This window comes from Marinomonas foliarum (assembly GCF_003337275.1).
Taxonomy (GTDB): Bacteria; Pseudomonadota; Gammaproteobacteria; order Pseudomonadales; family Marinomonadaceae; genus Marinomonas; species Marinomonas foliarum.
Genome location: NZ_QPJQ01000034.1, coordinates 1 through 53,116 on the forward strand (window position 1 = coordinate 1; position 53,116 = coordinate 53,116).

Consider the following 53,116-nt stretch of genomic DNA (forward strand, 5'->3'; position numbering starts at 1 on the left):
CTCAACTACGGAGTCGATCTATCAACCATCTGAGGGTGGTATCAGATTGATGGGGTGAAGGTGCCCCATCAACCATTAAATCCGTATACCCGTTTTTATAAGAAGGGAGCCTTTACCCGCGAAGAAGTTATCACCCATTGTGTGTCTGCCTGTCACGTTTAGCTCAAGGCGACCATCTTGCTTGTATGTAGAATCACCTTCTGCTTTAGAAATGGCATCGGTATTTAACTCGAAATTTCCATCAAAGGAAGGAGCGGCTTGAACTGCACCGATGGATAGAAGACTTCCAACAATGGCAGTGTGTAGAATCGTTTTTTTCATAATTTTCAGACCTGAATGTTATTTTTATAATAAGTAGACTTCACAAAAACATATGTTTTCAAAATTAATAATACATTTCAGTTACGTTATTACAATAATCCAACAACAGGTTTGATTCTTATTTTTTACTTAATTCTCTTATGCTTAAATCAATAACTCACTTCATTAATACCTTAAGAAATTTAGCTAAAATTTAGAAAAAGATAATAAAAAAATTAGTACTGACTTTGTATTTAAAACGGCTATTTTTTTATATTTTACATCGATCTTTACTACTTAATTAACTAGAGGTTTTCGCATGAAATTTTTCTTCATACATAGCTTTATCAGCTCTATTTAAAAGTAACTCTAATGTATCGTTTTCCTGAATAAATGCATTTCCGATGCTAAATTGGAGGAAGATCTGATCCCCATTAAAGTCAATTCCATGCAAAAGTTTGTCATCATGCAGGCGTTTAGAAATACGGTCTTGTTCCTGCTTTCCCCTAACCAAAATTAGAAACTCATCTCCACCCCACCTTGCAACCACACCTTTTTTATCTACCACACTCAAGAGATGAGAGGCTATTTTTTGCAAGACAAAGTCCCCCGCCGCATGGCCCAGTCGATCATTGATTAATTTAAACTCGTTGACATCAACATTGATCAGACCAAAGGGTTCATGGTCCTTTTGCCACGACTGCAAATACTCTTTCATATGTATTTCAAAACCGCGGCGATTATATAGTTCAGTCAAAGGGTCTAATGTTGATAGTCGATTTAATTCAGCCGTTCGCTCTTTTACCTTTTCTTCTAGTTCGTGCTGATACTCTAAAAGAGAGGTCGACATTGTTTGATAATGGGATACCAGCCGCTTAATTTCAGTACCAGCAAAGTAGCGTAGTTTGGGCGCACGGTAGTGGTTTTTACCTAACTGACGAATAGACAAGTCTAATTCCGCTAACGGTCTTGTAACGATTAATGACAACAAAATATAAAAAATAATTAAGGCGAAAACGAGACTAACAAAAAAGACAATAAACAGACCGGAGAACTCACTCAATGGCAGAAAGCGATTAATATCAATAAAGTTCACTTGAAACCAATCGATTTCGGGAATGTAAATAATACTGGCTAGCTGACGAGTCCCATCTTTATCCACTGAGATCATTTCGGTCTGATTTGGGTTGTCTTTTGCTCTCTCAAAAGACTGTTTTAGGCGAGTTTTTGATTCTTCATCATCAAGCAATTGAAAAACCAGCTTTTTACCCTTGGCATTTTTAGTTATAGAGGAGTAGTTAATCAACTCCTCCTTCTGATGAAGCTGGATAGAGCCTTCATAATTGGTAAAGACAATTGCTGAATAAATATCTTGTTTTTCAACCATCTGATGTAAAAAATCAGACAAATCTAGCCCCGTTCCAACAACCCCCAAGACGTCGTCACCTTGACGGATTAACACATCAGTCCACAATTTAATTACCCCTAGCTCTACATCTGGGTTTACATTCAGATGGAGATCTAGATTTTGTTCCATGATCTGATAGAACCAAGCGTCTGATTCTTTCGTAGACTCGAGGGTATAACGATAAAAATTCCCCGAGGTAGCCTCGTCGCTGTAGTAATAACGCTCACTCCCTTTCAATGCAATAAAGTAGGACTTCTCTGCAAAGCGCATTCTGAACGTCTCTGTATCGAGCAAAGCTTGCTGTTTTAATGAATCATTATTTGGCTGCTTTGCCCACGCTTTTAAGGACTCCAGCTCAGCAAATTCTTTAGAAAGGTTTATTTCTTGAATTAGGGGTAATAAGGTTCTGACTTTATCGTATCTGGCTTGTTTCTCGGCATAACGCTCGACCCAACTCACAACAATATCTTCAGCAAGCACACGAATAGAAAGCCAAGAGAAGAAACAAGTTAATACCAAAATGAACGTGGTAGAGAGTAAAAAGCGCGACTTAATCGTCATATATACGAAGATTCCATCTAATTAAAACAAAGGCAGGCACATCACTTACAAGCAACAACTAAGCCATACAAAGCCAGAGAGTCAATGAAACACTTTATTTAAAAAATAAAAAAGACGAGTTTTGTAACTATTATCCAAAAAAGACCGGCATCACTCCGAGATTGATAATGAATACTTATTAGGCATTTTTTAACGTCTCTTTTAATAGTGCTAGAGTTGAGAAATATAGCGGCGTCAACTTCGTAATATCAGCACTCAAGTCTATTTCGCCGTTGGCATTACAACGGCTTTCCAACTCGCGGAAGGCATAAGCTAAGGCCTGAGCTCCTACAGCATCGGCATCGCCCGCTAGTCGGTGAGCAATATCAGAAATCTCATAGAGGTCTTGCTGAGCATTCATTTCAGCCATTTCTTCCAAGCCTCGTTCCACCGATGTAGAGAATAATGACATCAATTTCTGCAAACGCTGTTTACCCAAAGCCACTAAGTGGGAATGTATAAGGCTTGAATTAATCAGACCTGTGACACTTTCTTGACCGTCATCAAACTGATAACTCCGGCTTAATTGCTCACCCATCACTTGATATAATAATTCGCGTTTAAATGGTTTTGGAATAACAGCCCGAATTCCAATGTCGTGGCATTGTTTAACATTACTTGGTAGCACGTTCGCCGTTAGTGCAACAATTGGTGTGCGCGCATTGATATGGTCACAATGACGTATTTGATCAGCCACATCTAAACCACTTAACAAGGGCAAATGAATGTCCATTAAGATTAAATCAAAGAGGTGTTCAGAGGCTTTATTTAGAGCTTCCTGCCCATCAGTAGCCAGCGTGACTTTATGACCGTCTTTTTCTAATAGCTCAGTGGTGACTGCTTGGTTAATTGGTGTATCTTCAACCAATAAGATAGACATAGACGCCAGTTTCTGCGGCACTTTTATCACATCACTAATGGAGCTAAGAGGAGGATCTAGCGCTAATAGAGGCACATAAAACCAAAATACACTGCCTCGCCCTTCTTCACTTTCAACCCCCATTTCACCATCTAAAACACGCACCAGTTGAGCGGTAATCGCCAATCCTAACCCTGTACCACCAAAGCGTCGAGTTACGCTTTCATCGGCTTGACTAAAGCGCTCAAAAATATGCCCAAGGTATTGGTTCGGAATTCCTACTCCGGTGTCTTCCACCTCAATCAGCACACCTTTGGCTTGCTCCGAATGCTCTTGGGCGGGCTCCACTGAAATGGTGACAGACCCATCGTGAGTGAACTTGATGGCATTAGAAATCAAATTCGACAAAATCTGTCGTAGCGCCCCAGCAGCCCCTTGATAACGTTCATCTAGCTGCTCGCTAATTTGGACATTCAAAGTAGTGTTTTGTTGACGAGCCTGTGCCAAGAACAACAAGCTCGTTGAATTCACCAATTCACTCAATGAGAATGGCAGAATCTCAGGACTGTACATACCTTCTTCTAGACGAGCATAATCCAACAAGCCATTAAGAATTTCTAACAATGCTTCGCCTGACTGATAAATAGCACTGAGTTTTTCCGCACTTTGAGGAGTCTGATGCTGACTTTGCAATAGTTCCACCATCCCCAAAATGCCGTTCAACGGTGTCTTTATTTCGTGACTCATGGTGGCCAAAAACTGACTCTTGGCTACATTGGCTTTTTCTGCGGCTTCTTTTGCACCTTGTAATCGTCGTGTTCGTCGGCTCACTTGCTCTTGTAATTGATCACGGTGATAACGCAACTCGGCTTCGATCAGATCTTTCTGTTTAATGTCTTCTAGTATCGCTTCTCGCATGTCATTCATTGCATTCACTACAGAATCAATTTCATCTGTGTCTTGGCGAGGCGTTTTATGCGGTAATACCAGTCTCGTTTTAAGATTTCCAGCACCAATTGAACGAGTATAGCTAGCCATGTACTCAAGATGGCGGGTCACCATAAAGTGAACGATTAACAGCAATAGTACTCCGTTAATTAGTACTAATAAGCTTTGAAAAAGTGCAATTTCGATGGCGGAACGAAACAGCTTTGACTGAATCGCAGCCAAATCATGGTAGACCGTCAATTCACCCAACAAGCGAGTAGTTGGCTCGCCATCACGGCCGATATAGTAAATAGGCAATGTCGTGCCATTATCTGGAATCGCGGATTTATCGCCGACAATAATGTCTTCTTTCCAGTCAGCTGAATGCAGTGTTACAGCATTCACATTAGAAAAGTTCATAATACCTTTTAGCTGCAACTCTAGTTGCTCACTGTCCAAATCCCAGAGCCCCTTGCGTACCCCTTCGATATGGGATGACGTGATGTAATCCGTTTGCTGCTGCATTGAAGCCTTTTCACGTCGGTATTCATTGAACACCTGAATACTGGTGGAAATAAGTGCTAGTAATAAACTGATTGATAACAGCTTAATAAAAATACGATACGCCAGAGGATGCATTTTTTTGTAACGCAGGAGGTTGGAGAGCAAAGAAAACTTCATTGATTGAGACATTATTGTTCAGCTCTCCTACGACTTAGATCAAGATCTTCGCTGTAAACTTGGTGATATTTAGTCACTAGCTTGGATACTATTTCTGGGTCTTTCAAAAGCTGGTTTAAGCGTTGGTTTAACAATGGTAGCCATTGAATTAATGAGGATTTTTTGGAAATAGCCAGATACCAAAAGTCGCTCACATCTGTCTTGGTGTAACCAATTTTACCTTCTAGCCCCAGCCGACGAAGATCTAGTTGGCCCGACAATCCGCCCATAGGGACGACGTCTAAACGATTGTCAGCCAGTTTTAATAAGTTTTGATCTTGTGTAGAAACAAATTCAAGGCTGGGGTATTTATGTAGTGCCGCGTCGACTTTATTGCCAAAGCTATCACCCATTAACACTCCCACTCGCAAGCCAGCTAATGCTTCCCAGCCTTCAAACATAAGAGGGTGCTCGATGGGGTAATAAAGATAAATAGACTCCCGAATAATTGGCGCATCAAGATAAGTCATAAATTGCTGACGGACATCTGTTTTAAAACCAGACAATATATCTACATTGCCTAATTCCACTTCTTTGATGCAACGCCGCCAATTGCTGTCTTGAAAGGTGTCGACAGTGACACCGAGTGGCTCGAATAAACGTCGAATAACGGCCACATTGATTCCATCAATCTGCTGATTTTTGTTTATCCAAGTAACTGGAGGGTATGCATTGTTTCCACACACTCTTACCGTTGCCCCGGATAAACTGTCTAACTCAGCCGACGACGACTCTGCCCAAGTAGGCACAGAAGCGCTTATCAAAAAAATAACGGCCAGTGTCCACTTATAAACAATAACCAGCACTAGCAATCGTCTTGGGCTGAATGACTAAAAAGATAACCAACACCATGAACGGTAATGATCATTTGAGGGCATAAAGGGTCTTCACTTAATTTACGACGGATTCGCCCAATCAAGACATCAATCGTCCGATCGGTAGCGTTCCAAGTACGATTCTTAATCCGGTCCATTAATTGATCTCGCGTCAGGACGGCACCTTCGCTCATTTTTAACGCTAACAGCAGCTGAAACTCCCCTTCAGTTAGTTGATTCACACTACGGTCAGATTTTACTAACACACGCCGAGACGTATCCAGTTGCCATGTTCCAATGGCTTGTAGCACTGGTTCTTCAACTGCGGTCTTGGACAGTTCTCGCTGTTTTCGAACTCGACGAATTAGGTTCTTACCTCGTGCCAATACTTCACGTGCATTGAATGGTTTGCAAACGTACTCGTCCGCCCCACATTCCAACCCAATAATACGATCAATATCATCCTGCTTGCCGGTAACCAAAATGATGCCCACTTCAGAGCGACTTCTCAGCTCTCGCGTCAAGGTTAAGCCATCTTTGCCAGGCAAGCGGATATCCAGCAAGATAAGATCGAAATCTTGCTCAATCAATAACTGTTCTGCGGCTTCGGCTGTTTCAGCACTGGTGACGGTATAGCCTTCTTCTGCAAAGTAACTTTCTAAGGTCTCTCTGATGACACTTGAATCGTCAACAATGAGGATTTTACTGTCTGACATTAACATAGTGATGCACTACACAAGGTAAAAGTTGGATCCAATATTTCATGATCATTTTTGTCGTTATTTTGTAATATTGAACAAATCATTATGTGATTTGCTCCAGAACTATAACAATTAAGACGTAGAAAGATAAGAACCCTTTTCTCTCGTAGAATATTAACAAAATGTAAATACTTGGATGAGTTGTAAACAGAATGTTCTCTTTTATTATCTCAGCATTATTAAATAAAGCCATTTAATGACATAGGTGCAAATTTGGCTCTTCATCAACTCTAAAAACATGTCGCCCCCTTACAGTGGCATGTAACAAAACTGGTCGTCGAATCAGATAAGATCAGCCTTGGTGCATTTTTGATTGTCCTATGTGGATTAGGGACCACAACAGGGAATAGTCGACTTAAATATAGGATTCAGTGGCGTTTTTATTTGCCCAAAAATAGCGCAAAAAATAGTAATAAATTATTTTTATAGACTGGCTGTGTCGTATTACTTTTCAATTGTTGTTTCTCATTAGAGCATTTCAAGTAGTCTTGCAAACTTAACTTTACTACTAAAAAGCCTATTAAACGTCGCTTATAGTCCTATTTAGCTTTCACATTGTTCATACAAAGTATTACGACTTGTTCGTGAATAAACTCAGTCTTCCTGCTAAAACTTATATGAAGGAAAGAAGAATATCGCATGTCACATGCCACCTTCCTCTTTACTCCCAACAAAAAAGAAAGCAAAGGAACCGTCTATGTCAATAAACACAGAATCTACGGAGATGAATAAGCCAAGCTTAGGGCTTGCTCTTATTCCCGTTGTACTGACGCTTGCGTTACTTGGTATTCAAATATTTTACTTCGGCGATTTCACCCCACACATTCCTCTGGCTATTGGTTTGGCGCTCACGTCATTGGTCGGGATCAAACAAGGATTGAAGTGGAAGCAAATCGAAAAAGGTATTTTCAATGTAATCCACGTGTCCATGCCATCAGTTTCAGTACTGATTCTTGTTGGTATGTTAGTCGGTGTGTGGATTGCCAGTGGTACCGTTCCAACACTTATTTATTATGGGCTGACATTATTATCGCCGCAGATCTTCCTTGCTGCAGCTATGCTTCTTTGTGCTGTGGTTTCTCTATCCTTGGGCACATCATGGGGGACTGTTGGTACAGTTGGTTTGGCGCTCATGGGTATCGGGGCGGGTTTTGAAATCCCAATGTATTGGACAGCAGGTGCTGTTGTCTCTGGCGCATTCTTTGGCGATAAAGTCTCACCACTTTCTGACACTACTAACCTAGCTCCTGCGGTGACAGGCACAGACGTGTTCTCTCACATCAAAAACATGATGCCAACGACTATACCTGCGATGTTGATTGCCTTGGTTATTTATTTGATCGCTGGTTTCACATTGATCGGCAGTGATAACAGTTCTTTTGAACGCATTAACGCCATCACTACTTCTTTGCAGAATAACTTTGAAATATCTGCTTGGTTACTCGCTCCAGCATTGGTTGTTATTGTTCTTGCAGTGCGACGCATGCCTCCTATTCCATCGTTGTTTGCCGGTGTTCTTGCCGGTGCTGCAGTTGCAGCTATCACTCAGGGTGCAGGCGTTCATGACATTCTCACCTATGCCAATAGCGGTTACTCCATTACTACAAGCTCAGATGAGATCAACAGCCTGTTAAACCGTGGCGGTGTCCAGTCAATGATGTGGACTATTTCCTTGATTTTAATTGCACTGGGTTTTGGTGGTGCACTTGAAAGAACCGGTTGTTTAGAAGCCGTCATCAGCGCCATTATGACAAGGGTAAACACTTTTAAAGGCGTTCAGACTTCTGCAACATTAACCTCGGTTGCGACTAACTTAGTAGCAGGCGACCCGTATCTATCTATCGCTTTACCGGGCCGTATGTATGCGCCTGTTTATCGCGGTATGAAATATTCAACACTTAACCTTTCTAGAGCAATCGAAGAAGGTGGTACATTGATTTCTCCTCTTGTTCCTTGGAATGCAGGTGGTGCTTTTGTTATCGGTGCTTTAGGTTTGAGTATTGGCGATGGTAACTTCGAGAACTTACTTTATATTCCACTAGCCTTTGCTTGTTGGATCTCTCCTGTCCTTGGCTTGAGCTATGCGCAATTAGGTTTCTTCTCTCCTAAAGCGTCTGCAGAAGAGCAAGAGTCATGGAAGAAAAATAACGAGTTGGTTATGGATTACAATGTAGCCACCAAATAATGGCTCACCGTCTCGCACATAAAATGTGATGCACCAATAAAGGCAGGTCTTACCTAGATCTGCCTTTTCTAGTTTTATTCCAATAACCCAGTCTCAACATGTTAAAAGCCCATCAGTAAGAAGAGCAAGGTGCTACAATACAGTCTAACTTTGCATCTTTATTATTAGCAGGAAACCCATGAGCTTTGCTTCATTAGGACTTCACCAAGACATTCTTCTACAAGTACAAAACCTTGGTTACCCAACCCCAACACCTATTCAACAAGCAGCTATTCCAGCTGTGCTAGCTAAAAAAGATCTGATGGCAGGTGCACAAACAGGTACGGGGAAAACTGCTGCATTCGCTTTGCCTCTTTTGCACCAGATTCTTACGACAGAATCAAATGATAACCCTCTTGGTATTCAAGTCCTTGTACTCACTCCAACTCGCGAGCTTGCTCAACAAGTTCATGCAAGTTTTGAGAAATACAGTGCTAATACTCTTGTTAAATCAGTAGTTGCTTATGGTGGCGCCAGTATTAATGTCCAACTAGATGCACTTAGAAATGGCTGCCAAGTACTGGTCGCAACACCTGGGCGCCTGCTTGAATTGATAATGAAAAATCTAATTGATTTAAGTGACCTGAAATCACTGGTACTCGACGAAGCCGACCGAATGCTGGACATGGGCTTTATCATCGACATCCAAAGAATATTAAAAAAACTACCTGAAACCAGACAAACACTTTTCTTTTCAGCCACTTTTAATGACGAAATTTTCGCGTTAAGCAAAACACTTTTAAAAGATCCTCAACTCATCGAAGTAGACAATCGAAATACCACAGCATCTAAAGTTGAACAAACCATCTATGCCGTTGATAAAAACCGTAAGAGTGCGCTTATTTCATACTTGATCGGCTCAAAGAACTGGCAACAGGTACTTATTTTTACACGCACCAAACAAGGAGCAAATGAACTAGCAAAAGAGATGCAAAAAGATGGAATAGCGACCCAATCTATCCATGGAGATAAATCCCAAGGCGCAAGAGATAGAGTATTAACTGACTTTAAAAATGGCAAAGTTCGTGCTCTTGTGGCCACCGATGTAGCTGCAAGGGGTATTGATATCGATCAGTTGCAATACGTTATTAATCACGAGTTGCCCTACAATGCCGAAGATTATATTCACCGTATAGGACGTACGGGGCGAGCAGGCGCAACAGGTATTGCCATCAGTTTGATCACTGAAAAAGAGCGCTATCTATTAACCGATATTGAAAAGATGCTCGATGAGCAGTTCATCCCCCAATGGCTTTCGGGCTTTGAGCCTGACCTTAATATTATTGATAACTCAGCAAAACGACGTGAACCCTCCAAAAAAGAATTAAGAGCCAAAGCGCTCGGTTTTTCCTCATCAACAGATAAAAAGCCGAAAAGAAAGCGACGCTAAAAGCTCACCTCTTACCCCCTCGAACCCTTTTCCCTCTCAATGAAAATACCGCGCCGTCATAAACCGATGACGTCACGGTATTTTTACATTTACCTTTCTGTACCCATAAAGCCACTCACTTCTTGATCTAGTTCCTGCATGCAAACATTTTTTACCACTTAAAAAAAAACGGACTTTTTAGTCACTATAAAATCATCAGAAAAACTCTTTTAATTACTATTGATTCACTGTAAATTTACCGTAAGGTTACTAAAATACACGTAAGATTTACGAAAAACTCTACACAGTAATATTTTGTATTTTTAAACAAAAAACAGTCAAAAAAGGATCGACCGCATGATTAGAAGCAACGCTGAAGTTTTAGAAGCAGCATCAGAAAGAGAATGTGCCTTTTATGCGGATTATTTACTGAAAACAATTAAAGGAAGCTCAGCAAGAAATTTACGAGGAGAGTCTCTCGAAGAACGTTTATCAAAACTCAACGAGGAACTAGAGAGTTTGATTAATAAAAATCGAGCACCTAAAAACTTCGCCTCGCAAATGCGTACCGCTTTTAGATCCATTCAACTTCCTTCGAGTTATTTCAGGTGGATTGATAAAAAAGATGAGCGTTTATGCAACTGGTTATGGTGTCACTTAAAGCGCCTCACTAAAAAGCCGGAACTCGACACAGCCGACACCAATAATTCATTACAATTACTGTCAAACAAAGCATTTATTATTGAAAGAGAAACACCGGCGGAAAGGCAAAGTGACGTATTAACAGCTTTTTATGATGGCGAAGCCGATCACAAGCAGCAACAAGACATCTTAGAAGCACTGAAAGTAAAATGGCAGGAGATACAGGCTAATAATACGCTGATCAATTGGCTAGAAGAAAACAACCCAGCACAATGGCATTGGGCATGGTCTTATCTACAAAATATCACACAAAGACCTTTAGAGCAGGCCTGGATACCGACCTCAGACACAGAAAAAAAAGCGGCAGTTATTGCTACTATTGATTTATCTGATAACGTAGACCGTAAAGTATTAATCATTGATAAAATGAAGAAGGCTTGGAGCCAGAAAAAATTTCGTGAGAAATCTAGCGGCAAGAAACCTTATAGCATTAGCATGACTCTCAACACCAAACAAAAGCTCAATGCGCTAGCAGAAGACAGGAACATGAAAATCAATGAAATGATCGAATATCTGGTGAGGAGCGAATATAACAAGCGTGAAATCAACGAATAAGACAGTAATGGCAGGTAAACACGATTTCGTAACACCAGTGAAAAAGTCTATTTTCTATTCCTGGTTGTTTCATTAGCCACCTAATCACTGTATAACGAGCCGCATGAAAATCCCTAAAAGAATACAACCACTCATCGAAGACGGCTTAGTAGACGAAGTACTTCGACAATTAATGAGCGGAAAAGAAGCGACTGTCTACGTAGTTCGCTGCGGATCAGAGATCCGTTGCGCAAAAGTCTATAAAGAAGCCGGTAAACGCAGCTTTAAACAGGCTGTTCAATACCGTGAAGGCAGGAAAGTGCGCAATAGCCGTCGCTCTAGAGCGATGGAAAAAGGCTCTAAGTTTGGCCGCGATGAACAAGAAAACCTTTGGCAGAACGCCGAAGTCGACGCTTTATACCGATTGGCGGCGGCAGGTGTACGCGCCCCAACGCCTTATGGCTGCTTCGATGGCGTCTTATTGATGGAGCTTGTCACCGATGATAGCGGCGATGTTGCTCCACGACTGAATGATGTTGTTCTCACCGCTGAACAAGCTAAACGCGATCACGACACCATCATCAAAGACATTGTCCGCATGCTGTCTGCTGGCTTAATTCATGGTGATCTATCGGAATTCAACGTCTTAGTAGACTCCCATGGCCCTGTCATCATTGACCTTCCTCAAGCTGTCGACGCTGTCGCAAACAATAATGCTGAATGGATGCTAGAACGCGACGTAAACAACATGCGCAACTACTACGGCATGTTCGCACCAGAACTATTGGAAACCAAATACGCCAAAGAAATGTGGGCGTTATTTGAAGCAGGCAAGCTAACCGCACACACGGAGTTAACTGGCCACTTCGAAGAACCGACCGAAGAAGCCGATGTGGACTCTGTTTTACAAGAAATCCAAGATGCCTTCGAGGAAGAGCAAGATAGGCTAGCTCGAATCAACAGCTCCGAGGATGAAGACTGATCAATCAGGTACAGATTTTAATTCTTACCCCAAGAGGGCAACAGCCATGTCTTTTGCCCTCTTGGCCGCATCTAAGTCACCTGCAACGTAAGCTTGGGCAATCGCTCCTTCCTTCAACAGACTGATACTCTGCGCTAAATCAACTGCAGATAATTCCGATGAATGACCGACAAGGTTTGCTTGGATAAAAGACGTTATATTTTGCTTATGGCGCTGACAAATGTCATTCACCATGTGATCAGAAAATTCACCATTCGCTTTGACAAAAAAACAGCCTTTGAAGGGAAGCAATACGTCCACTCTATCGTGAAACCAGTCATCTAGCGCATCAAACAAGCCTAAAACGGCGAATTTCCCATCGCCAGCCGACATCATTCGAGCCGTTAACCAGTCCATAAATATTTGGTCACGATAGATCAATACCGCCTCTATCAATGCCTCTTTACTTGCAAAATGATGATACAAGGTTTTCTTCGCCACACCCGCTTCAGCCAAAATAGTGTTGACTCCAACCGCATGAATACCATGCAGATAAAAAAGCTTAAACGCCGTGTGTATTAATAAATCAGGTTTCGTCACTTCTCTTCTCCCTCACTTAAAATGAATATTGACATGGGTGAACAGACTTGTCTACCATCAGGGAGACAGATCAGTCTCCCACTGATTATTTGAACCTTAGGGGAATACATTCATGTTATCGAGATTTTTTCGATCATCTTACCAATCAAGATACTTCACTATCGGCTTGGCAGGAATAGGAGCAACCCTATGTATATTTATGATTGCTCAAGGCGCTCAATTTGCACCAGAGTATCTTGGAGTCATGGCCCCTTTTGGCGCGACCATGGTCATTTTATTTGCTTTACCAAATAGCCCATTAGCTCAACCCAAAAACATTCTAGGAGGCCATCTACTAACGACAACCATAGGGCTGATTAGCTTACAATTTTGGGACGTGACACCACTAACAATGGCCGTAAGTGTTGGCGTTGGTGTTTCCTTGATGATGCTAACCAATACATTACACCCCCCCCGCAGGCGCTAATCCGCTTCTAGTATTATCAATCAATGCGTCATGGGGATTTTTGCTTTCACCGGTTCTATCTGGCTGCCTGCTTATTATTCTATTTGGTTGGTTTTATCATAACTGGATCTCACGCATTGGTTACCCAATAAAGCCAACTAAGTAAACGAGACATACGATAGACACAGGTTTACAGGATTTTTTACTGCTGGCTCTTTTTTAACCAAGCGTTTCATGTATAATCTCGCTCCGCATTTGACCTTATGGTCAGATGTATAAAATAGAAAACACTGAAAGTTCGTCAATTAAAAGCGAGCTTTTTAATTTGGGTTCCCTCACCCCAAGCAAACGAAAAAGGCCACAATATGAGTACGTTCACATCTGAGCAAAAAGGCAAGGCGCTTTGCTACCTTGCAATGTTCCACCTACTAATCATTGCTTCAAGCAATTATCTAGTACAAATCCCTTTCACCGTTGCGGGTTTTCACACCACATGGGGTGCATTTACCTTTCCGTTTATCTTTTTGGCAACGGATCTAACCGTTAGAATCTTCGGCGCCGCTTTAGCGAGAAAAATCATTTTTCTAGTGATGATTCCATCGTTAATCGTGTCTTATGTGCTATCGGTAGTCTTTGCGCAGGGACAGTTTCAAGGCTTCGGAGCACTCGCTTCATTCAACGAGTTCGTTGGCCGTATTGCCATAGCAAGCTTAATGGCTTATCTGCTAGGTCAAGTTCTTGATATTCAGGTATTTAATCGACTTCGCCAGTTAAAAGCATGGTGGGTCGCTCCTGCAGCGTCAACCGTATTTGGCAACGGATTAGACACCTTGGCATTCTTTGGGATCGCCTTCTACCAAAGCCCTGATGCATTTATGGCGGAACATTGGCAAGCTATTGCACTGGCTGATTTCGGCTTTAAGCTGATCATCAGTCTTGGACTATTTATCCCAATGTATGGCGTGTTATTGAATTACTTAACGAAAAAGCTCACCGCGATTAAGCCAGACTTCAAGCTAGCCAACGCATAAAATAGTTTAAAAAAGGCCTATTTGATCAGAAATAGGCCTTTTTTATGTTCGCTCTCTGCTTCCTTCCACTGACTTACCATAAGTCGCCGAATCGTTCTCGATGACTCAAATATAAGCGCAAATCAAACTCCAGTTGATGATAATCCGCTTCCATATAACAGCACAGCTTATAGAACGCCTTGTTGTGATCTTTTTCTTTAAGATGCGCCAACTCATGTACCAAGATCATTTTTAATAACGGCTCAGGAATACGCCGAAACAAAGATGAGATACGAATTTCATGTTTCGCTTTTAGCTTGCTGCCCTGCATTCTAGAGACAAAAGTATGTAAGCCAAGCGCGTTATTAATAATATGGATTTTGTCATCATAAATGACTTTGCTAATCGGCGGCGAACTGCGCATAAAATCGTTCTTCAAAGCCATCGCATAATCATACAAAGCTCGAGGGCCGTTTAACGTGTGAGCTACTGGGTATTTTTTTAATAACCACTCACCAGACTTCTCCGAGTCCAACAAGGTTTGTGCTTGCTGTTGAACCTGTGCGCTGTAAGCGCCAAGATAGTTTTTAAACCCAGTATTCTGACTCATAGACTCTATCGATCACGTATTTTAAGGCCGACAATCTTCGCAGAGTTATTGAAAAAACACCATTCAAGAACTTAACAGTGGACTCAAATCTTGCCACAGCTGTGGGCTCGCAGCCCAAACCTGGTTACCGTTTAACAACCCATCGTTCTTAAGAAAGTCCGTCACTTGACCGCCTGCCTCTTCGATTAACAGCAAGCCCGCCAACGCATCCCAACTGTTTAAATGAGACTCAAAATAGCCATGAACCAGTCCAGATGACACATGAGCCAGCATGAGAGCGCCCGCGCCAAAGCGTCGGTATTCGATATTCTGTTTATCCAACATCAAGATAAGATCGCAATATTCTTGTACTGGTCGGCGATTAGACCGCCCTAATCCCAGAAGTGCTTGACCTTTTTTAGGCTCATGAATAGTTAATTGAACGCCATTCAAATACGCACCTTGACCTTTCTTGGCAATAAAAAACTCCTCTCTATCCGGCGCATAAACAAAGCCCATCTGGGTTTCGTTGTGTTTTACATAAGCGACGGAAACACACCAATAGTCCATACCTTGAAGGTAATTAGTGGTGCCATCAATAGGGTCAATCACCCAGACTCCACTGTTTTCTGGGGTTGAAGCCTGAACCAGACCACTTTCTTCTCCCAAAAAACCATCGTCTGGGAATAGGCCTCGAATCACTTCTTTTAACTCTGCTTCAACCGCAACATCTGCCTGAGAGACAAAATCTTGCCGACTTTTTGTGGTTACTGACAATCCAGACTGACGAAGGCTTTGAGCACGTTTGCCAGCCGCTCTAATTGCGGTTTCTAAAATCTGATAGCTATCTTGCATGTTCTTTTGTCCTTATGCTGGTCAATTCAAAGTCTGGCGAGGTATTTCTAATCACCAATTTGACCGGTATTTCTTCTATAGTTTGATCAATATAGGGATCTTGCCCCCTGGCTTCCAAGCAAGATAAGACACGCTTCGCGGTTTCCTCGACATCTTGATGAATCGTCGTCAAGCGATAACTGTATTGCGCAGTTTGCGGCGTATTATCAAAGCCAATGATGTGAAAGTCTTGGGGGGCATCAAAACCATTTTCTCGCATCCCATCCAAAAAGCCGCAGGCCAGCTGAGCATTAGCACAAAACACACCATCGACTTTCCCACCTTCAGCACAAAAGACGTGAGCTGCTTGCCTTCCTCCTTCATATCCATCCATGTCGGCGACAATATGAAGTAAATCGCTCTCATCACATAGACCTATCTCAGCCGTGGCCTGACAAAACATCTCACCACGGTTGATACCAGACCAAGTAGAGTCTTTATAATTCAGCCAAGCAATAGACGAGCAGCCACAACGCACAAACTGCTCCGCAACAAGAACGGCTGCCATTTTATTGTCGGAACAGACAAAATCCACATCAGGGATATCCATATGACGATTAATGCCGACGACAGGAATATTATGTTGTACGCACTCTTTAACCAATTCCACTGGTGGCTGGCCGGATGTGACGACCACTCCCGACACACGAAATTGCGTAAAGCGCCGAATGGTCATTTCCAATTCGTCCGCATCACGCACTTCTGTAACGAGGGCTTGATAGCCCTTACGCTGAATTTCACTCAACAAGCCCTCAAGCAAACTGCTACGAAAAGGATCACTTAAGCGCGCCACCACCACACCGACTAACTGGCTGCGTTTACGGTTTAAACCCTGAGCCAAAAAATTGACTTGATAACCCAACTCATTCGCCGCCTGTAATATTTTTTCGCGGGTTTCGCGAGCCACATTGCCTTGATCGCTAAACACGCGAGACACAGACGCACGAGACACGCCAGCGAGTTTCGCAACATCTTCGGCAGACACAGATCGGCCACCCCGAGAATCGCTCACACTTTTCCTCCTTGTCCTATTGAAAGAGAATCAAAGGCATGATGACTAAGGTCGATATCGTCTAAATCCAGCAGCAGACCATCTCGACTCAAAAACATGTCAGGAATATCCCTCACAGCTTGCAATAAACTCGGTATCGCCTCATCAAAACAATGATAAATCCCCAACGCCTTAGCACCAGTGTCCACAAGCAAGCGCTCACAACCTGGCAAATCCCCATGAGAGGAGTCATTAGATAAAGCCTCAAAAGACGCGCATTCCTGAAAAGCCATGTCCACATCTTTCATCAACGACTGGCTAGCAGCAGTAGGACGACCATCTCCACTGTAAAACAAGGTTTTTTCATCGGCCGTAATTCGAATCGCTTTGTTCGCCATTTCATGCTGAGTGTTCGCTGTGCGGATGTGCCAGTGCTTCCATTCGAATTGGTCCGCAATGTCCTGCCAATGAATCTCAAAACACACCTGAGTTTCCGGCCACACAGCCAACTCCACCAGCGCTTTTAGAGGCTGCTGCTGTTCGGCTTGGCAAAAAATAGTCAAAGGCTCCGTGCGATTGAAACTTTTCCATTGGTTAATCAACGCGGCTAAACCTGAGCTATGGTCTGGATGTATGTGCGTAAAATAAATTACCTGAATATCATTCACACCAATACTTCTCTGCCAAATCGCACGTGGCACCGTTGGCCCACAATCGATAAGCCATTGGTTTTGCTGACAATCTATAATTCTAATCGAGGAGGTATTGTTGCGTTTAGAGAACGCACTACCACTACCAATTACGTCAATTTTCATACTGCCTCACCAAGATGTCTTTTTAGCTTAATTAAATTGTCATAAAGATCCGACAAAGTAGGCCACCATAATGTCGGTTAGAGATTGCATTTTTTTTACAAATCACTGAACACGTGTTCATTTGTTAAAAAAACTTCAAAAATCCTACCGACACTCGTTTTATCGGTTTGGAGAAAAGACAAGGCATGGCGCACTTACACATAAAAAACTTACAGGCAGGCTACGGCAAAAAAATGATATTAGACAATATCAATTTAACCGTTGAGCAAGGCGAGATGATTGCCTTACTCGGTCCATCTGGCTGTGGAAAAACCACGCTACTCAATGCCTTATGCGGCTTCGTTCCTGTTAGTAATGGCGAAATTTTTGCCGGTAACCGAGCCGTTTCTCAGCTTCCCGCCGAAAAACGCAACATTACCATGGTCTTTCAAAGTTACGCTCTTTGGCCTCACATGACCGTCGCACAAAACATCGGCTACGGGCTCAAAGTTCAAAAAGCCAAACAGGCAGAAATAGAAAGCCGAGTTAGCGAGTTACTGAGCATCGTTAAGTTAGAGGGATTAGAAAATGAGAAGGTTACCGCCTTGTCAGGAGGGCAGCGTCAACGAGTGGCTCTGGCTCGTGCTTTGGCGATCAGACCCGATGTGCTGGTTCTCGATGAGCCGCTTTCGAACCTTGATGCAAAGGTAAGGTTAAGCGTTCGCCATGAAATCAAAGCCCTGCAAAAACAACTTGGCTTTACCTCACTCATAGTCACCCATGATCAGGAAGAAGCCTTGGTCATGGCGGACCGAATCGCCGTGTTAAACCAAGGAAAAATAGAACAAATCGGTACACCCGAAGAAATTTATCACCACCCAAGTATGCCTTTTGTTGCCGACTTTATGGGGGCAGAAAACCATATCGAGTGGCCCACTAACGACGACGCTTTCAGTCTAAACCTGAGTAACCATGCCACTCCATTAGACATTTATTTTCGTAGTGAAAATGCAGTGCTATCGACTCAGCAACCTGCAAGCAAAGATGACTTCCATACGGGCTTGGTGATCAACGGCCACGTCGAACAAAGTGTGTTCTTTGGCAACAACTACCAAATTAGTGTGCGCTGCGGGAAGCACACCATACAGGCAGATCACGACCAGAATCTACCTGAGAATACTCCCGTTACTTTACGCGTTCCCACCGATGCTCTGCATGCTTTCACTAAAAACGTAGAACATGCCGAACATCAAAAAAACCATGCCGTTACTGTTTAATCAATGAGGATGAATCATGTTTACTAAAACGAATATCGCCGTAATTGCCGCTGTCGGCCTTACTCAATTTTCAACTTTTGCTTACGCAGACACCACACTGAACGTGGCTTCTGCCGGCAGTCAAAACATGGTGGATTACGTAAAAACCTACCTTGCTCCTAAATTTGAAGCAACGCACCCAGGTGTGAAAGTCAACGTAGTTGGTACAGGCCCAGGTGATGCGGGCTCCCACAAAATTATGGAAAAGCTATCGGCGCAAAATGACAGCGGTATGGATAAATGGGACATTGATGTGGCCGTTGTACACCAAAAAATTGGTGGCGAATTGGTTGAAGATGGACTGCTTGCAAAGTATCGCAGTGATATTAACACTGGCAAAATGGTGTCCCGAGACAGTGCGAAAAATGCCCTAGGCATCGATGTTGATGGTTACGTTATGCCTATGTTTCATACCCAAACGGCCATCGCTTATAACAGTGATTTCGTTACAAACCCACCAACATCTTATGACGAATTGGTTAAGTGGACGCAAAAACACCCTAAATCTTTCGGCTACAACGGCATTAAAAACGGCATGTCTGGCGTGAGCTTCGTAACCGGTTGGATTTACGCTTATGGTACAGATGCTCATACATTGTCTGCCATGCCGTACGACAAAAGTGTTGAGTCTTCTTGGGACAAAGCCTTTGCCGAACTAAAAGAGTTCAACAAGAACATCACTTTCACACCAGGCAACGCAGGCACGTTAGACATGCTAAACCGTGGTGAGATTTTTATGGGGCCAGTTTGGGTCGACATGTTCTATAGCTGGAAAGAGCAAGGCAAGATTCCACCATCGCTTAAACTCTCTTTGATTGCACCAGGTATGCCGGGACAACCAATGTACTACGTGACGCCAACCAAAGCTGCGCACCCTCAACTGGCTCGCGAGTTCATTGAGTTAGCCACCAGCCCAGAAATTCAAGCCAACGGCATTGTGAAGCAGTTCAACTGGTATCCAGGCATTGATGCGAATTATGTAGAAGCTAAGCTGGATAAAGCCACATGGGAAAAATTGTTCGCAGAAATCACACCGAACGATTTATCCAAATATGGCAAAAGCTTCCCGATTGGGCCGTACTTTGATGACATCAAAGAAGGCTACGAGCGAAACGTTTCTAACTAGTTTTGTGAGCTAAATCACTGAGCGAAGTAATCGCTCAATATAAGCCCTGAGCACGCATTCCCTATATTAAGCTGCTCGGGGCCATTTTCTCTTGTGTTGGTCATTGGAAATAAACATGCGTCAAACGACATCACGCCATCTACTAAAGAACCCTCTTTGGTTAATCGCCCCAGCCGCGCTCATGGTCGGTATTTTCTTTTTATATCCCTTGTGCTTTTCGCTCTATTCAGCCATTACATTAGATGATGGCAGCGTCACTCTCAGCCATTTAAACAAAGCCTTTGCGCTTTACTCAAACGACATCTTTTTCACCATTATCATTGTGTTGATTTCGGTCGCCATTTTAGCGGTATTATCCATCACCATCGCCGCCTTGATTACTTTATCGCCTTTTCGTTCTTTAACGAAAACACTGGCCTTTCTTTATCGTTTGCCTTTATTCATTCCCTTTATCGTCACCGCGCAAATGATGCGCACCTTTTTGGCGAAAAATGGCTTAATGAATAATGCCTTTGTCGCTTCTGGTTTGCTAACACCCATGGACACCGTGTCTTTCCTTGGCTGGAGCGGCATCATTATTACCTTTGTCTGGAAGCAATTAGCCTTTTCGACCTTGTTAATCTCTGGCGCCATGGCCGCCTTGGACGACTCTCAAATCCGTGCCGCTCGTAATTTAGGCGCGTCACGTTTGCGTATTCTATTTCAGATTATCTTGCCACAAATTATTCCGACCTTAGGCGTTGCCATGGTGTTATCCATTGTCACCATGATGTCCGTATTATCCGTTCCATTGATGATAGGCACAGGTTCACCCACCATGATGACGGCGGACATGGCGTTCCGCATCAACTCTTATGGCGATTACCACGTAGCGAACGCGCTAGGTTTGGTGTCTTACTGTATTTGCGCTGGTTTGGCTTGGTTTTATCTGCGCCAAAATCTTAAAGAAAAAGGGGCGAACTGATGATTTATCCACAACATAAAGCCTTGCTAGACAAGTTCAACATTCGCTCCTTGCGATTCAGCTTCTGGCTACAATGTGTCTTTATCTTATTGCTGGCACTGGCGTTATTTGGCCCTATCATGAACTTACTGATTTGGACCGTAACGGAGAGTTGGTACTTTCCTCATGCGCTGCCAAGCCAATGGGGATTCAAATATTGGCAGCAAGTATTTAATCCTTATAGCGATGTATCTGGTTCATTATTTACCAGCTTGCTGATTGCGGTATTAACTGTGGTGGTTTGTATGATCGTCTCAATACCGGCGGGTTATGCACTCTCCAAACGCAGTATGCCATTGCGTATTTTTTGGATGTTACTGTTTTTAATCCCTCAAGCATTTCCAAACTTAACCGTGTACATGAACATCGCTCGGCTGTTTTATGAATTTGGCTTAAACGGTACCTTACCAGGTGTGATCATAGTCCATAGTGTTCATGGTTTGATGTTTTCTATCTGGATCAGTGTCGCGGCATTTTCATCGACTGACCCTATGCTAGAGCGCGCATCACGGAATCTGGGGGCTGGACCTTTCTACACCTTCTTTCATATTGTATTGCCACAAGCCGCACCTGGGCTTATCGCCAGCTGTATTTTTGTCTTTTTAGAGTCACTAGACGAATTTACCGGCACTTTCTTTGTTGGTTCGCCGAATATCAGCACATTACCACTTTTGCTGTACACCGCCAGTATGGAAGGGAACTATCAGATAGCCTCAATCACCGCATTAATTCTTCTTGTGCCGTCCATCCTATTTATGGTCATCATTCACAAATTTATGAAACCTGAGATGCTATCTAAACTAGGCAAGTAACATTATGAAAACAAAAACAGCTTTAAGGCAGCCGCAGTCGACATAATTCGAATTAGCCATTTGAATTGGATTGGGTTCACTTTCTTTAACACGTGGTAACCGATGAAAGAACCTATCACCAATCCAGGCACTGCGTATAAGCTGGTTTTTGTGCTCTCGACTGAGAGCAAGCCAAGGCTGATATAAAATGGCAGCTTCACCACGTTAATAATGAAAAATGCCCACGCGCGGGTACTGACATAGGTCTTCTTATCCAGCTTTTGCTCCAATAGGAACAGGCTAAATATCGGTCCCGCTGCGTTGGCCATCATGGTCACAATCCCGCCAATAAACCCCATAGAATAAGCCGCGAGCGGCTTCTGCATAAAAGAGGTTGGGCGGTAATCCAGATACAATCCTAGCGCAATCATGGCAAGTATCATCACGCCAAGAAAACTCACAAACTGTTCCGCATTAATGTTCGCAAGGAAATGACTGGCGACAAACACCCCGAGAAAAGCCAAAGGCAAAAAGCGCGCTAACACAGACCAAGCGATTTTAGATCGATAGCTAAACACCGCCATAATATCGGTAATAATATACAGAGGTAATAAAATGGCTAACGCCTCAGGCCCTGGGACAGCAATCATCACAATGGGCAACACCAGCAACCCCATGCCGCCAACAGAAAATTTAGAAAAGCCGGTAATTAAACCCGCTAAAAACAACACAATAACCGTAATATCCACGTTTTCTCCTTCAAATAACTTACGAGATAACTCGTTTTTATGCGTGCAATAATACGGCAATTAATGAACAATAAATAATCTCGTTTAATTATTATAATGATCATAAATATTGATCAAGTGTGAGGCTTATGAAACTGGACCAACTCAGAGCTTTTATTGCCGTCGTTGAAACCGGAAGCTTTCGTTCCGCTGCAGACGCCATCCACAAAACTCAGCCTGGAATCAGTGCGGCAGTAAAAGCATTAGAAGAGCAATACGGGATTTTATTATTTGATCGTAACAGTTACCGGCCTACGCTGACCGCCGAAGGTCATGCCTTCTTTTTGCAAAGCCAAAAGCTCATGTCACAAGTTTTGCAATTGGAGAACCTAGGTCATGACCTTGCTCAAGGCACCGAAGCGCCACTTCATCTCTGTTTAAGTCAAATGGCGTTAGACAATGACTGCATGTCACGAATCAAAGCCTTTCAGCGCCAGCACGCGGATATCGCCTTAGACATCACCACAGATCACCTTTATGGCGTGCAAGAAAAGCTCGCCAAGAACAAATGCGAGATCGCCATTGGCCCAAGGTACGGTCTCGATGACAGACATGCGTTTATCGAACTGAATAAAATCACCATGATCGCCGTAATTAGTCCAGAATTACTCGCCACGCTCAACACAAGCGACACCAAGATCAAGCAACAATCTCTTTATGCCATTCCCCAAATTTTGGTCAACGACACCACGGCCAACGCCTCAGAAAATGGCCATAGGTACGTTTTACCAACAGGCAAACGCTGGTACGTAAACGATTTTCAAGCGAAGAAAACCTTTTTGGTGCACGGACTTGGTTGGGCACGCATGCCGAAGCATTGCATTCAGGCAGAATTGAGTAACGGACAACTGGTGCCGATTGAAGTGGAGAATTTTACCTCACAGAATCAGCTGCCCATTTTTATGATTCGTCTACGCCATCAAACCCAAAGCTCGCAAGCGAACGCATTCTGGGAAATGATGAAAGGCTTTTCTAACAACACAGAAAACGATCTATAAGGTTTTATTTAATGCCCAATCATAATCTAAGAAACGAATGCTCATATCCTTGTCTTTAAGCTTCTGAATCTCTTCTGGGTTTAAAGACAAATCGGTGGCGTGATCAACTAAAAACTGCTCCAACGACGCATAGCCTTGCCAGCCTTTTTCAAAGTCTTCTCGATACCATTTAAAAATAGAAGACAGCGCTAACTTGCCATTATCTATTCGATTTCGACTGCGATCTTGCAAGAAAAGTCGCGTTTGTTCGTCTAGCTGAGCATCTAAACGCTTGCCCGTATAAGCTTCATTACGAAGCGCAGGACAACCGATACTCGCGCAATTCACCGCGAAATGAATGCGTGGGTCTTGATAACGATCTGAACCACGAATCAAGGTATGTTCGATATCATCCAAAGATCGCGTTTCACCCAATAGCGGAATAAAAGACTTACTCCACGGCGAACTAAAAAAGCTGCCGAGATCTTTAATCGAATCCAAATCCGGCCACTCTGTCAGGATCAATTCTACTGTCCACGCATTATAAGCATTAATCAAAAACGCCAATTGCTCGTCTTTCGGCCAATCATCAAACTCAGGGGTCGCTACTTGAGACAAATCCGCTAAGTAGCGATCCAGTTGCGCCTTATCATCGGCAAAGCCTTGATAATCCACTTGGCTTGCCTGACCGCCATTGAGCGGCAACACATGCTGTTTTAGCAATGCATCCCATTGACTGTGATCGAAGGTATTTGCCGCGATCACCTGAGAGCTGAACAGGCCAGCGAAGGAGACACTCAATAAAGTTAAAACCAATAAACGAAGCGTTTTCATCGCATTAACCTCGACGCCAAGCATGGTATTTTTCCAGCCAGTTCAAAATACCTTGCGGTGCGTGGGCGCGTTTCCATTCCCCTGCGGCGTATTTATTGGCTTCCGCCCATGTTGGATAAGTATGAATCGTGCCGAGGACTTTATTCAGGCCAAGACCATGTTTCATCGCCAGTACAAATTCTGCCAACAAATCCCCAGCGTGTTCGCCAACAATGGTCACGCCCAAGATCTTATCTTTGCCCGGCACCGTCAGCACTTTGACAAAGCCTTTTGCTGCGCTATCGGCAATGGCGCGATCCAAGTCATCCAATTCGTAACGCACCATTTCATAAGCAATGCCTTTATCTTTGGCATCCTGCTCGCTCAAGCCCACTCGCGCCACTTCAGGATCAACAAAGGTGGTCCAAGGAATCACTCGATAATCGACACGGAATTTTTTAAAGGTACCAAATAAAGCGTTCACCGCCGCGTACCAAGCTTGGTGAGCGGCAACATGAGTAAACTGATAAGGGCCCGCCACATCGCCCGCGGCAAAAATATTGGGGTAAAGAGTTTCCAAATAATCATTGGTGACAATGGTGCCTTTGGTTTCAATTCCCAGATTTTCTAGACCATAACCTTCCAGACGCGCTTCGCGGCCAACCGCACAAATTAGCGCATCAAACTCAATGACCGATTCTTGCTCATCACGCTCAACGATCAAACGCTTCACATCGCCTTCTTTTTCACAACGTACGGCACTGTGAGAAGTCAGCATAATCACGCCATCTTGAATTAGGCTTTCTTGTGCCAGCTTAGACACTTCTTCGTCTTCTCGCCCCATAATGCGAGCCGAGCGTTCCACTTGTGTAACCTTGGACCCTAAACGAGCAAAGCTCTGCGCTAATTCACAACCAATCGGGCCACCACCTAAAACCACAAGGCGCTTCGGCGGCTCATCGAACTTAGCAAAGGCGTCCCACATGGTATCGCTGGTGTAATAACCCACCTCGTCTAAACCTGGCAGATTCGGCACAAAAGGGCGAGCGCCGGTTGCCAACACAATACTGCGCGCCGTCAAACGTTGCGTGTCGCCGTCATGTCGTTGAATTTCTACCGTCCAAGGGTCAATCAACTTGGCGTAACCCTGCACCACATCGACACCCATTTTGCTGTAACGCTCAACGCTATCGTGAGGCTCAATTGTCGCAATCACATCGTGGATTCGTTGCATGACTTTTTTGAACGAAAACGTCGGCTCACTGCTGTTCAAACCATAGTTTTCAGCATGGCGCATTTGATGTGCGACCTTCGCACTTTTGATCAACGCCTTACTCGGAATACAACCATAATTTAAGCAATCACCGCCCATTTTATGGGCTTCGACCAAGGTGACTTTGGCTTTTACTGTCGCTGCTATGTAAGCACTTACTAAGCCACCAGCACCCGCACCAATGACAATCAGATTTCGATCGAAGGATTTTGGTTTGCTAAATCCAGCATACACACGGCGCGCTTTCACCAGATCGACAATTTTCTTGGCCATAAGCGGAAACACACCCAACAAGACAAAAGACAACAGTAAAGACGGTGACAAAATGCCCGACAAACTCTCCAATTGGCCAAGCTGAGTTCCGGCATTGACGTACACCAGAGTGCCTGCGAACATACCGACTTGGCTTACCCAGTAAAAAGTTAAAGCAGGAATCGTCGTCAACCCCATCAATAAGTTGATTAAGAAGAAAGGGAAAAGAGGCACAAGACGAAGGGTAAATAAATAAAACGCACCTTCTCTTTCGACTCCTTCATTAATCGCCTTTAATCGATCACCAAAGCGCTTTTGTACTGTGTCTTGCAACAGGTAACGGGATACAAGAAAAGCCAAGGTCGCGCCAATGGAACTGGCAAAAGAAACAATCACAGTGCCCCACAACAAACCAAACAAGGCACCAGCCGCCAGCGTCATAATCACCGCACCAGGCAAAGACAACGCCGTCACAATGACGTATAAGAGTAAGAACCCTCCACCCACTAAGAACGGACTGACTGCACGCCACTCTTCAAATCGTACCAAGCCCGATTTCAAGCCTTCTAACGTTAATAGCTGGTGCAAATCAAAATAGAAAAAGCCCACTGCCAATGCCGCAATCAGTACCAGCAATCCAATTTTTTTCATTAGTCACACTCCGAAAGAGCCTTGCGACTCGGGGAAAATACAATTAATCAATTCGTTAATGGTAGTTAGACAGAATACAGACTGGAATTATTACAGCAAGAAGGATTATTTTTTCAATAATCCACAGAGAGCAGAAAACGAAGCCGCGCCTGACTAAAGCAAACACGGCCAAAAGAATAAATCGCGGTTTATAAAACGGCTTTTATACGCCCTGCTAAAAGACTAAACAACACGCCAAAACAACAAACGCACAAGACCAACACGACCAAGCCAGAAAGACCATAAACTGCAATTGCCGTTGCAAACGCCGGAGGCCCAACCGTTGCGCCAATATTGCCGAACTGGGCAAGTAAGCCATAACCTTGCGCTTGCTCACTTGGGTTGCGAGCCAGAGTGGGAATCATCGCTAGCGCAGAGCCAGGTACCATTCCTAGAAACAACACCATCACACCAACCACAACACAGAACAGTTCAGCCGAGCCACTGATTAATGACAAAACTACCGCACTGCTGGCAACGCCAAAATACGCCATCAAAGCAACACGCTGTGGTCGCATGAGATATTGCGCAATAGCACCCGCTAAAAAAGTACCGCCTGTACTAATGAGTGGCAACACAACCATCATCAGCTTCTGCAATGTAGAATCGCCAATCAAACCAGGCACGTAGGTCAACACAGACACCAAAGTGCAGGTATAAAACAAGAACACACAGCTTGGCAGCAAAGCACGAGGGTTCTGATAAATCTTGATCATTTGCCTAATAAAACCGTCTTGCATCTCTGTCACTGGTACCAAGTCCAAAACCGGATTTTTTCTTAGCTTGAAAAACAACACCACACCGATTGCGGTGATAAAAAGCCCATGGCTCAAAAACAATGTCTGCAAACCGTATTGGTCTAAAATGCTCTTTCCAGCCCAACCGCATAACGCAAACGCGACACCAAAAAACGTCCCCCAAATCCCCATGGTCAAAGACTTATGTTGCGGGGCACTTAATTTAGCAATCAAAGTGGGCGCAGCGACAACCACACCCAACTGAGAAAAGCCTTCCAGCATACGGGTCACAAACAATAGATTAAAATGTGGTAATGTAGATTGAATCAAAGACAAGCAACCGCCTAGCAGCAAAGCGCCCACCAATACCTTCAAATAGCCCACTCGACTGGCAATCATGCCCGCCGACACACCAAACACCAATCCGGCAATACCCACTGCGGAAAGCGCCGCGCCCGTTGACGTCGCGCCCATCTGATAATGCTCCAGCAAACCATCAAACGACACAGAAAACTTGGCAAACTGCATGGCCGCCGAAATACCCGCCACCCACAGCAAAATAACGTTTAACCATTGAGTTTTCGGCTCGGTGGTTGATGATTGAAAAGAGGAGTTTGGCATCTCGCTTCCTTATTAGAATGAAAATTAAGCCATCGACTAAAAAGATGCACTTAAAAGCTGACCTTACGGACAAATTATAGGCGTTATTCTAAAGCAAAAAGCACCAAAGAGGGGCAGATATTTATAATTAGAGTAAGGAAAGGCTTAGTATTTCGCTCGATAATGCGAAGGAGGAAATTCATGTTGCCTCGCCCAAAGACGACGAAATTGTCTTGGGTCGTCGAAACCACAACGTTCTGCGACTTCCTCTATTGGCAAAGAGGTGCTTTGCAAAAACTGCATCGCTAAAGCGAGGCGCAATTTATGGATATATTCCCGTGTCGTTACACCGGCGCTTTCTTTAAACAGACGCACAAGATGACGCGGACTGCACTGGGCAACGGCTGCTAAGCTCTCTAATGACCAATTACGTGCAGGGTCTACCTGAATCGCATCTTGCACTCGGTGTACGCTTTGATGAAAGTGATTGCGGTTTTCTAGCCATGGAGATTGACTAGGATCATTCGGGCCACGACGAGAAAACAACACCATATGACGTGCGACCTGACTCGCACAATTTGCGCCAAATTCCTGTTGTATAAGATACAGAGCCAAATCAATACCAGCCGTTACGCCAGCACTGCTATAAAAACAGCCATCCACGGCAAACAATCGATTACCCAACACCTTGGCGGTCGATTCTATGGCTTGCAACTCGTCTAAATGCATATGGTGAGTCGTACAGGCTCGACCCGCTAAAAGCCCAGCTTTTGCAAATAATAAAGTCCCCGCACAAATACTAATATAGCGACCAATATAATTTTCCTGTTGAGCTAACCAACCTATCGTTGCTTCCATAGCAGGCGTATCTAAATCAATTAGATCGCCCGCCAGTCCAGTACTAACAACCCAGCTATTCACCGCTATAACATCAGGTAGTGGTTCAACTTGAATATTTAACCCCAAGGTATTTTCGACCTTTACTTCAGGGCCAACAAAATGCAGTTCAAATTGTCTCTGATTCAAAGGTTCGGCCCCAGCTACAAAGCGATTTGCATATTGAAAGGCCTCCGCAGGGCCAATCGTATCCAGCAAAACACTATTCGGCATCATAATAAAATAAACTTGAATCTTAGTTATCACCGACACCTTATACCTCTTTGAAGGTTGTTTTGAATTGATCGAAAAGCCGAACACCAAAAGTATTAACCAACAGACCGATCAATACAAAACACACACCGATCCATTGAAGTGGTAACAGGCTTTCATCCAGTATTATCGCTGCAAAGGTCAAACCCACGATAGGAACACCCAAGGTCAAGGGTGCAACTTGGCTCGCTGGATAACGGCCCATCAAATATCCCCACAAAGAATAACCCAAAATAGTCGCCACCAAGGCAAGATAAGCCAGAGCACCAATAGACACCCAACTAATATTCATCAAAGCTGAATACATCAACTCAGGCCCTTCCATAAACCAAGAGCACACAAAGAAAGGCAATGGCGGCACCCAAGCACTCCAAATAACCAGGTTCACATTCACTGCGTAGCCTTTCTGACTCATAGTGCGAGCACTAATATTCCCCAACGCCCAGCTCGCTGCGGCGAACAAGGTTAGAATAAACCCAAACAACGTCATATCGCTGACGCCAGACACCACAGCAATCATCAGCAAACCACCGCCCGCTAAAGCAATCGCCAACACTTGATGAAACTTCACACCTTCTTTCAAAAAGACCAACGCAAACACCATGGTAAACAACGCCTGAGACTGCAACACCAAAGACGCCAGTCCCGCGGGCATACCATTTGCCATCGCCATAAACAAAAAGGCGAACTGCATAAAACCCATTGGTAGCGCATACACACACCACCACTTTAGCGGAATATTAGGCCGTTTCACCAACAAACACCCGATCGCCGCCACCGCTAGAAATCGCAGTCCACCCAATAGCAAAGGCGGCACTTCGCCAAGGCCAAAAGAAATCACCACAAAGTTTAATCCCCAAGCGAGGATAATCACCAGAGCCAAAATACTGTCTTTGAACGTCATAATGCCTACCACCAATAAATTTGATATAAGCATTATAAAAAGGCGTTTAACGAGAAACGAGGACAGGCCGTAGGGTCAAAAAGGACAATGCGTAAAACAAAATGGCCTGAAAGAATATCTATCAGGCCATTTGAGGAAAAACAGCTAAAACTATTGAGCCACGGCCGTTAACTCAGCCTTTCTCAGTTCTTTCATGCGCAATCCGATGTTGCCGAGGATAAGCATTAAACCGCCTATGATTTGGTAGCCAGTTAGCCCCATATCAAGGAATAGCCAGTTGATCGCGGCGGCGAAGACAGGGAAGGACAGTTCCGCCAAGGTAGCAAGTTGCGCGGGGACTGTTTTTAGACCTTGGTAGTAGAACCACATACCGATAAATCCACTAAGCAATGCCATCACCACCACTAAGCTTAAATCGATAGAGGTCATCACTTTCAAGCCATCAGACTGCGCCAACGCCATGGGTAATAACACCAATAACCCAGCCACAAAACGACCCGACATAATTGCGTTGGCCGGCATATGTTGATGGGATAAATATTTACCACACACCGTCGCCGCGCCCCAAGCAATAACTGCAATCAAGGTATAGCCATAGCCTTTCATAATACTGCTTACGTCACTAGAATAGTGCCATTGAGCATCACCTAGCTGGCGTAAATCCGGCCACATCATCACAAAACTGCCCAGTAAAATCACTGCCGCCCAACGTAGAAATTGCCCTTCAATACGTTCTTTCAACAACCAGTAAGCCAATAAAATCGCCACGATTGGTTGCAGCTTTTGCAGTAAGATAACGACCGTTGGGTTCAAATAATGAAAAGCTTCAGTGAACGCCAATGTACCCATGGCAGAACCTATACCGCCAATAAAAAACAAACACGAAAAACCACTTATCGACATATGACGATAAACATGGCGATAGCGCCACAGCATAGGTGCGACAAACAACACCAAGGTAAGGTGTTCGATTAGGACTATTTGCAGAGTGGAATAACCCGCCCCCAATAAAGGGTAACGAATCAAGGTATCAAGTGCCCACGTGAAACACGCGATCATAATAAAGAATGTGCCTGCCATCTTTGGTTTCTCCAAATATCAAGATGAACAGGGGTGATGAGGAATATACCAAGACCTACACACGATAATGCGCAGCTCAGAAGCACCTGAAAAGCATCAGACACAACAAAGACTTGGTCGACTTCTATCATCCGGACTATGACCGTCGGCTCTGGAGTCTCACCAGATCTGCTGACCTTTGTTCATAATAAACAAAGCGCTCGCGGGCTGTTGATAGATTCTTCAATCTTGTCAAATCACCGCCGGTGGGGAATTTCGCCCCGCCCCGAAGTTCGATTAAGTAAAATTAATGCGTTAACTTTAAACCCATCTTTTTACTTAGGCAATAAGTACAGCCATCATCATAATGAAATACTCCATTTTATATTTAACAAACTCCTGACCAAATACTCAGTATTGCTATACACTCGTTACTCAAAAATACACATTCATTGAATAGGAAAACGTCAATGCATACCTCTTCTAGAAGCGGCATATTTTACGCGTTAACGGCTTTTACGCTTTGGGCCATTGCGCCGATTTATTTTAAGGAAATGTCGTTTGTTCCTGCGACAGAGATTCTTGCCCATCGAGTGATTTGGTCTTGCGTCATTGTGCTTGTATTGATAATCCTATTACGTTACACCGACGCATTAAAGAAGGTCTTAAACTCACCTAAAACCCTAATGGCCATGCTGATATCAACACTTCTTATTGGCTTGAATTGGGGGACGTTTATTTGGGCGGTACAAAATAACAAAATGCTAAGTGCTAGTTTGGGCTATTACATAAACCCACTCATTAGTATTTTATTAGGTGTCATTTTCTTCAAAGACAAACTTGATAAAGTTCGCAAAGCCGCCGTCGTTTTATGTTTCTGTGCAGTGGTATTTGAAGTGATTCAATTTGGTTCTTTACCTTGGATCGCTTTAATCCTCGCTATTACCTTTGGCTTTTATGGCTTGGTACGTAAAAAAATTGCTGTGGATAGTTTTACCGGTATGGCAATTGAAACAGCCATTATGCTGCCTTTAGCCCTTGCTTATTTGGTACTCAGCCCGTCACCAAGCGCCAACATGTTTGAGAATAGCGCGAATGTTAATTGGCTACTGTTTGCGGCTGGCCCGGTAACTATGGTTCCACTAATGTGCTTTGCAGCAGCAGCGAACAGAGTCAGTATGGTGACACTTGGATTTTTCCAATATATAGGTCCAACAGGCATGTTTTTTCTAGCGGTGTTCTTGTACGACGAGCCACTTAGTCCAGAAAAACTGACGACCTTTGTATTGATCTGGTCGGCTCTTGCTATGCTGATCGTTGACTCAGTACGACGACTTCGTAAAGCCAAAGCAACCAAGATGCTGAATCAAAACACGATTAATTCTTCCAATTAGCCAGCTAAAAAGAGCGAATACAAATTCAACTGGCTTCGCTCTTTTTGACAGCTTTTTCTTTTTTACTAACCGCATTTCAGCCAACAATCATCATTCGTAAAGACTGAAATGTCCATGTCATCAATGAGGAAGCTTCGCGGTAACCTATTGATTAGTCTATTTATTAACTCGAGAACCCCTATTGTAAGAATCATCTTGAAATAAGTGGGATTCTTACCATGAACGTTAATGTTCAAAAACTTTTTGCCAAAACATTTTCGACTATCTTTTTTACCCTTTCTGGTTTTGTTGTCATTGCCAGCTTCGCTGGTGCAATCAATGAGTTCAACCATGGTGAAAGCCTAACCCAAGCCATCATTAAGGTTATCAATTCAAACATAATCGCCATTGCGGTATTTGAATTGGCTATGGTGATCAACAAAGAATACGGCAGTGATAATGAGCATGACGTTATAGTTTTATTAAGACGAACCCTGCCCAGATTTATCGGCACAGTTTGTGTTGCTATGGCACTAGAAGGTCTGATTATGGTGATCAAATACAGCCAGCTCGACATGGCAGGCAATTTGTACTATCCAGTAGCGATAGTTGCTAGTGCAGGGTTCCTGCTGATGTCTCTTGGTATTTTTCTTAAATATGCCCCCCGTGAACATTAATTAAAATTAAGCGGCGTATATCAAGAGAGCTTTTGTCTCTGATTGTGGTGATTTTTTGTTTCTTTTTTAATCATCAAGCCTCACAATCGCGGCATGTTTAGTTACTGATTATTACATAATGAAAATCATATCTTTTGACGCCCTAAGAACACTGCATTTACCCCAGGTTCGCTACATAAAACCAGAATCTATGTATGAACATCTAGATGAGATTAAAGAGGCCGACTGGCTACTTTTCCCTCAGTATTGGCAACTTAATGCCTTAGTTCACGGGCTTAAAAAGCGTATTTTTCCCAGTATTGCCACTTACATGATTGGCCACGATAAAGTCGAAATGACGCGAACTTTCCGCACTATTGTGCCCATGCAACACCCCTATACCGTTATTGCAGCAAACACCCCCTATGAAGCGGAAAAAATTTGGGAAGAAATGCCATCGCCTTTTGTGGCTAAAGTCCCACGTAGCAGCATGGGTAAAGGCGTGTTTCTGATTGAGACCATAGGGCAGTGGCGTGAATATATCGATCAAACTAACGTGCTTTATGTGCAGGAATATTTACCAATAGACAGAGATATGCGCGTTATTTGGGTGGGCAATAAGATTGTCAGTGGCTATTGGCGTTTACAATCGGATAATGGCTTTCACAACAACATCAGCCAAGGTGGCCAAGTAGAAATGGGCTTAATTCCAAAAGAAGCTCAAGACCTTGTCACCTATCTAGCAGAATCGCTAGACATCAATCATGCTGGATTCGACATTGCCATGGTCGGCTCAGTCCCATATGTTATTGAAATAAATCGTATATTTGGCAATCAAGGGTTACCCAATATTCAACACGATGTTAATACAGAACTACTCAGCTATTTAAATGAACAACATCTGCTTTCAGTGGCTAATTTAATCGATCAACCAAGCGGCTTTTAAAACATACATAAACCAATAAGTATAAGGGACGAGGTTCAACCCGATTTGCTTATTGGTTTTGCATCCTAATCATAGCGGTGATAGCAAGATTAAGCTTCTTGACGACCTCAGGCTTGATACGAGTATAGGCCGTGCAGTCATTAATCGCAGCGGCATATTCGGTAAACAGCTTCTTTTCGGAATAGCGTTCATTGAGATGCGAAGCAAATGTATTCTTTTGTCGATCAAACAGTGTCTGCATCAGTTTTGCCTGGCCTGCGTTACCACCATACATATTAAGTAGTCGTGGCGTAATTACTTCCTCTTGAAGGTAATCACGGTAGGAAGATAATCCAGTATGAACAGCGCGTATGTCTTCTTCAGCATAATTCTTTGCGTAGTCATCCAGCTTGGAATCAACAAATTCGACCAAAGCCACACAGGAATTCAGCTCGTTGATAGACGGATTCGCAGCCCATACTAAGGAAGGCGAACACAGTAGCCCAACCATAAAAACTAGGTATCTAGACATACTTAGCCCTTTCGTTTCTTATAATTATAGTAGTAATGAGTATCAAATACTGATTACTACTATAAAGACTATTCAACTGAGGGACAATCAGATATAACGCGCTCTGAAGAAGGAGGGTTATTTTCCAGTTTATTGGCGGGGCGAATAGGCCTTGAGGCTAAGTTACCACCACAGTTTGGGCAGCGGTTATTAGGAAGCTTCGTATCAACGCAGTCGACACAGAAAGTACATTCAAAACTGCAAATCATGGCATCTTCAGCCGACGGTGGTAAATCCTTATCACAACACTCGCAATTTGGTCTTAGCGCTAGCATGCGTAGCCCCCTTCTGTATCCTCGAAAAAATAACTATCTAAAGTATTGAAACGCCACCCATACCTATAATGTAGGTGGCGAACAATAAACCAAAAATAGCTAATTAACGATCAACTCGCCAGGGTAAAACGCGCCATCGTTTGTTTCATCGCCGCACTTTGACCACTCAATTCTTCTGCTGCGGCCGCACCTTCAACAGAACCCGCTGCATTTAACTCAACAACGTCACCAACCGATGCCATCGCTTCGGTCACTTCGTTCACTGCCAATGCTTGCTCACCGCTGGCGGAGGCGATCTTCGCGACAATAACCGATGTTTCACTAATGCCGTCAAACACGGCCTGAAGCGATTTATTTGTGCTTTCGGCTATAGCGACACCATTTGCGGTCTTAGATGATGATAGTTGTATCAACTTCGCCGTTTCGGCCGCGGCGCCGGTACTTCTAGATGCCAAGCCTCGCACCTCATCCGCTACAACCGCAAAGCCTCGTCCTTGCTCGCCCGCTCTTGCCGCTTCAATCGCCGCATTAAGCGCCAGTAAATTGGTCTGCTCGGCGATTTCATCAATCGTCTTAATGAAGCCAGCAATACTTTCTCCAGCGCCTTTAATTTCATTCATCGCTGTAATCATTTCTCGCATCTGTGCTTGGCCTTCAACGACCGCTTTTTGAGCTTTATCCGCTAGCAGATTCGCCTCTTTAGCGCTTTCGGCGTTTTCACTGGTTTGCACTGACAACTGTTCCAATGCCGCCGAAATCGTCTGCAAGTTGTCTTTTTGTTGAGTCGCGCCCTCAGCAAGAGAATGACTAAAGATTGATACTTGTGAACTGCCAGCAGCAATTTGATCGCCTGCATTCTGTATATCCATGAGAATCGTATTTAAATTCTTCACCATATCTTGCAAGGCTTGCCCAAGGCTGTCTTTGTCTGATGCCAAAACCACTTTTGCCGTCAAATCCCCATCGGCGATTTTTTGAGCTAAAACCGCTTTATCTTTCAGGCTTGCTACCATGACACGAATAGCTGCGTATAAACTTGCTTCTTGTTCATTATTATCTGGTAACTGAACTTCCAAGTCGCCTCTTGCTACTCCTCGTACAACTTTCGTGACCAGAGCTGGGTCGCCACCTAATTGCGACGTGGTTGCACGAGTAATCAACCAAGAAATGACAGCACCTAATAAGATGGCAATGACAACAGAGATTTCGATAATAAAGACAGCCAACTCATTACTTTCGGTCAATTCAGGCCCAAGTAAATCTTGTTCGTTCTTAATAGATAATTTCAAGTCCTCTGTCATCTTAGTCACAACATTACCGATTGGGTTCAATGTATTATTCACAATCGCGTTACGATCTAATATAACCGAGACTGTCTGATCAAAGGCTTGCTTATAGATCGCCATGTCCTGAGAAACAGTTTCTAATAAGGCCTGACGAGCTGGGTTTTGTAGTTCTCGATTTAGTGTCTGTATTTCCGTATTAAGGTTAACCACTTCTTGATTCACTCTTTCAAAGGCATCAAGCTCATTCGACTCTAGAAACTTCAGGACATACAAACGCGCTAGCAACAAATGTCTCATCGCAAACGATGCATGAAAAGCTGCAGTAACATCGCCAGCCTCTTTCGCTGAAATCAGTATTTCAGTTAAGTTTCTCTCAATCATCGGGCCTTTAACATTTAAAACTTTCTCAACTAACTCGTTTCTTTTAGTTTTTAGATTCACCACTTCCTCAAAGCCATTAGAGTAATTAGTCAATGACACCTCTAGCTCGTTAATAGTTTTTAAGTCTTCGGGTGAATTAAGGTCTATCGCTGCTTCATCGATGAGTGTCTGAGTTTTACCCCAGTAATAGTCAAATGCCTCTTTATCTTTTTCACTTCCGGTTGCTATGTAGCTTTTTTCGTCCATACGGACCATTAACATATTTGCTTGAACTCGACCAACTGCATTCGTCGCTCTTGCCATAGAACGGTATTCATCAAAACCACTCGATGCCTTGTCGAGTGCAAAAAATGCCGTCGAGCCAACCAAAGCTAAAAGGCCAATAACAATTGCGAAACCTAGATATAACTTTTGTGAGAATGAGAGCATATTCCTTTACCTCATATTGAAAATGGAGAGTTCCAACATGGAATATAGAACAAAAAGTGCAAAAAAAAAGAAAGGACTTGTATTTTTTTGTAATGCATATAAAAGAGCGCTTTTATCCAAACAAAAGCGCTCTTTGGGAGGGTGAACAGCATCAAGACAATATATTAGGTGCTGTTTTATTAAGACGCTTAGGGTGTTTTTCCCAGCGTACTTTGACTTCGAACTGTTGACTGTCTTCATCTTCATAAGCACGCACCTTAAGACGCATGAGACCTTTTGGATCAAGCGTTAACGAGCCTTCTTTTTCTTCGCTGAATTCCAGTTTGCCTTTCGACAAACCTTTTGACAGGGCTTTTAGGACATCTTGAATATCGTCGGCATCCAATAAGGCTTCGTATTTAAATTCTGTTTTCGATTTCATAATGCTTATCCGTAGATTCCTTGCAGTTCTTCGGCCGAAATGACTTTTGCGGTCGGGTAATCGCAGCTTAGCCCAACAACGCCAGTGTCTTTACCAATCAAGGTCGCACCAATACCGTGGCCTTTTAACCCTTCCGCTGTTCGAGAGTGACAGTCCAAGGTGATATCCGCTTCCACATGCACCAAGCCTTTTTTAATAGTAATACGCTGGCCTTGCTGGCGGTTGATATGACCTTGTACCACAACATGAATACCGGCTTTGTGAATGGCTTTAACGCCTCGATGAGTCAATGGGAGATCGGCGTCACGGTATTTGGTTCTAAACGTGTTGGCTATAGAGCTGTAGTAAAAGCTAAACAGGTCACGACGCTTCAAATTCTGGTGGAAGGCTTTATTCGCATACTTGGTGCCGCTTTTCAGTAGCATTTGCCCCATGCTGTCATCTAAACCGGCATGCAAAAACAAGAATGAACCACGCTTGGCGACCAACTCCATCTTGCGGAAAAACCAATTGAATTCGCCCTTCTTGTGCAAAAACAACTGCTGGCATTTCAATGAGGTCGCATACACTTGTCGTAAGCTCAATCCAGCCGACAAGCAGTGTTTCTCGAAACTGTGATTTTTCGATTCCATCTTGCGCACTTCACGGTCGATGCCTTCTGCAGTCAAAAAGCCGGCCGCGTGAAATGGGAACGCTTTAAACCAGTCATCTCCTGGGAATAACAACTCTCGACACTCGTCTTCATCGGGAATTTTCTTATCCCATTTCGTATCCGCTAAATATTCATCGAAGACTTCACGAAACAGCGGCACAACTTTTTTGCCCATGCGCACGAAAAAATGCTGGTTACCCACGTCTTTTTTACGCGCCAACGCTAACAAGCCCATCAGTAACCGTAAATCATGATTACCAGCCAATAAAGTCACCCGCGCTTTTAGCTTATAAAGCTGTTTGACACTACGCAGTAACTCAAGATTACTCGGCCCTTTGTCCAAGCAATCACCACCGACGATAATCTCAGACTGCCTGCCTTTTTTGGTCAGAGAAAGATGCCCCAAGCCCGATTTTTTCTTGCGCTCTGCCACGCCTGCCGCGATCAAGGAATTTTCAAAGGCGACTGCATCCGCATGAGGATCAGAAATAAACACCACGGAACGTTTTGGCCAGCGCAGCCTATTTTTCTTGAATAAAGAAGGCGTTTTGCTTGCTTCTAAAACATGACTATTCACCGAGCTTTCATCCCGAGGCCAAGCGGTCCACTCGCTCGGTAAGCGAGCGATAATGTCAGCATGATGAGGGCGGTCTGTGACGGTTGGGATGGGGCTTTGCATTGTATTGGTTACCTTTTCTATTAAAAGAGCCATTAATCAGGCGCGTGGCATTCAGTCCAACGCAGCGATTAATTCATAAGCACGATCAAAGTCGATCTTGCCAGTGAGTCGATAAACGTCGGCATTCGCCAGTTCACTACAATAGTGCGCCACAGAGTCAATGGCGTTTAGGTCGGCAAACTCACCGCTCTGATCTTGATAAAACGGCCCCGGACGTTTACGCAACCCTTCGATAACTTCGGCCTGAGACGACAAATCAACCGACTCTAATTGTGTCGCCTCAGAGCTATCTAATGACCAGTCCAACATAATGAGACGAGACAAGTTCCCTGCCAGGCAAACACGGTTTGGGCCGTATTCATCTTCGATTTGAACATCGTATTTTTCTTCCAAAGACCACAGCTCACTTTGCGGCATTTGGCGCAAGGCTTGCTGGCGCGCTTCTGGCAAAATGTGACGTAAACGCTCGGCATGTAACAAGGTACCTGGGTTTACTCGCGGCAGTTTAGCCAAGCCGATGGTTTGCGTACCTTGCTCAGTCTTTTTAAACAGAATGCGATCGTTGGTGAGAAAATCACGCTCAGGATTTTCCAGACAACGCAGCATCAAGGTGGACTTGCCACCGCCCGATCCAGCAGCAATGGCAGTGGCTTGGCCGTTTACACAAAACGCTGACGCGTGGCCCAAGGTGAAGCCTTCGCGTAAGTAATGATTCAAAAACTGATTGTTAATGAAGTTGATGATTTGTGCCAAGTTAGAGGCGCAGGGCCCCACAGCAACCGCATGATCTGGGCGCTGTAAAAACGCCATACCGGTTTTGAACTTTTTAATCCAACGTCCACCAGCCACATCAAGATAACCTTCTTTACGGCCTTGTTTACCTTCTTCACGTGGCACATTTAACCAATCAAGCTCATCGCCAACGACGTTTTGCTCCATCACATACAAGTTCAAAGACGTTGTGGTGTGAGCCTCGGCCTTCAAATAACTACGATAATAATCAGCAATACCAGCTAACAACATGCCTTCATTGGAATGCACGATAACCGATAAGTCGGCAAAGTGAAGTCGAATCGTTTCGTCACAATGACTTAGCGCTTCGTTTACATGGGGCAAGTTCAATAGGGTTTTAATCATGATGCCATCTCCTTCTTTTGCAATACGCCTTCTTGTACAACACATTCTCGCAAAATATAGTCCGCATACACACTGGCGGCGTCGATATCGCAACCTTCTAAAGCGCCTTTGAAGCCACCAAAAGCCGACACTTCAAACACTACTGGACCTTGATCGGTCAGGGCAATATCTACGGTAGTGAAACTCAGGTCATAACAAGATTGGGCGCGGCGACCTAAGTCAATCAACGCGGCATCAGGCTCAAATTTCTCATACTTGCCACCGCTGTTAATCGTGGTGTTCCAAGAGTCTTTATTGCCGACCCTCGCATAAGTACAAAGGTATTCACCGCCAACAAACACCATGCCTAAATCTCGACCATCTAATTTCACCGTTTGCTGTATATAATAAATGGACTGACTCTGACGATACTCTTCCAACGCGTTGCGAACAAATTCGTCACTGTCGTCTTCGGTCAACATAATCATGCCGCGGGCTTTGGTGGAATAGAGGGGTTTTAATATCGCGGAGCCAAATTCTCGCACTGTAGCAAAAGCTTGTTCTGGGTTCTCTGTGATGCGCGTTTTCGGCATAGGAATGTTGCCTTGCTGCAACGCCAGAGTACCGCTTAAGCGGTTTACCAAATTACCCACACTTTGAGTTGGGCTAAACAGTTTGACGCCAGCGCGTTCTGCATAAGACAACAAATGAATACGGTCTTCTGTGGCAGGCGCATAGACTTCGCTGATCTTCTTGATGATCAAACCGTCTAGCGTCATCAAATCTAAGTCTTGAAACATCAATTGATTGGTGTCTAAGCGCAACTCAACTTGGCTCATATCGATCACAGCACGAAAGCCAGTTCGCTCTTCAAGGCGATCCGCCAATACTTCTGTGGACCATTTTCCCGGGATGCCAATGACCCCGATTTTCGGCTTATTCAACGTAAAGCTCCTTAAGCGGTAAGGTAAATGTTTGGGCTTGTTCTGTGGTGCGTTCTTCTGACGACAGCTTTGCTAAGCGCTCCAGCAAATAGCGAGCACGTAAATGCATTCGAGAAGCCAGTTTTTTATCAAAAATAAAGCGTGTAGAAGTCGCAAAAGAACGGGCTAGCCCGGCGGCTAAGCGCACCTCAAACGTGGCATCTTGTTGGCGAGCAGCAAAGCGTCGACCAAAGCGATACACCTCTTTGGCGCTTTCCATCATCTGTGTTCGCGTCTCACCACTTAATACTTGCAAGCGGTAAATAGAGACCATTAACACCGACAAATCCTGAACATAATCAAAGTAAGACGCGCGATGCAGATCAATAAAATACACACGTTTTTCCGAGTCATCGTAAATCAGATTATCGACGTTAAAATCCCCGTGGGTCAGCACGGAAAAAGGCGCTCGCCATTGAGCTTCGTGTACCGCTACGCGACGTACTAACTCATCAAAGCTTAGACTGGTGTAACCACAAATGCGTTCTTCGTCTTTAAAAAATTCAGGATGAACCTTACGACTGTCGCCAATGCGTTTTTGCAGTTGTTTCATGAAATTCGCCGTACAAGACTCCGGCGTTAGACTGGCTTTCCATGTTTGATTAAGGGTTTTAAATAAGACTTTTAGCGCGGCTTGTGTGCCCTCTTGGTCACCATCGAGTAACAAAGCTTCCAAGGTCTTTCCTGGAATATGTTCGATCAATAAAGACGATTGCCCATTGCTGTCATCGCTCTTCCCATTGATTTGAGATGTGCCTGTTTGAGAAAGAACGCTAGGGGCTAATCTAGGATCAATATTGCGCCATTGATTCACGCCAGCCACTTCTTCTTCAATCTTGTCGCGATCGCCTTCTTTGTAAACCGCCAACACCTCTTTACCAGATTCATCCTTATGAGTAATCGCCGCAATCGCACTGCCAGAGCGAGTCAACGCCAAGCGGCGAACTTTCAAATCTCGCAGGTCATAATTTAGGTTGGTCGCGCTGTCCAATAAATGGGGGTAATTTTGCAATGTCGCCACTTGGCCAAGATCCGCTTTAATCAAGGCTTCAGCCACCACGCCTAATTGTTCTATCAGACGTTTCACACTGACATTGCTTAGAATCGCAGCGCGCAGTTGGTCATCGCTCAGATCGAACTTCGCTTGCAAAGTTAACGCTTGCAGCTCGTTATAGCTTGCCAGTAGCTTATGCGTGCGTCGGCCTAGCTTGATACCCGTTCGTCGACGATTTTCGCTCACACCGACTTTCACTAAGCGCAAAGCACGTCTGATACGTTTCACCAACTTGCGGCACTCTGGCCCAGTCGGATGCTCGTAGGCTTCCTCTAGCGTGCCCTCACGGACACAATCGAAACAATGCTTGGTCAACATCTCAAGGGCGATCACCAAGGTATGCATGCCACTGACTTGCGCATGGAAGGTGGTATGAGCTTTGCGACGCTCTAATAAACGTGCCGTTTCAATATCGGCTTTTTCACGCAGCGCTTGCACATAACCACGACGCCCACGAATGCTCGACAATAACTCAACAGAACCTGATGTAAAAAAAAGCTCAACGAGATGACAGTGTGTTTCGACCTCATGCAAGAGAAAAGACACATGCTCTTGTAGAGTCGCCACAACTGGGGTTGAAGGCATAACATTTTTCCCTACTACTTTTACCTTTGACTATACAGACAGTAGAAAGCATCAAGATGACAGTTATGTGACAAGTCGATATCTAACTGCATGATAAGCAAATGAACCATCCGCTTCATTGTTTAAAATACCATCACTTAAAACATGACTTGTCGTCCAAAATATCGTTACTATCGAATGATAAGAAATGTTTCCAGATCAAGGATGTGCTTCATGACAATTAATTTTAGACAAAAAATTCGATCTAACCGCCTTCATAACAGCCGTAATTCTGACGACACAAAAATAGCGCCACAGGGCGACTTCGAAAGTGACAGAGGGCGCATTATAAATTCCGCAGCTATTCGTCGCTTGCAGCAGAAAACACAAGTCTTTCCTCTTGAGCGCAATGCTGCCGTACGCAGTCGTTTGACCCATTCTATGGAAGTACAGCAAGTTGGGCGTTACATTAGCCAGTTGGTATTTCAGAGTTTGTCGAAAGACAGGGGAAAGCTAGAGGAATATGGACTGACTGGATTAGACCGCCAATTTGAATCCATCGTCGAAATGTCTTGTCTAATGCATGATGTGGGCAACCCGCCCTTCGGTCACTTTGGTGAAGACACCATGATCAAATGGTTTGAGAAACATACAAGCCAATTTCTTAAGCGTTTTATGCCAGATACTGACGACTCAGACATCAAACTCAACGACGAACTGACCGCTCTAGAACGTGACATCTGTAACTTTGAAGGTAATGCTCAAGCCATTCGCTTAGTACACAGTTTGCTTGCGCTCAACCTCACCTATAGCCAACTGTCTGGCATTATAAAATACACTCGTCGTGGCGATACTTCCAAGCCAGACAAAAATTACCTACAAAAAAAGGTCGGCTTTTATTTGAGTGAAGCGCCCTTTATCAAAGCATTAAGAGAAGCGTTAAATATTCAAGAAGGAAGACGCTCCCCCTTCGCTTACATAATGGAAGCCGCTGACGATATTTCTTATGGTGTGGCTGATATCGAAGATGCCGAAGAGAAAGGCATTTTAGCTATTACGGATTTACCAAACATTTTACGTGAAGAATTTATCAATACTTGCCAATCAGATGATTTCAAACTGCCAGTCAATCAAATGATGGATGAGATTATTGCCTCTGCCGAATCCATGTATCGACAAAACAAAATCGACAGTATGTTCTTTGTTGGACTGCGTGTAGGCATCAATAAAGAACTGCCGAAATACGCTTGTAAACGTTTTATCGACAATATCGATGCCGTATTCCACGGCTCTTTTAACAACGCCCTAATTGAGGATGGTAGCTATCATCATGCCGTGGTCGAAACACTCAAAACAGTGGCTCGAAAATACGCCTTCAGCACGCCTGAAGTAGAAGGACAAGAGCTACAAGGCTACCGAATCATCAATGGACTACTGGATATTTATGCCCCATTACTCAAACTAGACAGAGCCAGCTTCAACAAGGTTCTAGACAACGATATAAAAGCACCCGCATACGAGGCGAGAGTATTTAGAAAACTCTCACAAAAACACATTCGTGCCTATCGAGCCGCCATCGAAGACAAAACTCTGACTGACTTCAAAACTCATTTCAAAGGCAGCACACTTGAACCCATTAGCGACGATACGTGGGAGTTTTACTTTCGTTGTCGCTTAATTCAAGACTACATCAGCGGCATGACCGACCAATTCGCCTACGACGAATACCGCGCCTTGCATGTGATTGATTAGAAAAGGAGGCAATATGAAAGGACCTAATCCAGATAACAAAGTACCAATGAAAGGCTTCCCACAAGTGGGTTATCTCAAAAATTTCATTACCCGAGACAATATAATCGTTGGCGATTACACCTATTACGATGATCCAGATGGGCCAGAACACTTCGAAAGTAATGTGCTTTATCACTTTGATTTTATTGGCGATAAGCTAATTATCGGTAAGTTTTGCGCCATCGCGAAAGACGTTACATTCATAATGAATGGCGCGAACCACGCCAACGCTGGTTTCTCAACGTATCCGTTTTATATCTTCGGCAATGGTTGGGAAAAAGCGGCACCCGAAGCTGGCGACTTACCCTACAAAGGCGATACAAATATAGGCAACGATGTGTGGATTGGCTACGACGCCACCATCATGCCCGGTGTGCAAATCGGTAACGGCGCCATTATCGCCAGCAAATCCGTGGTGACATCCGACGTGCCAGCTTACAGCGTGGTCGGTGGCAATCCTGCCAAGATCATCAAATACCGTTTTGACGAACAAACCATTCAAGCATTACAAAACATTGCTTGGTGGGATTGGAACGCCGAGAAAATCACTCAATATTTGAAAGCTATCGCCGGTGCTGATTTAGCCAAACTACAAGCCGCTAAAGATGAGTAAATAAAATAACAAAGGTTAATTCATGACAATCAATATCCGCACCATACAAGCAAGCGACGCAGCGGCATGGTCTGCACTAAGAGTTGAATTTCTACCAGAAATAAAAGACATCAGCCAAGCGGAAGTCGATGCTTTCTTTCTAGGAGCTTATCCCAATGTAAAAGAGGTGTTAGTTGCGCTTGATGACTCAAAAAAGATGGTTGGTTTTATCGAGTTAAACCTTCGCGACAATGTCCCTGGCAGCAGCCAGCAAACCACCCCTTACATCGAAGCTTGGTTTGTATCACCAGATTGCCAAGGACAAGGCATTGGCAAAGCCTTGATTCACGCCGCCGAAGAGTGGGCAATACAACAAGGTTTTCAGGAGCTTGGCAGCGACGCCCCGATCTCCAACGAAAAAAGTGTGAACCTTCACAAACAACTTGGCTTTAACGAAATAGAACGCGTGGTGTGTTTGCTGAAACCTTTGAAGGGGTAAATATCATGATCAAACAAGTCGGCCCAACAGAGATAAGACTTAAACACAAAGCCAGTTGTCATTGTGGCGCGGTTGAATTGGAATTAACCCTACCTAACGGTATCGAAAATCCAAGGCGCTGCGATTGCTCTATTTGTCGTCGAAAAGGCGCCATCGTAGGCTCTGTCGCACTAGATAACCTTCGCATAGTAAAAGGCCATGATGTGTTAACGCTGTATCAATTTAACACCAATACTGCCAAGCATTTCTTCTGTTCAAACTGTGGCATTTACACCCACCACCAACGTCGATCCTTTCCTGATTTATACGGCTACAACATAGGGTGTCTTGAAGGAGTGAACCCTTATGATTTTGGTGAAATCCAAACAGTCGACGGCGTTAATCACCCTGCAGATCGTAAATCATAAAACCTCAGCATATCGCTGAGGTTTTATTCCCTTTCTACATAAGGTATTACCAGCCGCGACGATCCGCGAAGTCGTGCCATTTCATGATCATCGGTAAGAACCAAGGCTTACCCGTGTAAAGCGGACGAGTATTGAACGGAAACTGGTCGAAAGACGTTTTTCCTTCTACTTGGTTTAATACCTGCTGGGCGATTTTGCGGCCAAAATAATTGGCACGGCCCACACCCGATCCGCAATAACCCATGGCGTAATGCATATCGTCCATCTTGCCGATGTGTGGCACATGGTCGAAAGTGTAGGCAACATAACCTGACCAAGCATAATCAATTTTTGCCTCTTCCAGCTGAGGAAAAGTACGAATCATGAAGTCTTGTAGGTATTTCGAATACAGCTGTGGCTGATCACCACGACCAAATGCTCGTCCGCCAAACAAGATGCGTTTGCCATCTGGCGAAGGTCGATAATAAGCAACCAAACGCTCGGTGCCACCATGGGCGCGTAATTTCGGGCTCACGGAACGAATCACAGATTCAGGTAATTCTTCGGTGGCAATCATCGCAGAACGAATAGGAATGATGCGACGTTTGAATTTATCAAATTCACCGCCTGTGTAGCCATTGGTCGCGATAATCACTTGATCGGCATCGATAACACCGCCATCGTACTGAACCTTGTACATGGCATTCTGTTTACTGACATCGCGCACCTTGGTGTGTTCTAGCATTAACACTCCGGCTTGTTGAGCAATTTGGCAAAGTCCACGATGTAACTTGGCGGGCTGTAAGGTACCATCGGTCGGATAAATCACACCACCGTAATACGCGTTAGAACCCACTTCCTCGAATTGATCCTGACGGCTCACCGCAATCGCTGGGAAGTCCACGACCTTCGCGAGCTCTTCCGCTTGCTCGATCAAGCCCGCGTAATGACTCGGATGACTCGCACCACGAAAGCGGCCACACAAGGACAAATCACAATCAATTTGCTCTTCCTTAATAAAATCTACCAGCCAATTAAAGGCTACTAAGCTTTCACGAATCGTCTCATGAACATTGTCACGACCATACTGGCGTTCGAGTCCATCGACGCCTAATTTGCTGAAGCTTGGCCCAAGCAAACCGCCATTTCGACAGCTCGCGCCTTCGCCTAAATGCCCAGCTTCTAGTAGAACCACTTTGAGTCCCGCTCGCGCCAAGGTAATGGCTGCAGAGATGCCAGTAAAGCCGCCACCGACAATAACAGCATCGGCTTTTTGTGGGATTTCAAAGCGTGCGTTTGCGTGGATTTTGCTCGCCAAAGACGTATCTGCCAGCCAAAAAGGCATGTTGGTATACGTCGATATATTTTTTGCCAACATATCGATTTCATTCCATAAAATAAGGGTAAGTTCGTACTTTTCTTTAACAGCCAACTTAAATCGTATGAACGATGTCGCGAGCTAATCAGTCATCAAAGTACGTGTTGTAAAAACTCTCTCGTCCTATCCCACTGGGGATTCACCAACACCTGTTCTGGTGGCCCAACTTCGATGATTTCTCCGTCGGCCATGAACACCACGCGATCAGCAACTTGTCGAGCAAACTGCATTTCATGAGTAACACACACCATGGTCATGCCGGTTTTGGCGAGGTCGATCATCACGTCCAATACTTCCTTGACCATTTCAGGGTCAAGCGCAGAGGTTGGTTCATCGAACAGCATGATTTTTGGTTCCATGGCGAGGGATCTGGAAATCGCCACCCGTTGTTGCTGACCGCCAGACAATTGCCCCGGATAACGTGTCGCGAGATGAGCAATCCCGACTCGATCCAGCAAACGCATCACCATTTTATCGGCGTCGCGCTCTGACATTTTGCGCAGCCAAGTTAAACCCAAGGTACAGTTCTGCAAGACAGTAAGATGAGGGAATAAATTAAAGTTCTGAAACACCATGCCCATGGTTTGGTGAATGATCTTATGGCTTTGACGATCCCGAGAAAGCGGCTGACCAAACACGGAAACCACGCCTTCTTGGTACTCTTCTAAATGATTCAGAGAACGAATCAGCGTCGATTTACCTGAGCCAGACGGCCCACACACCACCATAATTTCGCCTTCGCTAATGTCTAGAGATACGTCTTTAAGAACGTGATGATCTCCGTACCATTTGTTCAGGTTATCGATTTTAATCGCCGTTTCAGTGACGGATTTTTGGGCTAAATTTCCTGATGACGTCGTCATTAGCGATCCACCTTTAAACGTTTTTCAAGATTCAAACTGTATTGGGACATGCTGTAGCACAAGATAAAGAAGAGCACGGAAATCATCACCAAAGGCTCGGTGTGCATTCCCACCCAGTCTTTATCGTTGGCAATGTTGCGCGCCATCAACATGATGTCGAACAAGCCAATGATGGAAACCAAGGTGGTGTCTTTCAGCAAACTGATAAACGACGTCATAATGTTTGGAATCATCATTCTTAACGCCTGAGGCAAAATAATCAGTACCATGGTGTGCAGATAACCTAAGCCAAGTGTAGCGGCCGCTTCGTACTGGCCTTTTGGAATCGCTTGCAAACCACCACGAATGTTTTCCGCCATATAAGCACCAGCAAACAAACACACCGCAACCAGTACTTGCGTGAGCTTGTTAAACTCCATATCCGCCGGCAAAAAGATAGGCAATAAGGTCACCGCCATAAACAATACGGTGATCAAAGGCACAGAGCGAACCAGCTCGATCACTGTCATCGACAACCAATGAATCACTGGCAATTTAGAACGTCGACCTAGCGCTAAAATCACACCAACAGGAATCGCCATGGTGATGGCAAAACCAGCAATAATGAAGGTTAGGAACAAACCGCCCCAACGCTCAATTGGCACAGGCTCAAGTGATACTTGGCTAAGGCCAAGAGCGATCACCAATGCAACAAGCAACCAAACAGCAACAAAGCTCAACAGATGAATACGGCGCTCAACCAAGCGTGATACCAGCGGCACAAACAGTTCGTTTAGGCCTTTTTTGCCAAGCACCGACAAGATCCAGTTAGCGTAGATAATGGTTAGGAAAGCCAAGGCAAGACAGGTCATCGCGCCATGTACCAAGCCCAATTCCTCGCCGAAACGGCCGCCTAAGAAAAGATAAGCACCCACAAAAGGATACAGGCCAATCCAAGACAACAAGATGAAGTTACGCAAAGCAATGCGCTTCGACATCAGCGGTAATAGCCACACCAACCCGAGCAATACGCCGATATTGACGCGCCATTGCTCGTCCACCGGAAAACGCCCGTAAATTAAGCCATTAAACCAGCTAATAACACCTGCCCAACAGGCACCGTCTGGGCTGATATCCATACATTGACGACGATTATCCGCGATGAAAACCGCGTTAAATACCGCCCAATCCAACACATGTTTCACTAAATAAAACAGCACTGTCGCCACACACAAAGTCAGTAAGCTGTTGCCAATGCTGTTAAAACAACGATGGCGAATTGTGCCAAGAATACCTCTTTCGCTTTTACGTGGCGGACGAGGTGGAGTCGGGACAAATTGCTTTAAAGCAGGTTGGTTTTTCACATTCAAATCGTCCATTTATCGCACCTTATACTGCACGCTGTCGTTGTACTTGTTGAGCAAGTAAGAGATCAGCAAACTGATGAAGATATAGAAACCCATAACCATAAAGATGATCTCGATAGCGCGTCCGGTTTGGTTCATGGAAGTTTGCATGAACACAGACACCAATTCCGGGAAGCCAATCGCCACCGCCAGTGACGAGTCTTTTGTCGCTGCCAACCAAGAGTTGGTCATTGGCGGAATAATGGATCGAATCGCTTGAGGAATCAGAATCAAGCGCAACGACTGAACGCGTGAGAAACCAATGGTAAACGCAGCTTCATGCTGTCCTCGGTCGATAGACTGCATACCAGCTCGAACCGTTTCAGCGATAGCCGCAGATCGATACACCGTCATGGCAACAAACGCCGCACCGAATGACGCAGGAAGAAACGCACCGCCGCTGAAGTTAAAGCCTTGTAGTGTTGGAGCAGACAAACTCGTCGAATTCAAAAAGGTCCAAATCGCCCAGCAAGCAACTAACGCCCACGCAACTAAGCCGATATAGAATCCTGTGGAACGAGAACCTGACAAGGTGTAATAAGGTTTAGACCAACGAAATAAGGCGTAAAGCGCAGTGATCAAGGCCACTCCAAGGGCAACAATCCATCCCCATGACAAGGTACTTTCCATTGTCATCACATAAAGACCACGATTATTTAGGAAAAGCCATTCGCCAAGGTGATAGCTTTGGCGAGGCGCAGGCAAGGTCGAAAACACCACAGTAAACCAAAAAATAATCTGTATTAACAGAGGCACATTACGCACGACTTCAACGTACCAACGTGCTAATTGAGAAACCAAAGGGTTATCGGATAATCTTAAAATCCCCACCGCTGTACCAATGAGAGTGCCGACAACAATCACGCAGAAAGACAAAATTAGCGTGTTCACAATACCGACTAAAAATACACGCCAGTAAGTCATACCTGGGTCGTAAGGAATCAGACTCCAGCTAATATTAAATCCTGCCGTCACCTGCAGAAAATCAAAGCCAAACGTCATGCCTAGGCGGTTTAAGTTTTCACTGGCATTGGCGAATAAAAACCACAAGCCGAACAAAACCAGCATCAAGACAATGGCTTGCAAGATCACCGCTCTGCTTGAATCATTATTAAGCAAAGACAGCCATTTTTGTGTCGTAGACGAAGGTAAACCAGCACCCTTAGTCGGGCGTTTTTGTGGTTTACTCGTAGAGGACTGAATCATATCTATATACCGAACGAAGGAGGAAAACTAAAATTGCAGCAATAGATAGGCCTAGAAACATAACCTACCTATTGCATTCACTATTAGTAAATAGAATTAGCGGAAAGACTTCGCGTACATCATGCCGCCGTTAGTCCACAACGCATTCAATGTACCTTCACGATCTAGACCCAGAACACTATTCGTTCCTACGTTACGTTCGTATACTTCACCGTAATTACCAACGTTTTTAATAACTTGATATGCCCAATCTTGCGGAAGCCCTAGACCTGTATTCAAGTCACCTTCAACACCGAGTAAGCGTCGAACTACTGGGCTTTGACTTTCTGCACGCATTTTCTCGACGTTTTGTGAATTCACACCAAATTCTTCTGCTGCAACCATGGCAGCAAAGCTCCATTTCACAACGTTCGCCCATTCGCTGTCATTTTGTTTAACAGCGAATGACAAAGCTTCTTTAGAAATTGTTTCTGGCAAAATAATGTAGTCATCTGGGTTTTGCGCAGCTGAACGTTGCGCTGCTAAACCCGATTTGTCATTGGTTAATGCGTCGCAGTTATTGTTGAAAAAAGCCGTGTTACGCACGGATGAATCATCAAATACGACGGTTTTGATATCTAAATTATTCGCACGGCTATAATCCGCGATATTCAATTCACTAGAGGTTCCGGTCAATACACAAACCGTCGCGCCTTTAAGTTCTTTAACAGATTTCACACCTAAGTCTTTACGCACCATGAAACCTTGGCCGTCGTAAAAATAGGTATCAAGGAAGTCCAGACCTTGTGCCGCATCACGGGAAAGCGTCCACGTCATGCCTTTTGATAAAATGTCACCTTTACCACTCTTAATAGAAGTGAAACTTTGCGCCCACTGTACTGGCAAGAATTTCACTTTAGTGGCATCACCAAACACCGCGGAAGCAACACCACGACACATATCAATGTCCATGCCTTGCCACTCGCCAGCTTTGTTTAAGCTGTAAAAACCTGGAAATGAGTTACCAATTACACAGTTTACATAACCACGTTCTTTGACTGCATCTAGGGTAGACGTGGTGTCCGCTGCATAACTGTTTGCCGCTAGAAGCGTTGTAGTTGCTGCTAACGCTATAGAAAATTTCTTCATTGTTCGTTCCTTTATATGCTGTTGATTTTGTAATTTCTTTTTATTCAGACTCATTTTTATTATGAATCGAGTCCGCGACCCCATCGTTTTATTAAATCTTTTGATGCAGATCATACAACTAACAGTTAGGATCTTATGTGAAGATTTTCTATAATCACACTGAATATTTTTAATAGTCTAATAACTTTAGGTTATGCCTATGAACATCAATAAATTGCGTATATTTCACGAGGTCTTTGTTACTGGCAGTATCACCAGAGCCGCGGAGCGAAGCTATGTTAGCCAACCTGCCGCCAGTAAAATGCTCGCCAATTTTGAAGAAGAAATTGGCTATAAACTCTTTGTGCGTAACAACGGCAAGCTTATTCCGACCGACGAAGCACTCTACTTGCACGAAGAAGTCTATGGCATATTACAAGGCGTGAACCACTTAGAAGACAGCATTAAAAGAGCGAAAAACAGCAAGTCTGGTCGTTTGCGAATCGCCACTATTTTTGGCCCATCTTACCAGTTTTTACCCGAGCTCATTGCTGACTATATGAAGACGAATCCGGGCGTTTACGTGAGCCTGCATCTTTCAGGTTGCTCTGCCATTCGCCAAGGTATCGCCTCTGGGCAATATCAAATCGGCTTAGTGGATAAAGCCCAAAGTTCTTCGAAACACGATGCGGTCGCCTTCGACTTACCTTGTTATTGCGCGGTGCCGAAAGATCATCCAGCCGCGCTATTAGACGTTATTCATCCTAAAGATTTATTGGATCTTAGCTGGATCACCCTGGATTCCGAGAACGCCACCACCAAAGCGCTCAAACGCATTTATGCGGAAACCGGATTGCCATTAAATCGCACCCTAGAAGTCCATACGACCATTCACGGTTTATCCTTCGTGAACCTAGGAATGGGCGCTACCCTCGTCGATATTTTGAACTTCCGCTACTTTGACAAAGTCTTTCAATTGCCCAATGTCGTGTTAAAACCCTTCGCTCCCAACATTGTGGAGCCGCTCGAAGTTCTAACCTCTAACTTAAGCCCATTGTCTGGCCTCGCCAAAGACTTTTACGACGAGTTAATCCACAAGCTGGAAATACAGACTCGACTCCCACAGGACGCGAGCAATGTCTAAGCACAATAAACCCCGCTGCGCGTGGGCCAGCACCGCGCCAGACTTTCCCCATTACCACGATAACGAGTGGGGCTTTCCGGTGGACGACGATCAGCGTTTATTTGAAAAACTCTGCTTAGAAACTTTTCAATCGGGTTTGAGCTGGCGCACGATCTTGAGCAAGCGAGACAACTTTCGTGCCGCCTTCGAGAGTTTCGACTTTCATAAAGTGGCATTATTTGGTGAGAAAGAAATAGAAGAATTACTCAATAACGACGGCATCGTGCGCAATAAACGCAAAATCCTCGCGGTGATTAACAACGCCAAACGCGCCCTAGAGATGATTGTTCTGGTCAAGTCCAACCGGACACTTTCCTAAAGGAGTTTTCATACTCAATGGGTGATTGGTCGCCATTCGACGAATGTAATCGCTCCAGATT

At 44.3% G+C, this 53,116-nt stretch carries 50 protein-coding genes, 1 pseudogene and 1 riboswitch; of the genes and pseudogenes, 21 read left to right on the plus strand and 30 right to left on the minus strand.

Annotation, left to right across the window (positions count from 1 at the left end):
• Window positions 1-75: 75 nt before the first annotated feature.
• From DFP77_RS15525 to DFP77_RS15545, 5 genes are all read right to left on the minus strand, one after another.
• A complete protein-coding gene (locus tag DFP77_RS15525) occupies window positions 76-321 on the minus strand; it encodes a hypothetical protein (protein WP_114413145.1) in 246 nt (81 codons plus the stop codon).
• A 280-nt stretch (window positions 322-601) separates the two neighbouring features.
• Window positions 602-2,269 (minus strand): GGDEF domain-containing protein, encoded by a 1,668-nt coding sequence (locus tag DFP77_RS15530; protein ID WP_114413146.1) that lies wholly within the window; start codon window positions 2,267-2,269, stop codon window positions 602-604.
• Between the two features lie 178 nt (window positions 2,270-2,447).
• Window positions 2,448-4,787 (minus strand): ATP-binding protein, encoded by a 2,340-nt coding sequence (locus DFP77_RS15535; RefSeq protein ID WP_114413147.1) that lies wholly within the window; start codon window positions 4,785-4,787, stop codon window positions 2,448-2,450.
• On the minus strand, window positions 4,787-5,620 hold the full coding sequence (locus DFP77_RS15540) for a substrate-binding periplasmic protein (RefSeq protein WP_181858576.1): 834 nt from the start codon (window positions 5,618-5,620) through the stop codon (window positions 4,787-4,789). The genes DFP77_RS15535 and DFP77_RS15540 overlap by 1 nt, the downstream gene beginning before the upstream one ends.
• Window positions 5,620-6,351, minus strand: coding sequence for a response regulator (locus DFP77_RS15545; protein WP_114413149.1), 732 nt, complete (start codon window positions 6,349-6,351; stop codon window positions 5,620-5,622). The genes DFP77_RS15540 and DFP77_RS15545 overlap by 1 nt, the downstream gene beginning before the upstream one ends.
• A gap of 736 nt (window positions 6,352-7,087) precedes the next feature.
• On the opposite strand from DFP77_RS15545, the gene nhaC reads away from it, so the two are divergent.
• From nhaC to DFP77_RS15565, 4 genes are all read left to right on the plus strand, one after another.
• Window positions 7,088-8,575, plus strand: a complete 1,488-nt coding sequence (gene nhaC / locus DFP77_RS15550; protein ID WP_114413150.1) for a Na+/H+ antiporter NhaC — start codon at window positions 7,088-7,090, stop codon at window positions 8,573-8,575.
• A 178-nt stretch (window positions 8,576-8,753) separates the two neighbouring features.
• A complete protein-coding gene (locus DFP77_RS15555) occupies window positions 8,754-10,004 on the plus strand; it encodes a DEAD/DEAH box helicase (protein ID WP_114413151.1) in 1,251 nt (416 codons plus the stop codon).
• A 336-nt stretch (window positions 10,005-10,340) separates the two neighbouring features.
• Window positions 10,341-11,240: a hypothetical protein gene (locus tag DFP77_RS15560; RefSeq protein ID WP_114413152.1), complete on the plus strand. Its 900-nt coding sequence runs from the start codon at window positions 10,341-10,343 to the stop codon at window positions 11,238-11,240.
• 103 nt (window positions 11,241-11,343) lie between these two features.
• Window positions 11,344-12,201 (plus strand): PA4780 family RIO1-like protein kinase, encoded by an 858-nt coding sequence (locus DFP77_RS15565; protein WP_114413153.1) that lies wholly within the window; start codon window positions 11,344-11,346, stop codon window positions 12,199-12,201.
• A gap of 24 nt (window positions 12,202-12,225) precedes the next feature.
• Here DFP77_RS15565 and DFP77_RS15570 read toward each other — a convergent pair whose 3' ends face one another.
• Window positions 12,226-12,780, minus strand: coding sequence for a TetR/AcrR family transcriptional regulator (locus DFP77_RS15570; RefSeq protein WP_114413154.1), 555 nt, complete (start codon window positions 12,778-12,780; stop codon window positions 12,226-12,228).
• Window positions 12,781-12,892: 112 nt separating this feature from the next.
• Here DFP77_RS15570 and DFP77_RS15575 point away from each other — a divergent pair, with 112 nt between their 5' ends.
• From DFP77_RS15575 to DFP77_RS15580, 3 genes are all read left to right on the plus strand, one after another.
• The gene (locus DFP77_RS15575; RefSeq protein ID WP_258861190.1) at window positions 12,893-13,246 is read left to right on the plus strand and encodes an HPP family protein; all 354 of its coding nucleotides are present in this window, start codon (window positions 12,893-12,895) and stop codon (window positions 13,244-13,246) included.
• 40 nt (window positions 13,247-13,286) lie between these two features.
• Window positions 13,287-13,391, plus strand: coding sequence for an HPP family protein (locus tag DFP77_RS19890; RefSeq protein WP_258861191.1), 105 nt, complete (start codon window positions 13,287-13,289; stop codon window positions 13,389-13,391).
• Between the two features lie 199 nt (window positions 13,392-13,590).
• The gene (locus DFP77_RS15580) at window positions 13,591-14,256 is read left to right on the plus strand and encodes a 7-cyano-7-deazaguanine/7-aminomethyl-7-deazaguanine transporter (RefSeq protein WP_114413155.1); all 666 of its coding nucleotides are present in this window, start codon (window positions 13,591-13,593) and stop codon (window positions 14,254-14,256) included.
• A 73-nt stretch (window positions 14,257-14,329) separates the two neighbouring features.
• On the opposite strand, the gene DFP77_RS15585 is transcribed toward DFP77_RS15580, so the two are convergent.
• From DFP77_RS15585 to DFP77_RS15600, 4 genes are all read right to left on the minus strand, one after another.
• Window positions 14,330-14,845 carry a YgjP-like metallopeptidase domain-containing protein gene (locus DFP77_RS15585; protein ID WP_114413156.1) on the minus strand — a complete coding sequence of 172 codons (516 nt, stop codon included), beginning with the start codon at window positions 14,843-14,845 and terminating at the stop codon, window positions 14,330-14,332.
• A gap of 63 nt (window positions 14,846-14,908) precedes the next feature.
• Entirely contained in the window at window positions 14,909-15,679 is a 771-nt protein-coding gene (locus DFP77_RS15590; protein WP_114413157.1) for an inositol monophosphatase family protein, read from the minus strand.
• A complete protein-coding gene (locus DFP77_RS15595; RefSeq protein ID WP_114413158.1) occupies window positions 15,669-16,730 on the minus strand; it encodes a LacI family DNA-binding transcriptional regulator in 1,062 nt (353 codons plus the stop codon). The genes DFP77_RS15590 and DFP77_RS15595 overlap by 11 nt, the downstream gene beginning before the upstream one ends.
• The gene (locus tag DFP77_RS15600) at window positions 16,727-17,524 is read right to left on the minus strand and encodes an MBL fold metallo-hydrolase (protein WP_114413159.1); all 798 of its coding nucleotides are present in this window, start codon (window positions 17,522-17,524) and stop codon (window positions 16,727-16,729) included. The genes DFP77_RS15595 and DFP77_RS15600 overlap by 4 nt, the downstream gene beginning before the upstream one ends.
• 185 nt (window positions 17,525-17,709) lie before the next feature.
• Here DFP77_RS15600 and DFP77_RS15605 point away from each other — a divergent pair, with 185 nt between their 5' ends.
• From DFP77_RS15605 to DFP77_RS15620, 4 genes are all read left to right on the plus strand, one after another.
• On the plus strand, window positions 17,710-18,780 hold the full coding sequence (locus tag DFP77_RS15605; protein ID WP_114413160.1) for an ABC transporter ATP-binding protein: 1,071 nt from the start codon (window positions 17,710-17,712) through the stop codon (window positions 18,778-18,780).
• Between the two features lie 16 nt (window positions 18,781-18,796).
• A complete protein-coding gene (locus tag DFP77_RS15610) occupies window positions 18,797-19,945 on the plus strand; it encodes an extracellular solute-binding protein (protein WP_114413161.1) in 1,149 nt (382 codons plus the stop codon).
• A gap of 115 nt (window positions 19,946-20,060) precedes the next feature.
• Window positions 20,061-20,909 (plus strand): ABC transporter permease, encoded by an 849-nt coding sequence (locus DFP77_RS15615; RefSeq protein ID WP_114413162.1) that lies wholly within the window; start codon window positions 20,061-20,063, stop codon window positions 20,907-20,909.
• A complete protein-coding gene (locus tag DFP77_RS15620; protein ID WP_114413163.1) occupies window positions 20,909-21,760 on the plus strand; it encodes an ABC transporter permease in 852 nt (283 codons plus the stop codon). The genes DFP77_RS15615 and DFP77_RS15620 overlap by 1 nt, the downstream gene beginning before the upstream one ends.
• Window positions 21,761-21,762: 2 nt before the next feature.
• Here the strand turns inward: DFP77_RS15620 and DFP77_RS15625 are convergent, their stop codons facing one another.
• Complete coding sequence (locus DFP77_RS15625) at window positions 21,763-22,488, minus strand: sulfite exporter TauE/SafE family protein (RefSeq protein WP_114413164.1); 726 nt, start codon at window positions 22,486-22,488, stop codon at window positions 21,763-21,765.
• 128 nt (window positions 22,489-22,616) lie between these two features.
• Between DFP77_RS15625 and DFP77_RS15630 the strand changes: the two genes are divergently transcribed.
• Window positions 22,617-23,525 (plus strand): LysR family transcriptional regulator, encoded by a 909-nt coding sequence (locus tag DFP77_RS15630; RefSeq protein WP_114413165.1) that lies wholly within the window; start codon window positions 22,617-22,619, stop codon window positions 23,523-23,525.
• Here DFP77_RS15630 and DFP77_RS15635 read toward each other — a convergent pair.
• The 6 genes from DFP77_RS15635 to DFP77_RS15660 all read right to left on the minus strand — a co-directional run bounded on the left by DFP77_RS15635 (window position 23,520) and on the right by DFP77_RS15660 (window position 31,002).
• Window positions 23,520-24,338, minus strand: a complete 819-nt coding sequence (locus DFP77_RS15635; protein WP_114413192.1) for a DUF547 domain-containing protein — start codon at window positions 24,336-24,338, stop codon at window positions 23,520-23,522. The two genes, DFP77_RS15630 and DFP77_RS15635, sit on opposite strands and share 6 nt — an antisense overlap.
• A 4-nt stretch (window positions 24,339-24,342) precedes the next feature.
• Complete coding sequence (locus tag DFP77_RS15640; RefSeq protein ID WP_114413166.1) at window positions 24,343-26,493, minus strand: dihydrolipoyl dehydrogenase family protein; 2,151 nt, start codon at window positions 26,491-26,493, stop codon at window positions 24,343-24,345.
• 188 nt (window positions 26,494-26,681) lie between these two features.
• Window positions 26,682-27,890 (minus strand): MFS transporter, encoded by a 1,209-nt coding sequence (locus DFP77_RS15645; RefSeq protein WP_114413167.1) that lies wholly within the window; start codon window positions 27,888-27,890, stop codon window positions 26,682-26,684.
• Between the two features lie 144 nt (window positions 27,891-28,034).
• Window positions 28,035-29,018, minus strand: a complete 984-nt coding sequence (locus DFP77_RS15650) for a GlxA family transcriptional regulator (RefSeq protein ID WP_114413168.1) — start codon at window positions 29,016-29,018, stop codon at window positions 28,035-28,037.
• Between the two features lies 1 nt (window position 29,019).
• A complete protein-coding gene (locus tag DFP77_RS15655) occupies window positions 29,020-29,922 on the minus strand; it encodes an EamA family transporter (protein WP_181858577.1) in 903 nt (300 codons plus the stop codon).
• A gap of 150 nt (window positions 29,923-30,072) precedes the next feature.
• Window positions 30,073-31,002, minus strand: a complete 930-nt coding sequence (locus DFP77_RS15660) for a DMT family transporter (protein ID WP_114413170.1) — start codon at window positions 31,000-31,002, stop codon at window positions 30,073-30,075.
• A 115-nt stretch (window positions 31,003-31,117) separates the two neighbouring features.
• Window positions 31,118-31,280, minus strand: a riboswitch (FMN riboswitch).
• 171 nt (window positions 31,281-31,451) lie between these two features.
• On the opposite strand from DFP77_RS15660, the gene rarD reads away from it, so the two are divergent.
• The 3 genes from rarD (at window position 31,452) to DFP77_RS15675 (ending at window position 33,956) form a co-directional block, all read left to right on the plus strand.
• Window positions 31,452-32,375 carry an EamA family transporter RarD gene (gene rarD / locus DFP77_RS15665; protein WP_114413171.1) on the plus strand — a complete coding sequence of 308 codons (924 nt, stop codon included), beginning with the start codon at window positions 31,452-31,454 and terminating at the stop codon, window positions 32,373-32,375.
• A gap of 218 nt (window positions 32,376-32,593) precedes the next feature.
• Window positions 32,594-33,031, plus strand: coding sequence for a hypothetical protein (locus DFP77_RS15670; protein ID WP_114413172.1), 438 nt, complete (start codon window positions 32,594-32,596; stop codon window positions 33,029-33,031).
• Window positions 33,032-33,149: 118 nt separating this feature from the next.
• Window positions 33,150-33,956: an ATP-grasp domain-containing protein gene (locus tag DFP77_RS15675; RefSeq protein WP_114413173.1), complete on the plus strand. Its 807-nt coding sequence runs from the start codon at window positions 33,150-33,152 to the stop codon at window positions 33,954-33,956.
• 49 nt (window positions 33,957-34,005) lie between these two features.
• Here the strand turns inward: DFP77_RS15675 and DFP77_RS15680 are convergent, their stop codons facing one another.
• From DFP77_RS15680 to DFP77_RS15715, 8 genes are all read right to left on the minus strand, one after another.
• Entirely contained in the window at window positions 34,006-34,467 is a 462-nt protein-coding gene (locus tag DFP77_RS15680; protein ID WP_114413174.1) for a hypothetical protein, read from the minus strand.
• 68 nt (window positions 34,468-34,535) lie between these two features.
• Window positions 34,536-34,781 carry a DUF1272 domain-containing protein gene (locus tag DFP77_RS15685; RefSeq protein ID WP_114413175.1) on the minus strand — a complete coding sequence of 82 codons (246 nt, stop codon included), beginning with the start codon at window positions 34,779-34,781 and terminating at the stop codon, window positions 34,536-34,538.
• A 110-nt stretch (window positions 34,782-34,891) separates the two neighbouring features.
• Window positions 34,892-36,877, minus strand: coding sequence for a HAMP domain-containing methyl-accepting chemotaxis protein (locus DFP77_RS15690; protein WP_114413176.1), 1,986 nt, complete (start codon window positions 36,875-36,877; stop codon window positions 34,892-34,894).
• Between the two features lie 151 nt (window positions 36,878-37,028).
• Window positions 37,029-37,298, minus strand: coding sequence for an amphi-Trp domain-containing protein (locus DFP77_RS15695; protein ID WP_114413177.1), 270 nt, complete (start codon window positions 37,296-37,298; stop codon window positions 37,029-37,031).
• Between the two features lie 5 nt (window positions 37,299-37,303).
• Window positions 37,304-38,629 carry a metallophosphoesterase gene (locus DFP77_RS15700; protein ID WP_114413178.1) on the minus strand — a complete coding sequence of 442 codons (1,326 nt, stop codon included), beginning with the start codon at window positions 38,627-38,629 and terminating at the stop codon, window positions 37,304-37,306.
• 51 nt (window positions 38,630-38,680) lie between these two features.
• Window positions 38,681-39,766: an HprK-related kinase B gene (locus DFP77_RS15705; protein WP_114413179.1), complete on the minus strand. Its 1,086-nt coding sequence runs from the start codon at window positions 39,764-39,766 to the stop codon at window positions 38,681-38,683.
• Window positions 39,763-40,689 (minus strand): GAK system ATP-grasp enzyme, encoded by a 927-nt coding sequence (locus tag DFP77_RS15710; protein WP_114413180.1) that lies wholly within the window; start codon window positions 40,687-40,689, stop codon window positions 39,763-39,765. Before DFP77_RS15710 ends, DFP77_RS15705 begins: the two co-directional genes overlap by 4 nt.
• Window positions 40,682-42,367, minus strand: a complete 1,686-nt coding sequence (locus DFP77_RS15715; RefSeq protein ID WP_114413181.1) for a phosphotransferase — start codon at window positions 42,365-42,367, stop codon at window positions 40,682-40,684. The genes DFP77_RS15710 and DFP77_RS15715 overlap by 8 nt, the downstream gene beginning before the upstream one ends.
• A 213-nt stretch (window positions 42,368-42,580) precedes the next feature.
• Between DFP77_RS15715 and dgt the strand changes: the two genes are divergently transcribed.
• The 4 genes from dgt to DFP77_RS15735 are packed head-to-tail and all read left to right on the plus strand — an operon-like array spanning window position 42,581 to window position 45,635.
• Complete coding sequence (gene dgt, locus DFP77_RS15720) at window positions 42,581-44,098, plus strand: dGTPase (protein WP_114413182.1); 1,518 nt, start codon at window positions 42,581-42,583, stop codon at window positions 44,096-44,098.
• Window positions 44,099-44,111: 13 nt separating this feature from the next.
• The gene (locus DFP77_RS15725) at window positions 44,112-44,750 is read left to right on the plus strand and encodes a Vat family streptogramin A O-acetyltransferase (protein WP_114413183.1); all 639 of its coding nucleotides are present in this window, start codon (window positions 44,112-44,114) and stop codon (window positions 44,748-44,750) included.
• A 22-nt stretch (window positions 44,751-44,772) separates the two neighbouring features.
• Window positions 44,773-45,228, plus strand: a complete 456-nt coding sequence (locus DFP77_RS15730; protein WP_114413184.1) for a GNAT family N-acetyltransferase — start codon at window positions 44,773-44,775, stop codon at window positions 45,226-45,228.
• A 5-nt stretch (window positions 45,229-45,233) separates the two neighbouring features.
• The gene (locus DFP77_RS15735; RefSeq protein WP_114413185.1) at window positions 45,234-45,635 is read left to right on the plus strand and encodes a GFA family protein; all 402 of its coding nucleotides are present in this window, start codon (window positions 45,234-45,236) and stop codon (window positions 45,633-45,635) included.
• A 46-nt stretch (window positions 45,636-45,681) separates the two neighbouring features.
• On the opposite strand, the gene DFP77_RS15740 is transcribed toward DFP77_RS15735, so the two are convergent.
• From DFP77_RS15740 to DFP77_RS15760, 5 genes are all read right to left on the minus strand, one after another.
• The gene (locus DFP77_RS15740; protein WP_114413186.1) at window positions 45,682-46,992 is read right to left on the minus strand and encodes an NAD(P)/FAD-dependent oxidoreductase; all 1,311 of its coding nucleotides are present in this window, start codon (window positions 46,990-46,992) and stop codon (window positions 45,682-45,684) included.
• 92 nt (window positions 46,993-47,084) lie between these two features.
• Window positions 47,085-47,855 (minus strand): amino acid ABC transporter ATP-binding protein, encoded by a 771-nt coding sequence (locus DFP77_RS15745; RefSeq protein WP_114413187.1) that lies wholly within the window; start codon window positions 47,853-47,855, stop codon window positions 47,085-47,087.
• On the minus strand, window positions 47,855-49,213 hold the full coding sequence (locus tag DFP77_RS15750) for an amino acid ABC transporter permease (RefSeq protein WP_114413188.1): 1,359 nt from the start codon (window positions 49,211-49,213) through the stop codon (window positions 47,855-47,857). Before DFP77_RS15750 ends, DFP77_RS15745 begins: the two co-directional genes overlap by 1 nt.
• Window positions 49,214-50,446, minus strand: a complete 1,233-nt coding sequence (locus DFP77_RS15755) for an amino acid ABC transporter permease (protein WP_114413189.1) — start codon at window positions 50,444-50,446, stop codon at window positions 49,214-49,216. It lies immediately after the preceding gene.
• Window positions 50,447-50,542: 96 nt separating this feature from the next.
• Window positions 50,543-51,574, minus strand: coding sequence for an amino acid ABC transporter substrate-binding protein (locus DFP77_RS15760; RefSeq protein ID WP_114413190.1), 1,032 nt, complete (start codon window positions 51,572-51,574; stop codon window positions 50,543-50,545).
• 199 nt (window positions 51,575-51,773) lie between these two features.
• On the opposite strand from DFP77_RS15760, the gene DFP77_RS15765 reads away from it, so the two are divergent.
• Both DFP77_RS15765 and DFP77_RS15770 read left to right on the plus strand, forming a co-directional pair.
• Window positions 51,774-52,697, plus strand: coding sequence for a LysR family transcriptional regulator (locus tag DFP77_RS15765; protein ID WP_114413191.1), 924 nt, complete (start codon window positions 51,774-51,776; stop codon window positions 52,695-52,697).
• Window positions 52,690-53,022 (plus strand): annotated as a pseudogene (locus DFP77_RS15770) (DNA-3-methyladenine glycosylase I); the annotation flags it as partial. The gene DFP77_RS15765 and the pseudogene DFP77_RS15770, both read left to right, overlap by 8 nt.
• Window positions 53,023-53,116 lie beyond the last annotated feature (94 nt).

What these genes read in the sequence shown, in the direction of transcription:
- DFP77_RS15525 (WP_114413145.1), bottom strand. Translation starts at nt 321, where the DNA reads ATGAAAAAAACGATTCTACACACTGCCATTGTTGGAAGTCTTCTATCC.
- DFP77_RS15530 (WP_114413146.1), bottom strand. Translation starts at nt 2,269, where the DNA reads ATGACGATTAAGTCGCGCTTTTTACTCTCTACCACGTTCATTTTGGTA.
- DFP77_RS15535 (WP_114413147.1), bottom strand. Translation starts at nt 4,787, where the DNA reads ATGTCTCAATCAATGAAGTTTTCTTTGCTCTCCAACCTCCTGCGTTAC.
- DFP77_RS15545 (WP_114413149.1), bottom strand. Translation starts at nt 6,351, where the DNA reads ATGTTAATGTCAGACAGTAAAATCCTCATTGTTGACGATTCAAGTGTC.
- nhaC (WP_114413150.1), top strand. Translation starts at nt 7,088, where the DNA reads ATGTCAATAAACACAGAATCTACGGAGATGAATAAGCCAAGCTTAGGG.
- DFP77_RS15555 (WP_114413151.1), top strand. Translation starts at nt 8,754, where the DNA reads ATGAGCTTTGCTTCATTAGGACTTCACCAAGACATTCTTCTACAAGTA.
- DFP77_RS15560 (WP_114413152.1), top strand. Translation starts at nt 10,341, where the DNA reads ATGATTAGAAGCAACGCTGAAGTTTTAGAAGCAGCATCAGAAAGAGAA.
- DFP77_RS15565 (WP_114413153.1), top strand. Translation starts at nt 11,344, where the DNA reads ATGAAAATCCCTAAAAGAATACAACCACTCATCGAAGACGGCTTAGTA.
- DFP77_RS15575 (WP_258861190.1), top strand. Translation starts at nt 12,893, where the DNA reads ATGTTATCGAGATTTTTTCGATCATCTTACCAATCAAGATACTTCACT.
- DFP77_RS15580 (WP_114413155.1), top strand. Translation starts at nt 13,591, where the DNA reads ATGAGTACGTTCACATCTGAGCAAAAAGGCAAGGCGCTTTGCTACCTT.
- DFP77_RS15585 (WP_114413156.1), bottom strand. Translation starts at nt 14,845, where the DNA reads ATGAGTCAGAATACTGGGTTTAAAAACTATCTTGGCGCTTACAGCGCA.
- DFP77_RS15590 (WP_114413157.1), bottom strand. Translation starts at nt 15,679, where the DNA reads ATGCAAGATAGCTATCAGATTTTAGAAACCGCAATTAGAGCGGCTGGC.
- DFP77_RS15600 (WP_114413159.1), bottom strand. Translation starts at nt 17,524, where the DNA reads ATGAAAATTGACGTAATTGGTAGTGGTAGTGCGTTCTCTAAACGCAAC.
- DFP77_RS15605 (WP_114413160.1), top strand. Translation starts at nt 17,710, where the DNA reads ATGGCGCACTTACACATAAAAAACTTACAGGCAGGCTACGGCAAAAAA.
- DFP77_RS15610 (WP_114413161.1), top strand. Translation starts at nt 18,797, where the DNA reads ATGTTTACTAAAACGAATATCGCCGTAATTGCCGCTGTCGGCCTTACT.
- DFP77_RS15615 (WP_114413162.1), top strand. Translation starts at nt 20,061, where the DNA reads ATGCGTCAAACGACATCACGCCATCTACTAAAGAACCCTCTTTGGTTA.
- DFP77_RS15620 (WP_114413163.1), top strand. Translation starts at nt 20,909, where the DNA reads ATGATTTATCCACAACATAAAGCCTTGCTAGACAAGTTCAACATTCGC.
- DFP77_RS15630 (WP_114413165.1), top strand. Translation starts at nt 22,617, where the DNA reads ATGAAACTGGACCAACTCAGAGCTTTTATTGCCGTCGTTGAAACCGGA.
- DFP77_RS15635 (WP_114413192.1), bottom strand. Translation starts at nt 24,338, where the DNA reads ATGAAAACGCTTCGTTTATTGGTTTTAACTTTATTGAGTGTCTCCTTC.
- DFP77_RS15640 (WP_114413166.1), bottom strand. Translation starts at nt 26,493, where the DNA reads ATGAAAAAAATTGGATTGCTGGTACTGATTGCGGCATTGGCAGTGGGC.
- DFP77_RS15645 (WP_114413167.1), bottom strand. Translation starts at nt 27,890, where the DNA reads ATGCCAAACTCCTCTTTTCAATCATCAACCACCGAGCCGAAAACTCAA.
- DFP77_RS15655 (WP_181858577.1), bottom strand. Translation starts at nt 29,922, where the DNA reads ATGACGTTCAAAGACAGTATTTTGGCTCTGGTGATTATCCTCGCTTGG.
- DFP77_RS15660 (WP_114413170.1), bottom strand. Translation starts at nt 31,002, where the DNA reads ATGGCAGGCACATTCTTTATTATGATCGCGTGTTTCACGTGGGCACTT.
- rarD (WP_114413171.1), top strand. Translation starts at nt 31,452, where the DNA reads ATGCATACCTCTTCTAGAAGCGGCATATTTTACGCGTTAACGGCTTTT.
- DFP77_RS15670 (WP_114413172.1), top strand. Translation starts at nt 32,594, where the DNA reads ATGAACGTTAATGTTCAAAAACTTTTTGCCAAAACATTTTCGACTATC.
- DFP77_RS15675 (WP_114413173.1), top strand. Translation starts at nt 33,150, where the DNA reads ATGAAAATCATATCTTTTGACGCCCTAAGAACACTGCATTTACCCCAG.
- DFP77_RS15680 (WP_114413174.1), bottom strand. Translation starts at nt 34,467, where the DNA reads ATGTCTAGATACCTAGTTTTTATGGTTGGGCTACTGTGTTCGCCTTCC.
- DFP77_RS15685 (WP_114413175.1), bottom strand. Translation starts at nt 34,781, where the DNA reads ATGCTAGCGCTAAGACCAAATTGCGAGTGTTGTGATAAGGATTTACCA.
- DFP77_RS15690 (WP_114413176.1), bottom strand. Translation starts at nt 36,877, where the DNA reads ATGCTCTCATTCTCACAAAAGTTATATCTAGGTTTCGCAATTGTTATT.
- DFP77_RS15695 (WP_114413177.1), bottom strand. Translation starts at nt 37,298, where the DNA reads ATGAAATCGAAAACAGAATTTAAATACGAAGCCTTATTGGATGCCGAC.
- DFP77_RS15700 (WP_114413178.1), bottom strand. Translation starts at nt 38,629, where the DNA reads ATGCAAAGCCCCATCCCAACCGTCACAGACCGCCCTCATCATGCTGAC.
- DFP77_RS15705 (WP_114413179.1), bottom strand. Translation starts at nt 39,766, where the DNA reads ATGATTAAAACCCTATTGAACTTGCCCCATGTAAACGAAGCGCTAAGT.
- DFP77_RS15715 (WP_114413181.1), bottom strand. Translation starts at nt 42,367, where the DNA reads ATGCCTTCAACCCCAGTTGTGGCGACTCTACAAGAGCATGTGTCTTTT.
- dgt (WP_114413182.1), top strand. Translation starts at nt 42,581, where the DNA reads ATGACAATTAATTTTAGACAAAAAATTCGATCTAACCGCCTTCATAAC.
- DFP77_RS15725 (WP_114413183.1), top strand. Translation starts at nt 44,112, where the DNA reads ATGAAAGGACCTAATCCAGATAACAAAGTACCAATGAAAGGCTTCCCA.
- DFP77_RS15730 (WP_114413184.1), top strand. Translation starts at nt 44,773, where the DNA reads ATGACAATCAATATCCGCACCATACAAGCAAGCGACGCAGCGGCATGG.
- DFP77_RS15735 (WP_114413185.1), top strand. Translation starts at nt 45,234, where the DNA reads ATGATCAAACAAGTCGGCCCAACAGAGATAAGACTTAAACACAAAGCC.
- DFP77_RS15740 (WP_114413186.1), bottom strand. Translation starts at nt 46,992, where the DNA reads ATGTTGGCAAAAAATATATCGACGTATACCAACATGCCTTTTTGGCTG.
- DFP77_RS15745 (WP_114413187.1), bottom strand. Translation starts at nt 47,855, where the DNA reads ATGACGACGTCATCAGGAAATTTAGCCCAAAAATCCGTCACTGAAACG.
- DFP77_RS15750 (WP_114413188.1), bottom strand. Translation starts at nt 49,213, where the DNA reads ATGGACGATTTGAATGTGAAAAACCAACCTGCTTTAAAGCAATTTGTC.
- DFP77_RS15755 (WP_114413189.1), bottom strand. Translation starts at nt 50,446, where the DNA reads ATGATTCAGTCCTCTACGAGTAAACCACAAAAACGCCCGACTAAGGGT.
- DFP77_RS15760 (WP_114413190.1), bottom strand. Translation starts at nt 51,574, where the DNA reads ATGAAGAAATTTTCTATAGCGTTAGCAGCAACTACAACGCTTCTAGCG.
- DFP77_RS15765 (WP_114413191.1), top strand. Translation starts at nt 51,774, where the DNA reads ATGAACATCAATAAATTGCGTATATTTCACGAGGTCTTTGTTACTGGC.